Below are 57,671 nucleotides of genomic sequence, written 5' to 3' on the forward strand. Positions count from 1 at the left end.
TGTTCTGGGACGACATGGTCGCGGCGTAGCGCGCCGCGCCCGGAAAGCAGGCGGGGGGGGCGGGGGGCCGCGGCCCCGGGGCCGCCCCCGGGGCGGTTTCACCGGGTGCGCCCCGGGGGCCCGGGTCGGCCCCCCAGGGCTCGGTGGTCAGGTCTCCGCGCGGTCGCGGGCCGCCGGCCGGGGTCCGCGGGAGGCGAAGGTCAGGAGTCCTGCCACGACAGGGCGAGGGTGGTGTGGCGCTTGCGCAGAACCAGTACGCCGGGCGGAGGGGCGCCCCGGTAGGCGTCGATGTGGAGCCCTGTCGTCATGGGCCGGTCCGCCATGTCCCACGCCTGGATGTGGGCGACCATCTCACGCGCCAGCCGCACCCTGTCGGGCCCGTGACCGCGCGCGATCAGGGTTCCGTCCGGTGACGGCTCCAGCAGACAGAGATTGTCGCCCTCGACGATGCCGACGGCCATCCTGAACCCCGTCGTGTCGAGCGGGGGCGAGGCCAGCCACCCGGGCCGAGCCTCCGAGATCGTGCACCAGCGGGGCTCGTGCACCGCGAGCCACAGACTCAACCCGTCGAGGAGCTGGGGGAGGCTGACGCTGATCTCGGTGGACAGCTCGACCACCGGCCCGTCGAGCGCCCCCAGCACGTCACCGATCTCGCCCGCCTCGGGCAGTGAGATCATCAGGTCGGACTCCCGGTCCAATACCAGGGTCGTCTCGGGGCCCGCGAAGGGGCCGCGCATCCGCATGAACCCGCAGGGCAGCACCGAGCGGCTCGTCCAGCGTCCGTTGTCTCGTTCCATCGCCACCGAGCGTTGCACCCCGCGCAGGTCCAGCGGAACGACGAGGCGTCCGCCGGGCGCGAGCTGCTCCAGCCAGGCCGGGGCGAGGTCCCACACGCCCACGGTGGCGATCACCCGGTCGTAGGGCGCCCCCGGTGCGAACCCCTCGGATCCGTCGCCGCACACGAGTCTCACCTCGGGGTGTCCCGCGGCCGACAGGTGCTCCCCGGCGAGCGCCACCAGGTCGGGGTCGATGTCGACGCTCACCACCTCTCCCTCGGGCCCCACCAGGTGGGCGAGCAGGGCGGCGTTGTATCCCGTCCCGGTCCCGATCTCCAGCACCCGCTGTCCCGGCTCCACCCCGAGTTGGTCCAGCATCAGAGCCATGATCGCCGGCTGGGAGGAGGAGCTGATCGGAAGGCCGTCCGCGTCGCGCTTGGTCACGATCGCGTCGTCCTGGTAGACGGCCTGAGCGGGAAGCTCGGGCAGGAAAACGTGTCGTGGCACCGCCAGAAACGCGTCGGCCACGGCCTGGCTGATCCCGCGGGCACGTACTTGCGAGACCATTTCCTCCCGTAACGCGTGCCACCCAGTCATCGTTGACCTCCGTGCCGTATGCGTATGTGGCGGCCTGAGCCGTATGCCCCGTCAGGTGAAAAGCGTCCGTTTGTTAGATGTCGTATGAGAAAACGAAGCCTGAGGGCCGTGACGGTACCTCGCATAGGGGAGCCACGCAACGTCCACGCGGGCGGGAAATTCTGTTGCCCGACCGGCTGGGAATGTCGTGAAACGGCTTTAACATCTCAGCATGAACAGTGATTTCGACTTCCTGCACGGCACCTGGGACATAGACAACCGCAGGCTCCTCAAGCCGCTGAGCGGGGACGACGAGTGGGAGGAGTTCCCCAGCGTCGCCGTCTGCCACGGCTTTTTCGACGGCGCGGGCGTTTTCGACGAGATCACCTTCCCCACGAAGGGCTTCAAAGGGGCGTCGATACGAACCTTTGACGTCGAACGCGAACTTTGGGCGATTTACTGGGTCAACAGCGAGACCGGCGTCCTGCACAATCCCGTCTTCGGCCGGTTCACCGACGGGAAGGGCGTGTTCTCCGGCGACGAAACCTACGAGGGCACACCCGTCCGGATGCGATACACCTGGTCGGAGATCACGCCGACCTCGGCCCTGTGGGAGCAGGCGTTCTCCGCGGACGGAGAGAAGACCTGGGAGACCAACTGGACGATGAGGCACACCCGCCGCGCATGACACGGCACGGGTGAAGGGGTGGTGGAGGGCGGAATCGGCCGCCCTCCACCTGTGGCCCTGGAAACGTGGACCGCCGTCCGGCATTCGGGGGACGGAGCCGGACAGCCATGAATCTATGCGTCCACCAGCATGATGTATGCGTAGAAATGCACGCTTATTGCAGGCAGAACTCGTTGCCCTCCGGATCGGTCATGACGCTCCAGTATTCGCCGTTCTCCTCCGCCGTGCGGACCTCGACGGCGCCCAGAGCGACGAGCCGTCCCGCCTCCGTCTTCACACGCTCGCGGCGCTCCTCCAGCGACGTGCCGGGTGAGCCCCCCACGTTGACGTCCAGATGGACGCGGTTCTTGGCGGTCTTCCCCTCGGGCACGCGCTGGAAGTAGAAGCGAGGCCGTCCCTCGGCCGGGTCCACGATGGCCGACCAGTTGGAGCGCCGCTCCTCGGGGATGCCCTCGGCCTCCTCCCACGCCTCCCAGCTGCCGAACCCCTCGGGGGGCGGCTGAAGACGGTAACCGAGGGCCTCGGCCCAGAAGGCGGCGAGCGACGGCGGGTCGTTGGCGTCGAAAGTGATCTGGATCTCCATGGGGATCCCTATGCCCATTCGGCGAGAATCCTGGCCTCCTTCTCGGGATCGATGCCGTGGTTGCGGAACGAGCGCTCCGCGGGAGGGACGTCGCGGAGCCACGCCCAGGTGTCGCGGACGGTCTCGGCGACGGGGCGGCAGGTCAACCCGGCCGCGATGGCCTTCGCCGACGACGGCAGCCAGACCGCGGCGAAGTCGGCCCCGGCCGGCACCCAGACCGGGAACTCGCTCCACGGCGCCACCTCGCGGTCGAGCAGGAACCGGTCGTCGACCCAGACGAACTCGGCGTCCGAGCCGGTCGCCGCCCGGCACTCGGCCAGCCAGCCGCCGTAGGTGATGTTGCCCCGCACCCCGGAGGCGAGGAAGCGGTCGGCCTTGCCGGCCTCGGTGCGGTCGAGGACGAACGCGGCGAGGTCACGGACGTCGATGAGCTGCATCGCGCGGTCCGGGTCGCCGGGCGCGAGCACCCGCCCGCCCCGGGAGATCCGGTCCAGCCACCAGGGCAGGCGGCCCACGTCCTCGTACGGGCCGAGGATGAGACCCGGCTGGACGATGAGCGCCTCGCCCTCGAAACCCTCCTCCACCGCCCGCTCGCACCCCGCCTTGAGCGTGCCGTAGTCGCCGTCCTGCGGGCCGGCGTCCGGGGCGCACTCGTATCGGGGCGAGCTCTCGTCGCACTCCCGCACCGGGAAGTCGGCGATCGCCGAGATGCTGGAGATGTACGTGTAGACGCCCGCGTGGCCGTTGAGCCTGCGCACCGACTCACCGACCACCCTCGGGACCCTGCCCATGACGTCGACGACGGCGTCCCACTCCCGGTCCTCCACCAGGCGGTCCAGGTCTTCCGGCACCTCGCGGTCGCCCCTCACCGCCTCCACGCCCGGCAGGTCCACCCCGCTGCGCCCCCGGTTGAACGTCGTGACCTCGTGCCCGCGCCGCAGCGCCTCTTGAGTGATGGCCCGGCCGAGGAAGACCGAGCCACCGATGATCAGGATTCTCATGCGCCCCATCCTGGGCGCCCGGCAGGTGCGCGGCTACCGGCGTTCACCCCCGGCGCAAGCCGTCCGCTCAGAGCAGACGGCTCGCGATCGGGGGGTGCTCCAGCAGGTGCACCCGGGCGGTGCCGATGTCGAAGTACAGGCCGACCAGCTCCAGGTGCCCGGCGCGGAACAGCCGGTCCACCTGCGGGTAGGTCCGCAGGTTCTCCAACTGCTGGATCACGTTGACCCGGCAGAGACGGTCCAGCGGTCCGTCGTCCTCACCGGCGCTCTCACCCGCGATGAACCGCGCCAGCGTGTGGTTGCCGTGGCGCAGCCAGCGGCCGAGCGCGGGCAGATCCGCCGCCTTCTCGCCGCCGCTGAGCAGTGTGGCCATCGCCCCGCAGCCCGAGTGCCCGCAGACCGTGATGGTGCGGACGTTGAGCGCGTTCGTCGCGTACTCGATCGTCGCCGCCACCGAGTCGTCCGCCGGTACCGACCCCAGCCTAGGCACCAGGTTGCCGATGTTGCGGACGGTGAACAGGTCGCCGGGGCCGCTGGCGGTGATCAGGTTCGGCACGATGCGGGAGTCGGCGCAGGTGATGAAGAGATGCGAGGGCTCCTGCCCGCGGGCCATGTCGTGCAGAAGAGGGCGGACCAGCGGTGCCGTACGCCGGTGGAACTCCCGCGCCCCGGCGAGCAGATTGGGCACGGCGGGACTGCCGTCGCGGGGTGCGTGCCGGGCGGCGATCGGCGGCCTGCGGCCCGCCCTCTGCCCGTTGCGCCGGTGCGACCAGGGCAACCACCACCGGTCGGGGGCACGAGGCGGGGTCTTGGCCGGGAACACCCTGGCCCCGCTGGCCGCCATGGCGTACCACTCGTCATGGATCTCGTCGATCTCCACGGTCCCGCCGCCGCGCTCGTGCTCGTTCCGCCAGTTGTGGATGGACTCGAAGGCCGCGTTGTCCATGAAGTCGATGTTCAGATCGAGGTCGACCGCGGTCCCCGCGGGGATGGCACGCAACTCCGAGGTGAGCGTGGGCACCCCCAGGAAGGTGAGAGAACCGCCGATCACCACGTGCCAGCGGCCGTCCGGCTCGGCCGTCGCCCGCACGGTCACCCGGGTGAGGCGGCGCAACGCGAACAGCGCGGCGAGACCGAAACCGACCAGCACGCCCTCGGCGAGGCCGAGCAACACCACCCCGGCCATCGTGACGACGTACACCGGAACCTCGCTGTGGCCGCGCAGGTTGCGCAGATGCCCCATGTTGACCATCTGCACACCGATGAAGACCAGCAGCGCGGCCAGCGCCTCCTTCGGGATCAGTGCGATCATCCACCCCAGCCCGACCGCGAACAACAGGATCCAGATCCCGTGCATGATCGTGGACCAGCGGCTTCGGGCACCGGCATGGACGTTGGTGGTGCTGCGGACGATGCCCCCGGCCACGGGCAGCCCGCCCAGCGCGCCGGTCAGGATGTTGGCCACGCCCTGGCCGGTGAGCTCCCTGTCGAGGTCGGAGCGTCTGCCGTCGTGCAGCTTGTCGACCGCCACCGAGCAGAGCAGCGACTCCACCCCGGCCAGCAGCGCCACGAGCAGCACCGCCCCGATGATCCCGTGCCAGTCGCCCTTGGGCCAGACGGGTCCGGCCCAGGCGTCCAGGCCGGCCGACAGGTCGATCCTGGTGACCTCCCAGCCGAGCGCCCAGGCGGTCACCGAGGAGGCGAACAGGGCCGCCAGCGGCGCGGGGATGGTCCGCAACTGCTGCGGCAGGCGCGTCCAGGCGATCAGGACCGCGATGGTGAGCAGGCCGACGAAGACGGCGTGCGTGTGGTTGTGGATGATCTGCTGGGGCAGTTCGATCAGGTTCTCGATCGCGGAGCGCTGTGGGCTCCCGCCCAGCACCACGTGCAACTGGGCGAGGGCGATCACCACCCCCACCCCCGCCAGCATGCCGTGGACCACGGCGGGGGAGACCGCGAGCGCGGAACGGGCGACCCGGCAGAGACCCAGCAGTAGTTGCAGGACGCCCGCGAGTAAAGTGATCATGCAGGTGGCCCGCCAGCCGTACGTCACCACAAGATCGGCGACTACCAGGGAGAGCCCCGCCGCGGGTCCGCTCACCTGCACGACGGAGCCGCCCAGGAAACCCGCCACCACGCCGCCCACCACGCCGCCGACGAGGCCCGCCGCCAGTGGCGCCCCCGAGGCGACCGCGAGGCCCAGCGAGAGAGGCAGGGCCACCAGGAAGACCACCAGGGAGGCGGGCAGATCATGCCTCAGTACAGCGCCGAGGCCACTCTTCGTCAGAACACCGTCGCTCTTCGTGTCCGTCTCCATGGGGCAGACCTTACGGTGCTGCCCCTCGACACCTGGGCGTTTACCCGAGGCCTTTACGGAGGACGGAAAGAATCAGCGGTAATAGTCGGGGAAGTCGGGCTCCTGGACCCTGTGGTGGTTGCCGCGCGAGTTCGCCCGGCCTCGTGCGTCGGTGCCGGTGGCCCCCGAGGTCGCGGCCTCGGGGGCCGGTGCCGTGCCGTAGAGCTCGCCGTAGCTCGGCCAGCTCGTCGCGTCGCTCCCGTTGGGGGTGCCGGGCTCGGGCCACGCGGCCGGGCTGGCCGGGGTGGCGGGCCGGGGCTCGTAGCCGTATCCGCCCGCCCCGCCCCGCGCGTCGGCCGGACGCTCAGGGGTGGGGGAGAAGGTCTTGGAAGGACCGGTGGAGGTGGAGACCGCCGGGCTCGGGCCGGTGACCGCGTCGTCCTCGAAGGTGGCCCAGCCCGAGCTGACCTCGTACGAGCCCGCGGGCGGAGCGCCGTACACCGGTGTCTGGTACGAGGAGTAGGACGGGGCGGGGTCGTCGAGGATGTCGGCGGTGTTGGCCGCCGGCCAGCCCCCCGACGAGGGGTTGGTGGCCTGCGCCCACGCGTTGTCCGTCACGTTGTCGGCGGGCTTGGGCGGCTGCGGCGGGTTGCGGTAGGAGACGGCGAGCGGGTCGGTCGCGGCGGGGAAGCCGCCGCTGGTCGTGGGGCCCATCGGGGGCATCGGGGGAGGCGTCGGGACGCCGCCACCGGCTGGACGGCCACCGGCGGGACCGGGGCGGGCGCCGGAGGTGCCGTTCGCCGGGGAAGCCGGGGAACCGGCGCCGCCGGGCCGGGAGGCCGCGTTCGCCGTGGAACCCGCGCCACGGCGGGAGTAGGGGCCGCCGAGAGGGTCGTTCAGCGGGTCGGGCCGGGACGGGCCACCGGCCGGGGTGGACCGGGATGCGCCGCCGCCCGGGGTGGGCCGGGGCGAGCCGCCGCCCGGGGTGGACTGGGCCGTCGGCTGGGAGGCCGCCCTGCTGCCGCCGCGACGGGAACCGGACCGGGAGGAGCGGGACTCGCCGAAGGCGCCGGGGGTGGGGGCCGCGAAGGTCACGGTCTTCTGCTCGGCGAGCGAGGCGGCCGTCGGAGCCGGGTTCGGCTGGACCGGGGCGACCAGGTCGGAGAGACCGGAGGGCAGGGAGGAGGAGGCGATGGCCGGCTCGGGGGTGGGCCTGGCCGGTGCGGCCGGGGGCCGCTGCGGGGTGTTGCGGGACGGCTGGGGCCTGGTCGGCAGCGGAGCCTGCACGGTCACCGCGTCGGCATCGACCTTCTGGTCTTCCTGCTCGACGGGACGGCTCGCGCCCATCCGGGCCGCCAGGGATCCTCCGAAACCACCCTCGTCGGCCTGGAGCCGCGTCCAGTAGTCGTCGTCATAGTCGTCCACCTGGCCGAACTCGTTCATCCCTCGCTTGCCCCGAGAGCTCGGCGGCCGCGGCTGGCGCGGCGGCTTCGGCTCGTCGAACGGGGTCAGATCGGGGGTGAAGTGGTTCATCTTCGGTTCTCTGGTGGCGAAGTCGTCGCTGGACATGGTCTGGGTCAGCGCCTCCTTCTCCGCCATCTCCCGCAGACGCTCCGGGGGAAGGGCGCTCTCTCTGCGGTTCATCGACCGCATTCCCAGTGCCACGACGACGAGCACGAGGAGCACGACGGCGACCAGGCTTACTACGACCGCGATCATTGCACCACCCTCAAGGCCATGGCCTTACAGCGGCGCCGGTGAGGTCGCGCGGCCATCGACGCGACCTTCCCCCATGCATCACCTGCGCTTGGACATTGGATCTGATTGTGTCGGACCACTATGAGCGTTGTCACACCCTAAGTGAAGAATTGGTAACCATTACTACCTCCGGTGTTTGGCCGGTCACTCGATGTGCGCCGCGGTGAGCCGTCCCCAGGCGATCGTCTTGTCCGCGATGCTCTTCAAGGTCTCCTCGAGGAGGGCTCCCTTACGAAGCTCGACCTTGCTGGTGAGCGCGTAGACAGTGAAACGATAGTTCTCCTGGGCGTCGCACGGAGGGCTATAGCCCACCTTGCCGTTCGTCGTGCTCCCTTCGACGGCGCCCACCGGAACGCTACCCTCTGGTAACTCGTTGGTGCGCGGATCGATGTCGAAAACGACCCAGTTCACCTCGCCACCCGTCCGGGAGTTGCTGTCCACCACGATCGCGACGGACTTCGTGCCCTCCGGCACACGCGACCAGCGCAGTGGAGGGTTGCCGACCGAACCCTTGCACGAGTAGTCGGACGGCAGGGGGCCACCGTCTCTGACCTGAGGACTGGAGACGCTGATCGGCTCCAGTTGCAACCGTTCGGCGGAGGCCATGCCGCAGCCCGAGGACATGACGACGAGCGCCGTGGCCACCGCCACTCTCGGGGTGTGCCACGGGCGGCGCGTAGACGTTTTCGGCTGCCCCATGCCCGATGATGCTACGCGTGTCTGGAAGATGCGCAGACCGGATCGCGAGGTTCGGCGGCGGGAAAAAAGCCGGAAATCAGGGTAAATCGAGGGATGGAAGGGGTTGGAGTGACTTCCAAAACGAGTTTCATCGGACCGCTCGAGGGCCACGGCGACTCGTCGGTGTCCCACCGGTGGCCCACCGGCGCCTACCGGTGGCCCATCGCTGATCCGAGGTGAGCCCTGAGGGTCTCAGTCGCCGCCCAGCTCTCGGTAGGGCTTCCTGAGCAGGTCGACCAACGGGATGTGCCGCACCTTGACCGCGGGTGGTTCAAGGGCCCGCAGCAGCAGGTCGGCGGGGGCTCCGGTGCTGTCGGGCCGGGGACGCAGGCGGTGCAGGGAGACGGCGGGGGAGTAGAAGTCCCCGATCCGCTCCTCGAAGGTCCGCTCGCCGAACGGCCTGTCGCCGGATCCGGAGTCGTCCACGTCAGCTCACCGCCCCGGGACCGAGCAGGAACAACTCGCGCAGCTGGTCGGTGGACAGGTCGGTGATCCAGTCCTCGCCGGTGCCGACCACGCTCTGGGCGAGGGCCTTCTTGCGTTCGATCATCTCGTCGATCCGTTCTTCCAGGGTGCCGAGGCAGATGAACTTTCTGACCTGGACGTTTCTGGTCTGGCCGATCCGGAAGGCCCGGTCGGTGGCCTGGTCTTCGACGGCGGGGTTCCACCAGCGGTCGACGTGGACGACGTGGGTGGCGGCGGTGAGGTTCAGGCCGGTGCCGGCGGCCTTGAGCGAGAGCAGGAACAGCATCGGCTCGTCGTCGTTCTGGAAGCGCTCGACGAGCGCCTCGCGCCTGTTCTTGGGCAGTGCGCCGTGCAGCCACAGCACCGGCCGGTCCAGGTGGGCGGCGAGATAGGGCTGCAGCATGGCGCCGAACGCGGCGTACTGGGTGAAGACCAGGGCCTTGTCGCCCTCTTGGACGATCTCCTCGGCGAGCTCCTCCAGCCGGGCGAGCTTGCCCGACCGGCCCGCCAGCCGTGAGCCGTCCTTGAGCAGCTGGGCGGGATGGTTGCAGACCTGTTTGAGCTTCGTCATGGTCGCGAGCACGTTGCCCCGCCGCTCGATGCCCCTGGAGGCGTCGATCCTGTCCAGCATCTCGCCGGTCACCGCCCTGTACAGCTCGGCCTGCTCGGGGGTGAGCGTGCACCAGACCTTCATCTCCTGCTTGTCCGGCAGGTCGGAGATGATCGACCGGTCGGTCTTGAGACGCCGCAGCACGAACGGGCCCGTGGCCCGCTTCAGCGCCGCGGTGGCGTCGGGGTCACGCCGCGTCTCGATCGGCTCCTGGTAACGGGTCCTGAAGCGCCTGGCCGGGCCGAGCAGGCCCGGGTTGCAGAATTCCATGATCGACCAGAGCTCCGCCAGATGGTTCTCCACCGGCGTGCCGGTCAGCGCGAGCCGGGTGCGGGCCGGGATGGAACGCACCGCCCTGGACTGCCGCGCCGAGCTGTTCTTGATCGCCTGCGCCTCGTCGCAGACCACCCGCTCCCAGCCCAGGCCCGCGAGCGCCCCCAGGTCCCGCAGCGCGGTGCCGTACGTGGTGACGACCAGGTCGGCCTCCCGCACGGCGGCGGCGAGCTCCTCGTCGCGCCTGCGCGCGCCGCCGTGGTGGACGTGGACACGCAGCGAGGGGGCGAATCTGGACGCCTCCTTCTGCCAGTTGCCGAGCAGCGACATCGGGCAGATCAGCAGCGTCGGGGCGGGCGCACCGCTCTCGCGCTCGGAGAGCAGGAGCGAGAGGGTGGAGACGGTCTTGCCGAGCCCCATGTCGTCGGCGAGGATTCCCCCCAGGCCGAGCCCGGAGAGGAAGCTCAGCCAGGACAGGCCGCGCTCCTGGTAGGGGCGGAGAGACCCGCGCAGCGCCCGTGGCGTGGGCACCGGGGTGAGGCGGCGGTCGGCCTCGCCGGAGAGAAGATCGCCCAGAAGGCCGTCGGCGTCGACCGCGATCAGCGGCAGCCTCTCGTCGCCGCCCTCCACGACCTCGCGGATCACCTCGCCGACGGTCCTCTCGCCGCCGCCACGCTCCCCGATCACCTTCAGAGCCGCCTTGACCTGCTGGTCGTCCAGCTCCACCCAGCGGTCCTCGACCCGCACCAGGGGGATGCGGAGCCCGGCCAGCTCGGCCAGCTCCTCCGCGCCGATCGTATGGTCGCCGACGGCGACGTCCAGCCGGACGCTCACCCGCCCGCCGAGCCCGGCCCCCTCGCCCTCGCCGCCGGTGAGCGCGCGGGTGGTCAGCTTCAGGCCCAGCCCCTGGCGCCCGGCCCAGGAGGGCAGCCGTACGCCGTATCCCGCGGCCCTGAGCATGGGCGCGCCGTTGCGGAGGAACGAGAACGCCCACGCCGTCTCGACCGTGAGGGTGACCGGCTCGGGTGCGCGCAGCGCGATGTGGAGGTCGGGATGGAGACGCACGGCCCGGCCGAGATCGGCCCGGATCAGCTCCTCGGGCCGCTCGGGCAGCCACGGCGCCCGCTCGCCGGCGCGGATCCGCTCGACCGGCAGGTAGGCGTCCGGGTCGCCCGCCGGTGCGAGGCCGAACTCGACCCTCCAGGAGTCGCCGTCGCCGGCGGGCTCGATCAGCCGGAAACAGACCCTGACCGGCCCGCCCAGCTCGTGTGCCGCGTCGAACCAGCCGGTCAGGGCCTTGCCGAGCGCGGCCACCTCGTCCGGCCTCGCACCGGGGAGTGAGGCGTCCTCGGCGGTCAGCGCGTACAGCCAGCGATCGGCCAGGGCGGTCTTGGGGCCGGGACGGTTGCCGAGGATGAGCCGGCCGGGCAGCGACAGCCGCGCCGCGCCGTCGACCAGGGCGTCCAGTGCCTCGGCCAGCACCTCCCCCGGAGGTCTCTCGTGGGCCACGGCCCTGCACACCGGTGGCATCGCGCCGGCGAGGCCGGGCAGCGCGGCCAGGTCGGCGCCGGTCAGCACCGGGCGCCAGCGGGCCGCGTGGACGTCCCCCTCGAAGGCGAGCTGAGGCAGAATCCGGCCGCGCCTGACCAGGCCGCGAGCGTGCTCGGCGACCACGGCGAGGTAGCGCAGGGAGAGGGCGGGCTCCCACACGGGCTCCCACGTGGGGTCCTCCGCGCCGCGTCCGCTCCCGGAGACGAGATCGGAAGGGGTGGGGCCCGGATCCGGCAGCGAGCCGAGCAGACGGAGCGCGTCGGCCGGATGGAAGAGCAGGGCGGGCACCCGCCAGGCGGAGATCCTGGGTCTCCGCGCCCGGCTCGCGAGGCCGGACTCGGGAGAGGGCAGAGGACCCGAGGCCGAACCGGGAAGCAGGACGACGAGCTCCCCTTCGACGGCCGTGGTGTTGGTCAGGACCGTGACGGTCCCGGTGCCCGTGACGCCTGGGAGGTGTGCGGCGGCGGGGACGCCCGCGACGGCGGGGATGCCCGAGATGCCCGGGACGGCCCCCTGAGGCGCCGTCCCGCCCCCGCGGGCCCCGTCGGCACCTCGGGGAAGGGGGGCGTCCGAAACCTTGCTCAGAGTGGCATTTGGCGCCTCTCCGTAATGATCACCTGGAATTCCGCCGATTCCGCTCAGGGCCGCGGCCAGCGCGGCCGTGGACGCCGCGAAGGGATGCGGGCGAAGAGCGGCGCGGGAAACGGACGTCGAGGTCTGGGCGCTGTCCTCCGCCCAGACACCCACGAGCCCGTTCACCCACACGCCATGGACCACGAGCACCTGACCACACCCCTGGTTCTGCTGATTCCGGTTCGTCACCATGTGGCGGACGCGAACACCCCCGCGAGCCCGGCCTGCCGACAGATTAGACGTGGCTGCGGAACGCGCGGATCGCCAGAGGCGCGAAGACCAGGGCGAAACCCGCGGCCCAGAGCAGCGAGAAGAGGGTGGCCTGGCCGATGTCGCCGCCGATGAGAAGACCGCGGATGGCGTCCGCCAGGTGCGTGACGGGATTGATGTCCGACCAGGTCTTCAGCCAGGACGGGAAGGTGGCGGAGGGCACCAGCGCGCTGCTGGTGAAGGTGAGCGGCATCATCGTGGAGAAGGCGATCATCTGCACCTTCTCGGGACTGGAGGCCTTCAGGCCGATCAGCACCGACATCCAGGACATGGCCAGGGCGACCACGACCAGCAGGGCGAGGGCACCCAGCAGGCCGAAGACACTGGTGGTCACCCGGAAACCCAGCACCATGCCGAAACCGATCAGCAGGGCGAACGCCCACATCTGCTTGACGGTGTCGGCGATGATGCGCCCCGACAGCGGCGCGGTGCGGGCGATGGGCAGGCTGCGCAGCCGGTCGAAGACCCCCTTGGTGATGTCGGTGTTGAGGCCGATGGCGGTGGACAGGGTGTAGAACAGGGCGTTCTGCACGAGCAGGCCGGGCAGGGCGAACTGCAGGTAGTCGCCGGTGGACCCGGAGATGGCGCCGCCGAAGACGTAGGTGAACAGCAGCAGGAACATGATGGGCTGGATGCTCAGGTCCAGCAGCTCCCACGGGTTGTGCTTGATCTGGACCAGACTGCGCCAGGCGAGCGTCATGGTCTGCTGCAGCGTGGCCAGGGGCGTGACGCGCTTGGCGGCCACCTGCGGGATGGTCGTCGTCAGCGTGGTCATGCGAAGGCCTCTTCCTTGCGCGGGCTGTCCTCGCCGCCGGGGGCACCGTCCTCGTCCGGCAGGTGGCCGGTGAGGGACAGGAACACCTCGTCCAGGCTGGACTTGCGCAGCGCGAGCTCCGAGGCGGTGACGCCCCGGTCGTCGAGGAGGCGCACGATCGCGGGGACGACGGCGGGGTCGTGAACGGCGGCGGTGGCCTTGCCCCCGCCGAGGTCGGGCATCTCACCGAGCACGTCGGCCATGATCGTGCCGACGAGCTGGAGGTGCTCGGTGAGCATGGGGCGCACCTCCAGGACCTGGGCGCCGGTGGTCGCCTTGAGCTCGTCGGAGGTGCCGGAGGCGATGACCTTGCCGTGGTCGAAGACGACGATGTCGTCGGCGAGCTGGTCGGCCTCCTCCAAATACTGGGTGGTGAGCAACACGGTCACGCCGTCGGCCATCAGGCCGCGCACCACGTTCCACAGGTCGGTGCGGCTGCGCGGGTCGAGCCCGGTGGTGGGCTCGTCGAGGAAGAGCACCTGAGGACGGCCGACCAGGCTGGCGGCGAGGTCAAGGCGGCGGCGCATGCCGCCGGAGTAGGTCTTGGTGGCACGTCCTCCCGCGTCCGACAGGTCGAAACGCTTCAACAACTCGCCGGCGCGCGCCCGGGACTCGGCACGCGTCTGGCCCAGCAGGCGGCCGATCATCATCAGGTTCTCGACGCCGGTGAGCATCTCGTCGACGGCGGCGTACTGCCCCGTCAGGCCGATCAGCGAGCGCACCTGGTGGGCCTGGCGCGTCACGTCGTAGCCTCCGACGCTGGCGGTGCCCGCGTCGGGGCGCAGCAACGTCGCCAGGACGCGCACCGCGGTGGTCTTGCCGGCCCCGTTGGGGCCCAGCACGCCCAGCAGGCGCCCTTGCGGCACGACGAGATCCACCCCGTCGAGCGCGCGGGTCTTCCCGTAATGCTTCACCAGGCCCTCGGCCTGGATCGCGTAGGTCATCGTTCACGCCTTTCCGTAGTCACGGGTCTCCAGCATGCCCTGCGCCACCGACACTTCTTCGACCTCCGGCCGGGGCGAAGGGGGTGAATCGCCCCGCCTTCTGCACGGTGTCCGCGGGAGCCCCCTTCCGTGACACGACCGGAACGCCCCTCGGGACAGGAGCGTTTAGGCTGACAGCGTGAGCGACCGAGTCGATGAGCACAGCGCGGCCCTCGGGGGAAGCGAGAGGGCCGAGGCGGGCGATCCGCCGGGTGGGCGCCGCATGGGTGTTCCCCTGCGCGCCCCCGCCAACCCGGTCTCCCGCAAGGCCATCGTTCTGTGGCTGCTGGACGGGCTGTTCTGGTCCGTGCTTCTGGTCGTGGGCTCCTTCACCCTGGCCGGGTGGATCGCCGACGACCGGTGGCCCTGGCTACCCGGCTGGGTGCTCGAGAACATCGGGTGGCTGCCGTGGCTGATGGTGTTGCTGCTGATCCCCGGCACGCTCGTCGAGCCGTTCTGGCGGTACGCCGTGCACCGCTGGGAGCTCAGCGGGGACGTCGTCTACGCCCGTTCCGGGTGGCTCAGCAGGGAGTGGGTGTTCGTCCCCGTCAGCAGGATCCAGACGGTCGACAAGGCACAGGGCTGGTTCGAGCGCATGCTGGGGCTGGCCACGGTCGAGATCCGCACCGCCTCGCACGCGGGCTCGTCCACGATCAAGGGTCTTGAGTACGGGGTCGCCGCCGAGCTGGCCGAGGGCCTCGCCCGGCGCGCCGAGGAGCTCAGGGACGACGCGACGTGACCGGCTCCTTCCCCGATTCCCCCGATCGTCCACCGGCAGGGCGTACGCCCGGCGAGCGCCCACCGGCCGGATCCGGTCCGCGGACCGGGCCGGACGGTCCAGAGGCGGGCGCGTGGGTCGCGCCCGAAGGAGGCGGGCCGGACGCGCCGCATTCGCCGCCCGTCCGAACCGGTGCGGGACCGGAGCATCCACATGTGCCCGACGGTGACATGGGCGGTGGCGTGGAGGGTGGCGCGGCAGGCGTCCCACCTGGCCGAGACGGTGCCGGGCCACCCGGCCCACACCTCCAGGGTGGCGCCGGGCCCGGTGGCCCGCACGGCCGGGCCGGCGGCGGCCCGGGTTTCCCGCGTGGGCCGGGCGGTGACATGGCCGGACCGGGAGCAGGACCGGGAGTCCCGCCGACGGAGAGACCTCTGAGGCTCAGCCCGAAGGTCCTGCTGACCGATCCGATCCGGATGCTGCCCTCGCTGCTCCTGCCGCTCGCCGGTCTGCTGTTCCTCGGCGGCTTCTCCCCGGGATCCTTCGGGTGGGCCGGGACGGCGGTCGTCGGCTCCGTCGTGTTCGCGGCCGCGCGCTGGCTCACCTTCACCTACCAGATCGTCGGTGACCGGCTGGAGCTCACCCGGTCACTGATCAGCAGGTCGGTGCGGACGATCCCCCTGGAGCGGATCCGTGGCGTCGACGTCAGCGCCCCGCCGCTGCACCGTCTGCTCGGCATCGCCGTTCTCAGGATCGACACCGGCGCGAGCGGCGACGAGAAGCAGGAGGGCGAACTCGACGGGGTCACCGTCGAGGAGGGGGAGCGGCTCAAGGCCGTGCTGCTCTGGCACGCCCGTGCCCGGACGGCGAGACGCGTCCAGGCGCGTGGAGCGGCGCCGGCGGCCGGTGCCGGCTCCGATGAGCTCGCGGCAGGTGCGACCGATCCATCCGGTGTGTCCGCCGGGGTGCGGGAGGAGCCGGCCGGATCCTCCACCCGCCACGAGGTGGGCGACACGACCCCCGAGCGGGTGTTCTTCGTGATGCCGAGGAAGTGGCTCGTGTACGGCCCTCTCTCCGGCGCCTACCTGCTCACCCCCTTCGCGCTGGTGGCCGGTGCCGTGGGCGCGGCGTTCCAGTGGGGCAGCGAGCTCAGAGTCGACAGACGGGTCGTACTGGACTTCGGGGAGTGGCTCTGGGGGCATCCGCTCCTGCTCGTCGCGGCCCTGATCCTGCTGTTCCTGGCGATGCCGGTGATCGCCGCGATCATGTACGCGGTGTTCAACTGGAACTTCACCCTCCGCGCCGCCGAGGGATACCTGATCGCCGGTCGCGGCCTGGTCACGCACAGGAACGTCTCTCTGGAGCGGCGCAGGGTGCGGGGGTTCGAGTTCGTCGAGGGGCCTGCCGAGCGCTGGGCGGGGCTGGGCCGCGCGTGGGCGATCGTGACCGGTCTCGGCGACTCGGAGACCAGGGGCCAGCTGATGCCCGTCGCCCCGAGGGACACCGTGCTCAAGGTGGTGGGCGAGGCGATCGGCCCGATCGCCTCGGGGCTGCGGCCACACCCGCCGGCGGCGCGCAGGCGCAGGCTGTTCAGGGCGATCTTCCCGTGGCTGGTGATCGCCGCGTGTGCGGTGACGGCCGCCTGGACGTGGTCCGGGTTCTGGTGGGCGCTCGCGGTGCCGGCCCTGCTTCTCGCGCTGCTGGGCGTCCCGCTCGGTCTCGATCGCTACCGCTCCCTCGGGCACACGTACGACGGGAGCCGTCTGTCGGTCCGGTCGGGGTCGCTGCGGCGTTCCCAGGCGGTGGTGGAGCAGCGGGCCGTGGTCGGCTGGACCCTGAGGCAGACCTGGTTCCAGCGTCGCGCCGGTCTGCTGACCGTGATCGCGGGCGTGGGGGCGGGCACCGGGGGCTACCCGGCCGTCGACGTCGGCGAGGCGGAGGGACCGGCCTTCGCCGCCGAGGTCACCCCCGCCTGGCTCGCCCCGTTCCTCGTCCCGCACGCGCCCGCGACTCCGGGGACCTCCGGCAGTCCGGGGCCCTCCCCGTCCGGCGGGCGGCTCTCGCCCTGAGGAGGTCTTTCCGAGGCCTTCTCGTTCTTGCGGCAGGCCGGGGTCTCGCGGCGCCGAAACCCGGAAGGCCCGCCTCTCGGGGACCTCTCACCCCCTCGTGTCCACGATCGTCGCCGAGGTCGTGGGGGCGGCCGCACGCATCCGGCGTCCCGGGTCGTCGCCGAGGTGGACGGCCCCTCGGGTCCAGGGGCTGAGACGACGAGGCGGGGGTGACCGGGAACCCCGGTCACCCCCGCCTCGGTGCGGTGCGGTTCAGTCCTGGCGGCGGGCGCCGAACATGATCTCGTCCCAGGTGGGCACGGACGCGCGCCGCCCCCTGGACTTCTTGGCGGGCCGGGCCGGAGCCGGTGCGGGCTTCGGCGGCTCCGCGGGCTTCGGCGGCTCTGCGGGCTTCGGCGGCTCTGCGGGCTTCTCCGCGGCGGGCTTGTCGGCCTTGGTCTCCTGCATCGCCCCCGTGTCCCCCTGTGTCTCCTGCTTGCCAGGCGCGGTCTTGGCCCGCTTGTCCACGCTGACGCGCGCCGCGGGTACGGCTATCGAACCCTCCTGGGCCGTTCCGGTCTCGGGAACGGGTTCGGAGGCGGGGGTCTCCTTCTCCGCTTCAGAGGGGACCTGCTCGGTGGCATTGCCGGTCGCGGGGGAACGCTGGTCGGCGGGGTCGGACAGGGCGGCGGCCGGAGCGGTCACGGCCGGTTCCGGCGCGGCGGAGGGCGAGGGGTTCGCGCTCTCGGTGCTCTTGGGGGCCTCCGGAGCCTTCGCGACCTCCTCGGGCTCTTCGGCCTTCGTGGCCTCCGGAGCCTTCGCCGCCTCGGGAGGCGGCGTGACCTGCGACTCCTTCGTCGTCTCGGGAGCACGCTCGGTCTCGGCGGCCCTCATCGCGGCGGGCTCGGCCGTACCGTCCTGCCCCGGGATCGCCTCCTCGGGCCCCTGGGGAAGGAGGTCTCCCCGCGCGGCGGCGGATCCGCGTGCGGCGGTCGCCTGCTCCGGCGTGGTCGCCGTGGACGGCTCGGACGCCGTCACGGAGGGCTGCGAGGTGACGGCGGGTGCCGAGGGCTCCGGCTCCGGAGCGGACAGCGGCTCGTACGAAGCCGGCGCGACCGGCTCGTACGGAGCCGGGTACGCGGCGGGAGGTTCGGGCAGCACGGGCTCGGGAGGCTTGACCCGCGTGACGGGACCGGAGTCCTGGGCCGCGGGCTCCGGCGCCCTTTCCTGCTGGTATCCGGCGGGGTCGGGGGCGCGTAGCGGCGGCACCGTCACCCTTGGAGCCTCGTATCCGGCGGGGAGCGGGGGCATGGGCGGCTGCTGGTAGGCGGCAGGGGACGCCGGAGACGCAGAGGGCAGGGCAGGGGCCGCGGGTGAGGGGGATGCCTGAGGCGCCTGAGGTGTCGGGGACGCCGGGGACGCCGAAGACGCCGAGGACGCCGGGGACGCCGAGGACACTGCGGGGTCGGCCTGCGCGTAGGCGGGCCGGGGCTGGGCCGGGGTCTCGTGCCGCAGAACCGAGGGGAAGGCCACCGGAGGCTGGTTCAGCGGCTCCGGCGCCAGCGACGGCACCGGAGCGAGCTTGGCCACGCGCGGGACGAACGGTGTGACCGTGGTGTCCTCGAACGGCTCGACGTCCTCGCCGCTGGACAGCCGCAGCGCCTCGTCGTCGTGGGGCGTTATGTGACGCCGGCGCGGGTCGAAGAGCCACTCGGCGTTGCGCGTGTGACCGTTCCACACGAATCCGAGCTTGATGCGCCACATGTTGTCGTCCCGCTTGGCCGAATCCCACTCGATCTCGTCGGCGGGAACGCCTCGGCGGGTCAGCCGCTCGGCGACCAGGTCGCCGAGGGTGGGACCTGGAGCGGAGTCGCCCGGCAGGCGTACGGCGCAGCGCTGCGCCTGCTGTGCCATGTACTCACGTTCCTGGAGCACGGGGCCCTCGAACCACCGCACGCGCTCGACCGGGATGCCCGCCGTGTTGGCGATCTCCTCCGCGGTCTCGCCGGCACGGATCCGGGCCTGGATCTCCTTGGGGCGCAACGGACTCTCCACTTCGATCTCGTACTGGCCGAGACGGGAGAAGTTGCCGCGGACGGCAGCACGGAGCCGGTCGTCGACGGGCAGCGTGAACCGGGTACCCCGGCCGGCTGTCGCCAGCACGAGATAGGTCCCGTCCTCACTCACCGCGACGAGTCGGAGCTCCTGCATGCGAGTCCCTTCGTCGTCGTGCTCAATCTTCCCCCGGACCCTTGAGTCTCTCGCGTGTGCCGGTTGCCTGCCAGCACCGTACCCGGCATGTCCGAACATCGCCTTCCTGGATGGGGCTCGCAGCGATGTGACGCCGGTCACATTTGCTCCATTCATCTATTACAGGGCACCGGTCTGGAGCAGCGACTTCCGGGTCCTCAGGGGATTCTCACGGATAACTCCGGGAACCGCTGCGGACTTCCACCAAGAACCGGGAGATGGCGGTGAGGCCGGTCCGCCGGTTCGGGGGGGATATGCCGCGATCGCGGTGTTGTGCGGGAGCCGGTCGTCGCGCTCCGTGACGACGGGACGCGGCGGCGGCTGACATGGACGGCGGGAGAAGGTCATCTCCGGCGGACTCCCTCGGGGTCGAGCGGCGCGGGCGTCTGCGAATCTGCCCCTCGTACGCCTCGGGGGAACGACGGGACACGCGGACGCGTCACTCTTCGAGCGAGCCTTTGCGACATCCTTTACCGAAAGCCGGAGAGAAGCGGCCGATTGGGGGGAACGGTGCCCGGCCGACGGCCGTACGGTCACCAGAGGTCCGGGGAAGGTCACCCCAGCACGGTGTCGAGATGGTCGTTGGAAAAGACGCGCCCCGGGTCGAGGGCGTCGCGTACCGCGAGGAAGTCACCGAATCGGGGATAGACCCCGGCCAGGTAGGGCGCGTCCCGGGTGTGCAGCTTGCCCCAGTGCGGGCGGCCGCCGAGCCCGATCATGATCTCCTCGACGCCCTCGAAGTAGGCGGGGTTCGGCGTCGGCCGGTAGACGTGGCAGGCGATATAGGCCGAGTCCCTGCCGTAGGCGGTGGACAGCCAGGCGTCCGAGGCCGGGGTGACCCGCACCTCGACGGGAAAGCTGATCTTCCAGTCTCGCCGTTCCAGCAGGTCGCGAACCTCGTGGAGGGCCTGGCCGAGGTGCTCGCGCGCGACGGCGTACTCCATCTCCAGAAAGCGCACCTCCCGCACGCTCGTGAAGATCTTGTGTGAGGCGTCGACGCAGGAAGAGGCCGAGAGCGTCGCGGCCGAGAGCACGTTGAGCCGGGGGATGGCGCGCGGGTAGCGTCCGCCGACGCCGCACACCGCGCCGAACAGGGTGTTCTCCATGAGGTGGTTGTCGAGCCAGTACTTCAGCGCGCTCGGCGGCCTGGCCGGTCCGGGGCTGCGGTTGTTGCGCTTGGTCAGGCAGGTGTCGGTGTGCGGCAGCCAGAAGAAGTCGAGATGCTCGTTGCCGGTGACGAGCGTGTCCAGGGAGTCGAGGATCGAGGTCAGCGCCATCGGCTCCCGCACGCTGCGCAGCAGGAAGGCCGGCTCGACCCGGAAGGTCACCGCGGTCACCACGCCGAGCGCGCCCAGGCCCACCCTGGCGGCGTCGAACAGGTCCCGCTCGGCCACCCCCCGGATCTTCCCCTCGCCGTCGCCGCGAACCGTGACGATCTCGCCGTCGGCGAGCACCATCTCCAGCGCCAGCACCTGGTCGGCGAGCCCGCCGACGTCCCTGCCGGTGCCGTGGGTGCCGGTCTGGATCGCCCCGGCCACGGTCTGCGCGTCGATGTCGCCCATGTTGGCCAGGGCGAGCCCCATCCGGTGCAACTCCCGGTTGAGTGCGCCGATCGTCGTCCCGGCCTCGGCCGTCACCCAGTCGTCCCCGGTCTCGCGGATCCCGGTCAGCGCGCCGGGCCGCAGCAGGAGGCCGTCGGTGAGCGCCACCGCGGTGAACGAGTGGCCGCTGCCGGTCATGCGCACCCGGCGGCCCGCCGCGGCCGCCTCCCGCACGGCCCGCGAGACCTCCTCGGCGGAGGAGGGCACCCGGACCTCCGCGGGGGTGGCGGCCTGGTTGCGGGCCCAGTTGCGGAAGGTCTCGCCCATGTTCACTCCTGCCCGGCGGGCGGTATCCCGCCTGCCGGGGGCGTCGACGCCCCGTTCGCGGGGGAGTCCCGCCCACGCTCAGGCGGGCCGCCGGTTCGTGTTCGCGTGCTTCTCCGGCGAATATGAACGATACTCACGATTGCTGTTGTGCGACAGGGGTTCGCAGCCAGGCGGAGCCGCCGACGCCGACCGCGACGGCGAGCAGGGCGCAGGCGAAGGAGAACCCGTAGGCGTTGGAGGCTCCGAACGTGTCGGTGAGCCTGCCCCCCGCCCAGGCGCCGATCGCCACGCCGAACCCGACCGACGTCGAGATCCACGCCATGCCCTCGGTGAGCAGGGCGGCCGGGACCAGCTGCTCGGTCAGGCTGTAGCCGGTGATGACGGTCGGGGAGATGGCCAGCCCGGCCAAAAACAGCGCGCCCGCCATGACCCTGATGTCGCCGATGAGCATGACCGGGGTGATACCGGCCGCGAACGCCGCGAGCGAGCGGACGAACCTGCTGCTCAGCGGGATGCTCCACTGTCGCGCGCCGTACCAGAGGCCGGAGACGAGGCTCCCGCCGGCGAACGAGGCGAGCAGCAGTCCGGCCGCGGCCCGGGAACCCCGCTCCTCGGCGAACGCGACCGTGATCAGGTCGACCGAGCCGAACACCGCACCCATCGCCAGGAAGGCGCACGACATCAGGGCCACGCCGGGAATGGTGATCGGGGTGCCGGAGCGCGCCTCCCTGCGGCGGACGGGCGGCTCCGTGCCGCGCTGCAGGGCGAAGGCGATGGTGCCCACGACCGTGCAGGTCAGAGCCACGACCAGGCCCGCGTACGGGTTGATCATGGTGGCCAGGGCGGTGACCAGCGCCGGGCCCGCGACGAAGATGATCTCGTCGGCGACCGACTCGAAGGAGAACGCCGTGTGCAGCCTCCCCGACCCGGCCAGCAGGTGCGACCAGCGGGCGCGCACGAGCGAGCCGAGTGACAGCGCGGTCGCGCCGACCATGACGCCGGTGGCGAAGAGCGTCCAGAGGGGAGCACCGTACTCGGCGCAGAGCATCATCGCGGTCAGCGTGGCGCCGTGCGCGAGCGTGAACGGGATGACTATCCTGGCCTGGCCGAACCTGTCCACCAGGCGTCCCGACAGCGGGGCCGCGACGGCGAAGGAGACGCTGACGGTGGCCGCGACCGCGCCCGCCGTCGCGTAGGAGCCGGTGAGTTCTTTGATGAGCAGCACGATGCCGATGCCGAGCATCGACATGGGCATCCGCCCGAAGAACCCGGCGACGACGAACCCCTTGGCGCCGGGCATGCTGAACAACCCTCTGTACGGCCCGACCACCGATAATCCCCTTGCTGATCTTCACGCGTGGAACATGCCGACGATTTCGCACGGAACCGCCGGTCGGCAAGTGATTTTTTCCGTCAACGGCTCACGGAGCGGTCCGTTGGAGCTAACGTGAGCGCGGTGTCACGTCTTCCCGGGTTGCGGCTGTTTGTCCCAGTAGTGGTCGCGATCACCGCCCTCCTCGCCCTCGGCGGCGTCGCCCTCGCGATGATCAACGCCGGTCGCCCCGCCACTCCCGCCACCTCCGCGGGAGGCGCCGTGGTGGAGTCCCGCGTTCGCGACCTGGCGGCGATCGCGCCGGTGGCGAGCCCTCCCGCGGCCCCGGTGAGCCCGGCGGACCCCGCCCCGACGGCCCAGGTGGTCCCGGCGGAACCCGACCCGACGACCCCGGCCGTTCCCGTGGGGGACGACCAGGCCCCGCGCGACCCCGTCTCCCAGGGGACGGGAGGCGGACAGGGCTCCGCCCCCGAGCCGGGCGCGACGGGCGCCTCCGATCTCCCCCTCACCCCGCCCCGGCTGCTGGTCATCTCCCCCTCGACGCTGACCGAGCAGACCAAGGAGGACATCTCCCGGCTCAAGCACGTCCAGAAGATCGACTCCTTCGACGGCGGGGCGGTCAAGGTGTCCGGGGTCGGGCTCAACCTCATCGCCGTCGACCCCGCCCGCTTCCGTACCTGGGCACCCAGAAACATCGCCGACCAGCAGAGGATCTGGGACGCCCTCGCCAAGGGGGAGCTCGTCGCCGACAACTCGGCGGCGCGCCGCCTCGGCCTGGTCCTCGGCTCGGAGTACCAGGTGGACGGCGGTCCCCGGCTGCGGGCCGCGGCCTCCGCCTCGTTCGGCCTGCCCGGCGTGGACGGCATCGTCGGGGAGGAGACCGGCCGCAGGCTGGGGCTGCTGCCCGGCGTGGCGCTGCTCGTGCACGGCCCCGAGAAGGCCTCCACCGTCCTCAGGACACGGGTGGGCAGGCTGCTGAGCCCGGGTTCCCAGGTGGTCGCCGTCGGCGGTGCCAGGAAGAGCGCCCGCGAGCCCGCCGCGAAGGCCGCCGACGCCAAGACGGCGGGAACCGGCAAGGTGCGGCAGGTCACGGTCGGCAGGCCGGGTAGCTATCTGGAGCTCTACCGCAAGGCGGCCGAGGTCTGCCCGGGGCTCTCCTGGACGGTCCTGGCCGCGATCGGCCAGGTGGAGAGCTCACACGGGCGAAACAACGGCCCCTCCTCCGCGGGCGCGCTGGGACCGATGCAGTTCATGCCCGCCACCTGGAAGGCCTACGGCGTGGACGGAGACGGCGACGGCGTCGCCGACATCTGGAACCCGTACGACGCGGTCCCCGGCGCGGCCAACTACCTGTGCGCCAACGGGGCGGGCAAGGGCGGCAAGAAGCTGGAGAAGGCCATCTGGTTCTACAACCACTCCTGGTCGTACGTCGCCAAGGTCATGGGCATCTCCCGCGGCTACGCCGCCGCCTACCCCTGAGGCCCCGGCGAGGCACCCGGGACCGGCCGCGGCCCCGGGGACGTCCACGCCCGTGATCACCGGCCGTCCCGTGGACGCCCGCACCGGTGATCTTCGGGGTTTGGCGGCCGTTCCGTGATCGGCCCGCGCCCTCGTGGCTACCCGCGGCGGCGTGGCGGGGCCGGGCAGCAGGTGGCCGCGCACGCCACGGGCTCCGGCTCGGCGAGCAGCTCTCCGACCATCGAGACGAAGCGCGGGTGGGTCCCGGCCGTGGTGGCCCTGACCAGCGGCAGGCCGATCTTCTTCGCGGTCTCGGCGGCCTCCACGTCGAGGTCGTAGACGACCTCCATGTGGTCGGAGACGAAGCCGATCGGCACCAGCACGACCGCGGGGGCGTCGACCGCGAGCAGATGGTCGCAGACGTCGGGTTCCAGCCACGGGATGTGCGGGGCGCCGCTCCGGCTCTGCCAGACCAGGTCCCACTGCCTGCCGCCGCCCACCTCGGCGGTGACCAGCTCCGCGGCCCGGCGCAGCTGCGCCTCGTACGCGCCGCCGCCGGGACCGGCCGTCGCGGCCATCGAGGTCGGGATGCTGTGGGCGGTGAAGACCAGCCGCGCGCGATCCCTGAGCTCGGCGGGCAGCCGGTCCAGGGCCTCACGGGTGTGGTCGGCCATCGCCGCGACGAACCCGGGATGGTCGAAGTAGTGCCGGAGTTTGACGACCTCCGGGGCACCCTCGACCGCGGCCCTGGCGAGCGCGATGTCGTCGATGTACTGACGGCAGGCCGAGTACGAGCTGTAGGCGGCGGTGACGAAGGCCGCGGCCCTGCGCACCCCGTCCGAGGCCATCTGGCGAAGCGTGTCCTCCAGGTAGGGATGCCAGTTGCGGTTGCCCCAGTAGACCGGGAGGTCGATCGTCGGCTCCACGGCCGCGATCAGGTCACGGCACTGCCGGTTGATCGGGCTGGCGCCGCCGAAGCGCTGGTAGTGCGCCTCGACCTCCAGCAGCCGCTCGCGCGGGATCCCCCGGCCCCTGACCACGTTCTCCAGGAACGGCATGACGTCATCTGGTTTCTCCGGCCCCCCGAACGAGACGACGAGAAGCGCGTCGTAATTCCCCATGGCATTTATCAAACCGCATGCCGGGGTGTCCTCTTGCATGGTCACCTTGAGGACTTCGTTATCAACAAGGTTTGTGGATGCGTGTTCGGAGGCGTGTTCGGAGACGATCCCCGAGGTAAGTTCGAAACCGTGACCCCATTTAACGACATCCGCGATTATGTCGGCGTGCCGCGGGTGACATCCCTGCGGCTATCCCCCGATGGAGCGCGCCTGGTCAGCGTGGTGCAGGCGCTTAATCCCGACGGAAGATCCTACGGAACCTCCCTGTGGGAGATTCCTCTCGACGGCCGCCGACCGTACCGGCTGACCAGATCCGTCAAGGGCGAGACCGGGGCCGAGTTCACGCCGGAGGGCGACCTGCTCTTCGCCTCGCGCCGTCCCGACCCGACCGTGAAGGAGGCGGACGAGGAGGTTCCCGCCCTCTGGCTGCTGCCCGCGACGGGAGGAGAGTCCCGCCAGATCGCCTCCAGGCCAGGAGGCGTCGCCGGGTTCGCGATCGGCGGTGGGACCGTGGTCTTCTGCTCCGACGTGCTCCCCGGTGACGAGGCGGGCGAGGCCGAGCGGCGCAAGACACGTAAGGACGCGGGAATCAGCGCGATCCTGCACGAGAGCTACCCGGTGCGCTACTGGGATCACGACCTCGGCCCCGGAGAGCCTCGGCTGTTCGCCGGCACCCTGGGCGACGGCGAGCGGCTGACCGAGGTGAGGGACCTCACCCCGCAGCCGGGCAAGGCACTGTCGAGCCACAGCGCCTGCGACGTGGCGCCGGACGGCTCCACGGTCGTGACGACCTGGGGCGTGTCCATGCCGCAGGGCGAGCTCCGCTTCGAACTGGTCGCCATCGACACCGTCGACGGCGGCGCCCGGCGGGTCCTGGCCGCCGCCGACGACCACGACTTCGACGGGCCGGTGAGGATCTCTCCGGACGGGCGTCTGGTCGCGTGCGTACGGAACAACCACGCCGACACCGAGCGGATCCCCGAGAGCACCCTGTGGATCGTCGACCTGGCCACCGGGGAGGGCCACCCTGCGGGCGGCGGGCTCTGGCCGTCCGACATGGTCTGGGCGCCCGACTCCCGCTCGCTGTTCGTGGTCGCCGACGACCACGGCCGCCGTCCGATCTTCCGCGTCCCGGCCGACGGGAGCGCGCCGGAGCGGCTCACCCTCGACAACGCCGCCTACAGCTCGCTCAACGTCGCGCCCGACGGCGCCGTCTACGCGCTGCGCGGGGCCGTGGACGCGCCCGCGGCCCCGGTCAGGGTGGCGCGGGACGGGACCGTGGAGAAGCTGACCTCTCCCGTCCCCGACCTGGAGCTGCCGGGCACGCTCACCGAGGTCACCGCGACCGCCGACGACGGCGCGGAGATCAGGGCCTGGCTGGTGGTGCCCGAGGAGGCCTCCGCGAAGAACCCCGCACCGCTCCTGCTGTGGATCCACGGCGGCCCGCTGGGCAGCTGGAACGACTGGTCCTGGCGCTGGAACCCGTGGATCATGGCCCAGCACGGGTACGCCGTGCTGCTGCCCGATCCGTGCCTGTCCACCGGCTACGGGCCGGACATGATCCGGCGCGGCTGGGCCGACTGGGGGCCGCGCACCCACGCCGACCTGATGGCGATCACCGACGCCGCCCTGGAACTCCCCGAGCTCGATCCCACCAGGACCGCGGCGATGGGCGGCTCGTTCGGCGGCTACATGGCCAACTGGGTCGCCGGGCACACCGGCAGGTTCGGGGCGATCGTCACCCACGCCTCGCTGTGGAACCTCGACCAGTTCGCGGGGACCACCGACGCGTCCATGTACTGGCAGCGGGAGTTCGGCTCCCCGGGCACCGGCCTGTACGCGAAGCTCTCCCCGCACCGGTCACTGGAGAACATCTCCACCCCGATGCTGGTCATCCACGGCGACAAGGACTACCGGGTCCCCATCGGGGAGGCGCTGCGCCTGTGGTGGGACCTGCAGCGCTCGGAGGTGGAGTCGAAGTTCCTGTACTTCCCCGACGAGAACCACTGGGTGCTCAAACCGGGCAATGCGGTCGTCTGGTATGAAACGGTTCTGGCCTTTCTCGACCAGCATGTCCTCGGGCGCGAGTGGAAGCGCCCGGAGTCGCTGTCGTGAGCCCGTCGTGAACACGGCACGGTGGGCGGTGCCGTCCACCGTGCCGAGAACGACGAGGATGGACCCGTACTTCGGCGGGGTGGGCGAGGACTGCCGTACGTCCGGCCGGGCATGTGGGAGGGCGGGTCCCGTCAAGGAGGACCCGCCCGAATGAGCGAGGAGTGGTGAGGGGATCGTGGACAGCGCCGTGACCTTCGGGCGGCTGACGGAGGAGATCGCCAGAGAGGCCGGTGAGATGCTGCTGGCCAAGCGACCGGCCCGGCCCGAGGTGCTGGTCACCAAGTCCAGCCCCACCGACGTGGTGACCGCCCTCGACCGGGCCTCGGAGGAGCTCATCCGCGACAGGATCAAGGCCGTCAGGCCCGACGACGCGATCCTCGGCGAGGAGGGCGGCGCGACCGGCGAGGGCAGGATCCGCTGGATCGTCGACCCGATCGACGGGACGGTCAACTTCCTGTACGGGGTGCCCGAGTGGGCGGTCAGCATCGCGGTCGAGGCGGACGGCGAGGTGATCGCGGGAGCGGTGAACGTCGTGCCCCGCGGCGAGGTGTTCACCGCCGTCAAGGGCGGGGGAGCCTGGCTGGCCGGAGAGCGGCTGAGCTGCAACACCGGGGTGCCGCTCGATCGGGCGCTGATCGCCACCGGGTTCGGCTACGAGAGCGGGCGGCGCGAGGTGCAGGCCGAGGTGCTCCGCCACGTGCTGCCGCGCGTGCGCGACATCCGCAGGGGCGGCTCGGCGGCCTCCGACCTGTGTTCGGTGGCGGCGGGGCGGGTGGACGGCTACTACGAGCGCGGTCCTCAGTACTGGGACTACGGGGCCGGCGGCCTCATCGCCGCGGAGGCCGGGGCGAGGGTCGGCGGGCTTGAGGGCAGGCCGGCCAATCCCGGTCTCCTGCTGTGCGCGGCCCCCGGCCTGTTCGAGGAGCTGCACGACCTGCTGCTCCCGCTCGACCCGGAACGCGACGCCTGACCTTCACGAGGGCCGGTCCCCTCGGATGAGGTGGACCGGGTGAGGACGTGAAAGAGCCCCCCGGCGGTCGGCCGGAGGGCTCCTTCCCATCAGCGCTGGACGGGGACGCCGTTATCTGTGGCCAGACGGCGGAGATCCTCGATCTCGGCGGTGAAGGTGTCGGCGAGGTAGTCGTCGCCGGAGGACCTGGCCTCCTGCAAGTTCTTGTATGCCTGGTCGAGGCGGTGTTCGATTGTGGCGGTGAACTCGCCCATCTTCACCTTCTTTCTCACGGGCTCATGGGGAACGGAGGATACCGTTATGGAGACTGGAACCGGCTGTACCCAGGGTGAACCAGGCGCTAAACCTGCGTGTTTCCGACATCACATGGAGTGCCCCCTCCTGTGAAGGGCTTACCGTGTGCTTACGGGTGGTGAGGGGAGAATGGGGAGGCCGTCCCAGCGGCTGCTCTGGGAATGTGACGGGAGGTGCCATAGGCCATGCGAGTGCTTGTGGTCGAGGATGAGCGGGTGCTCGCCGACGCGATCGCGACCGGGCTCCGGCGCGAGGCGATGGCCGTGGACGTGGCCTACGACGGTGCGGGGGCGCTGGAGCGGACGGGTTACATCGACTACGACGTGATCGTCCTGGACAGGGATCTGCCCAAGGTCCACGGCGACGAGGTCTGCCGTCGCCTGGTGGCCTCGCGCACCGCCTCCAGGATCCTCATGCTGACCGCCTCCGGCGACGTCGACGACAAGGTGGAGGGGCTGGGGCTGGGGGCCGACGACTATCTGGCCAAGCCCTTCGTGTTCGTCGAGCTGGTGGCGCGGGTGCGGGCGCTCGGCCGTCGTTCCGCCCCGGCGCTGCCGCCGGTGCTCGAGCGCTCCGGGGTGCGTCTGGATCCGGGTAAGCGGCTGGTGACCAGGGACGGCGCGGAGGTCGCGCTCACCAAGAAGGAGTTCGCGGTCCTGGAGGAGCTGATGCGCGCCGAGGGCGCGGTCGTCAGCCAGGAGGACCTGCTGGACAAGGCGTGGGACGAGAACATCGACCCGTTCACCAACGTCGTGCGCGTCACCATGATGACGCTGAGGAAGAAACTGGGCGAGCCCCAGGTGATCGAGACGGTGCCAGGGGTCGGGTACAAGCTGTGAACGCTCCGGCAGGTGGGGGAGAGGAACGCCCGACGTTCGTCCCGGTGGGAGAGAACCGCGACACGGTGCCGACCCATCCGATGATCAGTCCTCACTCCGAGCGGGGCGCCTGGAAGAACGAGCGGCTGGAGTCCGGGCCCGCCGGAGAGCGGAGGCAGGACGAGCAGCCCCCGCCGCCGACCGGCCCGCCGGCCTGGGACGGGCCGCCCCCGGCGGGCGCCGCCCCGATGGAGAGGACCCCGCTGGAGCGGCTGAGGTCGATCATCGACCGGATCAGCATCCGGTGGCGGCTCACCATCACCTACGCCGTGCTGTTCTTCACGGCCGGCGCCCTGCTGCTGGCCGTGATCTACCTCCTGGTGGGCTGGGCGCTCTACGGGGCGTGGCCGCCCTTCCCGTCCGACCTGGACGGGCTTGTGGGGCCGCAGTTGGCGACAGAGATCAAGCGGCAGTGGTACTGGCAGCAGCACGTCGCGATCACCGGGGCGCAGCGGGAGCTGCTGGCCCGCTCGCTGCTCGCCCTGCTGGGGGTCGGCATCCTCGCCGTCATCATCGGCTACATCGTCGCCGACCGGGCGCTCAAGCCCATCCAGCAGATGACCGCCACGGCACGCAAGCTGTCGGGCTCCACGCTCGCCCACGAGCGGATCGACCTCAAGGGTCCCGACGACGAGCTGAAGGAGCTGGCCGACACCTTCGACGCGATGCTCACCAGGCTGAATGTGGCCTTCGACACACAACGAAGATTCGTGGCCAACGCCTCGCACGAGCTGCGCACCCCCCTGACGATCAACCGGACGGTCCTGGAGATCGCTCTGGGCGATCCGGAGGCCTCGGGTGACCTGAAGGCGCTGGGCCGCACGCTCCTGGAGGTGAACGCCCGCAACGAGCGCCTGATCGAGGGCCTGCTGCTGCTCGCCCGCAGCGAGCGCGAGCTGAGCGTGCGCAAGCCGGTGGACATGAAGGACGTGGCCGAGACCGTCGTCGACCAGCTCGCCGCGCGGGCCGACAAGGCCGGGGTCACGGTGATCCCCGACCTTCGGGGCGCCGAGACCGTCGGGGATCCGGTGCTGCTCGAGCGGTGCGTGGCCAACCTGGTGGAGAACGCGATAAAGCACAATCTCCCTGATTCCGGACGCCTGTGGGTGAGGACGGGAATGGTGGAGGGGGCGTTGGTTGTTCAGGTGGCCAACACGGGGTCGCATGTGCCCGCGTACGAGGTGAACAGCCTTTTCGAGCCGTTCAGGCGGCTCAATGCCGACCGGGTCGACTCCGACAAGGGGGCGGGTCTGGGGCTCTCCATCGTGCGCGCGGTCGTGCGCGCCCACGGGGGCAACGTGACCGCCGTACCCAGGGACGGAGGGGGTCTCGTGGTCACCGTGCGACTTCAGCCACGTTGATCCGGCGGGGGGCGTCTCGTTCACGCCGCACATGTGGTTGGATGTGCCGTCGAACACGGTGGTGCATGCCGCCGATGCTGTGGTTTACGCCATATTTGGCTAACCGTGGCCATTGGCAGTACGTCCCTCACGTGTAGGGAGGTTCAGTGACCATTCCGGCGGGGTACCGAAGCAGGAATCTCTCTGGCGGATCGGGCACAAGTCGTGCCTCCCAAGCGTTACACACGCGCGAGTCAGCGCAGACAGATAGATGAGGGGGATGGATCAGACCGATGGCTACCGATTACGACAGCCCACGCAAGACCGACGACGACCTCAGTGAGGACAGTCTTCAGGAACTGCAGGCCCGCCGTACCGACAAGTCCTCGGGCAGTATCGACATCGACGAGACCGATCTCGCCGAGTCGCTCGAACTGCCGGGCGCGGACCTGTCGAACGAGGAACTCTCGCTCCGGGTGATTCCTCGTCAGGCCGACGAGTTCACCTGCGCGCGCTGCTTCCTGGTGCACCACCGCAGTCAACTCGCCGTTGAGAAGAACGGCCAGCAGATATGCCGGGAATGCGCGGCTTGAGATGATTCCGATGGCCTGTCCGAGGTGTGCTCTTCCAAGTACGGGTAGGGCCCCAGGACAGCCTTGAGGAGGTTCCGAGACATGACGTCAGAGAACAGGCAGAGCGGTGCCGCGCCGGACGACTCCACGGCCGAGGAGTCGGACGGCGCGCCTGATCACAAAGCGGCCCCCCGCGACGAGGCCGGGCGGGAGGCGACCCCGGAAGGCGGTCCCGATCGCAGGACGACCCCGGAAAGCCGCCCCGATCACGGAGCGGCCGCGGCCGACGGCCCCGGCCGATCCGACCAAGAGGTGGCCGAGCTCGTCGGCAGGCTCGCCGAGCCGGGCGACATGGACGCGGCCGAGCGGCGAAAGTTGCTCGGCCGCCTCACGAGATCACTGGCGCGAGGGGCGAAGAGGGCCAAGGCGTCGGGAGAGAACCGGGGTCGCTGGCTGACCGACGTGTTCATGGCCGTGGCGCCCCGCATCCCCATCCGCGACCTGCAGACCCTTTCCGAGCATCACCGCGGCCTCACCTCCGAGGCGCTCGCCGACGACCTGGTACGCACCGCGACCAAGGGAACCATGACGGTCGGGGCGATCGGCGGGGCCGTCGCCGCCGCCGAGTTCGCAGCTCCCCCTCTCCTGCTCTCCGCCCCCGCCCAGCTCGTCGCCGAGACCCTTGTCGTGGCCGCGATCGAGGTCAAGCTCATCGCCGAACTCCACGAGGTGTACGGGATCCAGGTGCCGGGCACCGGCTCCCAGCGCGCCATGGCCTTCGCGATGGCCTGGTCCAAGCAGCGCGGCGTCGACCCCATGGCACCGGGGACGATGACCGTCGCCCTGGGCACCGCGGCCAAGACGGCCCTGCGCAACAGGCTGATGCGCACCCTCGGACGCCACCTCACCACCTTCGGCCCGTTCCTCACGGGCGCCGTGGCCGGAGGATTCCTCAACCGCGCCGCCACGAAGAAGCTCGGCGAGGTCGTACGGGCCGATCTGAGGGTTCACCGAGCCCTTCCACCAGGTAAGCCATAGAAACCTCGCAAACGGGTAGTTAGTTCGGTAAGCCCCCGACTACCTGGAGGAATTTGTGCTGGGCCGCAGCGCATTCGTGATCGTCGCCAACCGCCTGCCCGTCGACCGCGTCGGGGAGGACATGTGGAGGCGTAGCCCCGGCGGCCTCGTCACCGCGATCGCCCCCGTCCTGCAGCGCAGGGAGGGGGCCTGGGTCGGCTGGCACGGCGCTCCCGACGAGACCCTCGAACCCTTCGAGCACGACGGGATGCAGCTCGTCCCCGTCCCGCTGTCCAGGTCCGAGGTCGAGCTCTACTACGAGGGCTTCTCCAACGCCACCCTCTGGCCGCTCTACCACGACGTGGTCGCCACGCCCGTCTACTCCCGGGTCACCTGGGACGCCTACCGCACCGTCAACGAGCGCTTCGCCGAGGCCGCCGCGCAGGAGGCCGCGGAGAACGCCGTCGTGTGGATCCAGGACTACCAGCTCCAGCTGGTCCCGGCCATGCTGCGCAAGCTCCGCCCGGACCTGCGCATCGGCTTCTTCCTGCACATCCCCTTCCCGCCGGTCGAGCTGTTCTCCCAGATGCCGTGGCGGCGCGAGATCGTCGAAGGGCTGCTCGGCGCGGACATGGTGGGGTTCCAGCGCCCCGGCGGCGCGTCCAACTTCATCCGGCTCTGCCGCCGCCTGCTCGGCCTCCAGCACCACAAGCACGAGATCTACGTGGGGGACCGGGTGGTGCGCGCCGGGGCGTTCCCCATCTCCGTCGACTTCGGCGAGCTCGACTCCCTGGTCAGGGAGCCGCACATCATCTCCAGGGCGCGGGAGATCCGCGCGGAGCTGGGTGACCCAGAGTGCCTGCTGCTCGGCGTCGACAGGCTCGACTACACCAAGGGCATCGGCCAGCGCCTGAAGGCGTTCGGCGAGCTGCTCTCCGAGGGGGCGATCAAGCCGGGTGAGGCGGCGTTCGTACAGATCGCCACGCCGAGCAGGGAACGGGTCGAGGAGTACGTGCGGCTGCGCGACTCGATCGAACTCCAGGTCGGCCGGATCAACGGTGAGCAGGGAGAACTCGGCCAGCAACCCGTGCAGTACATGCACCAGTCGTACGGCAGGGACGAGCTCGCCGCGCTCTATCTCGCGGCGGACGTGATGATGGTGACGCCGCTGCGCGACGGGATGAACCTGGTCGCCAAGGAGTACATCGCCTGCCGCAACGACCTGCGCGGCGCGCTGGTGCTCAGCGAGTTCGCCGGGGCGGCCGACGAGCTGCGCCAGGCGTTCATGGTCAACCCCTACGACATCGACGGTCTCAAGCGGACGATGCTGACCGCGATGCGGGCCACCCCGCACGATCTGTCGCGCAGGATGCGGTCGCTGCGCCGCAGGGTGGCCACCTACGACGTGGACCGCTGGGCCAAGGAGTTTCTCACCTCACTGGAGTCATCCGGCTCCCAGGACTCACCGGAACCTTCCGAAGTCCCGGAGTCCTCCTGACGGCGACCTCGCCGCCCTCGGGCAGGGCGAGCGGCGCGGCGGGTCCTTGACGGCGGCCGGGGACGACGGGTCCTGAAACACCGGGGCAACGCCGGTGACCCCGGCCGGGGTCACCGGCGGGGCACGGTCTCGCCGTCAGGTGGTGACGTCCTTGGCCGCGTCCTTCATGGCCTTCCAGGCGTTGTAGCGCTTCTTGGCGGTGCGGGCGACCACGATCTGCGTCACCTGCATGCCGACCCCCATCACCACGGCGTAGCCGATCGCCTCGCCGAGGCTGATCTCCAGGGACTCGTTGTCGACGGGAGGCTTCTTACCGGTGGTCTTCTCCCAGGCGAACCCGATGACCTTCTTCGCCCCCCACGCGGTGGCGAGGCCCAGGAGGCCGCCGATCGCCCTCCACGCCATGTCCTGCTTCTCGTTCTTGTCGGCCATAGGGTCCTCCCGTTTCGTGGCTCGCCCCAAGAACACTAGTCTCCCCGAGCGTCGTATCGCGTGAAGCCATACCATAGGGAGGCATGACACATCAGCGTCCGCGCCCTGCGACCATGCCCGAGAAACCGACTCTCGACGGCCTGGAAGTCGTATGGTCGGGCCGTTGGGAGACCGGGGGGACCTACCGTTTCGACAGGTCGCGCACGCGCGAGGAGATCTACTCGATCGACACCCCGCCGCCGACCGTCTCCGGTTCCCTCCACGTCGGCCACGTCTTCTCCTACACCCACACCGACACCGTCGCCCGCTTCCAGCGCATGCGCGGGCGCGAGGTCTTCTACCCCATGGGCTGGGACGACAACGGCCTGCCCACCGAGCGCCGGGTGCAGAACCACTTCGGCGTGCGCTGCGACCCCTCCATCGCCTACGACCCCTCGTTCGAGCCCCCGGCCAGACCTGATCCCAAACGGCAGATCCCGATCTCCCGCGGAAACTTCATCGAGCTGTGCGAGCGGCTCACCGTCGAGGACGAGAAGGTCTTCGAGGAGCTCTGGCGCCGCCTGGGCCTCTCGGTGGACTGGTCGCTGACGTACGCCACCATCGGCGAGGCCGCGCGGGCCGCCTCCCAGCGCGCCTTCCTGCGCAACCTCGCCAGGGGGGAGGCGTACGTGGCGCAGGCGCCCACGCTGTGGGACGTCACCTTCCGCACCGCCGTCGCCCAGGCCGAGCTGGAGGACCGGGAGTGGCCCGGTGCCTTCCACCGGCTGGGCTTCGGCCTGTCGGAGGAGCAGCGGGCCAGGGGGTTCGGCGATCGGGTCTGGATCGAGACGACCCGCCCCGAGCTGCTTCCCGCGTGCGTCGCGCTCGTCGCCCACCCGGACGACGAGCGTTACCGGCCCCTGTTCGGCACCACGGTCAGGACACCGCTGTTCGGCGTCGAGGTGCCGGTGCTCGCCCACCACCTGGCCGAGCCGGACAAGGGTTCGGGCATCGCGATGATCTGCACCTTCGGCGACGTGACCGACGTCGTCTGGTGGCGCGAGCTCGACCTGCCCACCCGCGCCGTCATCGGCTGGGACGGCAGGCTGCTGCCGGACGCGCCCGAGGGCGTGCCGGAGGAGCCGTACGCGGAGCTGGCGGGCAGGACCGTGCACGGCGCCCGTGAGCGGATCGTGGAGCTGCTGCGCGCCTCGGGTGACATGGAGGGCGAGCCGCGGCCCACCAGGCGCGCGGTGAAGTTCTACGAGAAGGGCGACCGGCCGCTGGAGATCGTCACCACCCGCCAGTGGTACATCCGCAACGGAGGGCGCGACCTCGCCCTGCGCGACGCGCTCCTGGCGCGCGGCGCGGAGCTCTCCTGGCACCCGCCGCACATGCGGGTCCGCTACGACAGCTGGGTGCAGGGCCTGGCGGGCGACTGGCTGATCTCCCGGCAGAGGTTCTTCGGCGTGCCCATCCCGGTCTGGTACCCGCTGGACGACGAGGGCGAGCCCGACCGCTCCGCGCCGATCATGCCGCCGGAGTCCGCGCTGCCGATCGACCCGTCCAGCGACGTTCCGCCCGGCTACACCGAGGACCAGCGCGGCAAGGCAAGTGGTTTCATCGGAGACCAGGACGTGATGGACACCTGGGCCACCTCCTCGCTGACGCCGCAGATCGCCGGGGGCTGGGAGCGCGACCAGGACCTGTTCGAGCGGGTCTTCCCGATGAACCTGCGCCCGCAGGCCCACGAGATCATCCGGACCTGGCTGTTCTCCACCGTGGTCCGCGCGCACCTGGAGCAGGGCACCCTGCCCTGGAGCGATGTCGCGATCTCCGGGTGGATCCTCGATCCCGACCGCAAGAAGATGTCCAAGTCCCGGGGCAACGTGGTCACCCCGCTGGGCCTGCTGGAGCAGTACGGCTCCGACGCGGTCCGCTACTGGGCGGCGAACGGCCGCCCCGGCACCGACACGGCGTTCGACACCGGTCAGATCAAGGTCGGCCGCCGCCTGGCCATCAAGATCCTGAACGCCTCCAGGTTCGTCCTCGGCCTGGGCGAGGAGGGCGGGGAGGTCACCGAGCCGATCGACCTGTCGATGCTGGCCCGGCTGTCGGAGGTGGTCCACGAGGCCACCGAGGCGTTCGAGGGCTACGACTACACCCGCGCGCTGGAGCGGACCGAGCGGTTCTTCTGGGAGTTCTGCGACGACTACCTGGAGCTGGTCAAGGCGAGGGCCTACGACGACGCGAACACCGGGACCGGAGGCGAAGGAAACGCCGGGAACGCCGGGAACGCCGGAAACACAGCGGCGCGTTCGGCGCACGCAGCGCTGCGCGAGGCGCTCGACGTCATGCTCCGGTTGTTCGCCCCCTTCCTGCCCTTCGTCACCGAGGAGGTCTGGTCCTGGTGGCGTGAGGGTTCGGTGCACCGGGCCGCCTGGCCCGAGGCGGGTGAGCGAGGAGGCGACCCCGAGTTGCTGCCCGTGGTGGCCGCGGTCCTCGGCCGGGTCCGCAAGGCCAAGTCCGACGCGCGCCTCTCCATGCGCGCGGAGGTCTCCCGGCTGACCGTCACCGGTGCGCGGGCCGCCCTCGTGCGCCAGGCGCAGGACGACCTGTGCGGCGCGGGCGTCATCGACGAGTTCGTGCTCCACGAGGGCGAGGGGGATCTGCTCGTGGAGGTCGCTCTCACCTGACAGTGGGCCCGAGGTGCGGAGGTACGCCTCCCGGTGAGGTCCGGCTCCTCGCCCGGCCGGGGGTCCCGGGCGGGATCCGCGCTCCGGGCGCGCACGCGAATCTGTCCTTCCCGTCGGGGCGTCCTGCCGTACGGTCGAGGCAGGACAGGTGAGAGGAGGACAGGCATGCCGCCAGGATGTGGCAACTGCAGCTGCTACCTCGAAGACAGGGTGATCTCGCGCCCGCCGGATGAGCGCTGACCCCTGCCGGTGAGCGCTCATCCGGTGAGTGGTGACCGGGGGGCGTCGGCTCGGGATCGGTGGGCATCGGCCCGTGACCAGGGGCGTCGGCTCCCGGTCGCGGGCGGAGGCCGATCCCGCCGGGGTGTGTCACCGACCAGGCAAGGCGGGTGCCCACCCCGGCGGGATGGGCACCCGCACGCCCGCCGGGTCGGCGCGGGACGGGCGCCGGCACTCGGCGCACGGACGAACCATCGCGTTTCGTGTTCCTGCGATAACCCCCGCGCATTCATCCTCCCGGCGTGACAGTCTTGAACATGTGATTTCCGACCGGGAACGCCTCACCAACCTGGTGCCTCGTACGCTGCTGCGCATCGCGATGTGGAGCCTCTGCCTGATCATCATCGGCTGGGCGGTCCTCTACTTCGCGCAGTTCATCGCGACGCTGCGCATCGTGGCGCTGCCGGTGGCCGTCGCGCTCCTGCTGACCGCGCTGCTGTTCCCGCTCACCCGGAGGTTCGGCGCGATGGGCATGCGGCCCATCTACGCCACCTGGCTCACGATGATCATCGCGCTCGCCGTGCTCGGCGGCACCGGATGGATCATCGGGGTGCGTGCCAACGACGAGTTCCCCGGTCTTCTCGACCAGTTGCGCGTGACGGTCAAGAGCGTCGAGAACTGGCTCTACACCGGCCCCCTGCACCTGCAGCCGACCCAGATCTCCAGCTGGGTCGACGAGATCGGGCGGCAGATCACCACCCAGCGCAACCAGATCACCCAGACGGTCCTCACCGGCGCCACGGTGGCACTGGAGGTGCTCGCCTCCATCGTGCTGCTGCTGTTCGTGACGTTCTTCCTGCTCAAGGACGGCGACCAGATCTGGTCGTGGTTCCTGAAGGGCTTCGGTGACGTCGCGCCCCGTGTCGACAGGGCCGGCCGGGCCGCCTGGGTGACGCTCTCGCACTACGTGCAGGGTACGGTCGCGGTGGCCGCCGTGCACGGTGTGGTCATGGGCATCGTGCTCGCGGGGATGGGCGTGCCGCTCTGGGCGCCGCTCGCGGTGCTGATCTTCCTGGCCAGCTTCATCCCCATCGTCGGAATCTTCTTCGCCGGTGCGGTGGCCACCCTGGTCACCCTCGGTGCCAAGGGCCCGATCTACGCTCTGATCTTCCTCGGCATCCTGGTCGTGGAGCAGCAGCTGGAGAACCACGTGCTCCAGCCGCTGATCGTCGGCAGGGTGCTGCACTTCCACCCGCTGGCGATCATTCTGGTGCTCGCGGTGGGCGGCATCCTGGCGGGCATCGCCGGGGCCGCCGTGGCGGTGCCGGTGGCCGCGGTGATCTACCGCGCGCTGCCGGAGCTCCTCGGGGGTGGTTCCCGGCCCGCCCTGCCACCTGCCCCGCCACACCCCGATCCCGGGGAACCTCACGGTCCCGGCGGTCCCGAGGGCTCCGGTGGTCCCGAGGGCCCCGGCGGTCCCGAGGGTCCCGGTGGTCCCGGGGGGCCGAGCAGCGGTTCCGGCGGGCCGGGGGCCGGTGCGGAGGGAAAGCCGGCGAATGAGGAATCACCGCAGCCCAGGCGGTAACGTTCTGCCCCGTGACCCGTTCCGCCCTGACCACCCCTCCGCCGGACGCGACCCGCCCGGCGCCGCACCCCGGCGCCCCCGCTCCCGGCACCCCGCTCGGTCCCCACTACAGCCGCTGCTTCGGCTGCGGTGCCGACCACCCGAACGGCCTGCGCCTGACCGCTCTCACCCCAGACGGGATCACGGTGGTCGCCGAGTTCACCGTGGAGGAGACCCACCAGGGCGCGCCGGGCCTGGCGCACGGCGGTGTGCTCGCCGCGGCGATGGACGAGGTCATCGGTATGTCCGTGTGGCTCTTCCAGCGCCCCTACGTCACCGCCCGGCTGGAGACCGACTATCTCGCGCCGGTTCCGGTGGGCACCGCCCTGCATTTGCGCGCCTGGTGCAACGGCATGTCCGGCAGGAAGGCGTACCTTGAGGCTGAGGGCCGGATCGGTTCCCCGGACGGTCCGGTCGCCGTGCGGGCCGCGGCCCTCTTCGTCGAGGTGGGCATGGAGCATTTCGCCAAGCACGGTGACATTCAGAAGATCGCCGACGAGCACCACGAGTACGAGGTGAACCCGTGACCCACACCGTCGAGGTGTTGATCCACCGGCTCGATCCCGACCTGCCGCCGCCTTCGTACGCCCATCCGGGCGACGCGGGCGCCGACCTGCACGCCGCAGAGGACGTCGAGCTCCTCCCCGGAGAGCGAGCCGTGGTCGGCACCGGGCTGGCGATCGCCCTGCCAGACGGGTACGCCGCGTTCGTCCACCCGCGTTCGGGCCTGGCCTCCAGGTATGGGGTGACGCTCGTCAACGCGCCCGGCACCGTCGACGCGGGATACCGGGGGGAGATCAAGGTGACACTGATCAACACCGACACCAAGAGCGTCGTACGGCTGCGCAGGGGAGACCGGGTCGCGCAGCTGGTGATCCAGAAGGTGGAGAAGGCGGCGTTCCACGAGGTGGACCGGCTGCCGGGTTCGGTGCGAGGCGCCGGCGGGTTCGGGTCCACCGGCCACTGACAGGAAGTGATCCCGGCGAGGTGGACGGAACGGCCGGCGATCCGAGGGCGGGGCATCCTCCCGGCCCCGGAGAGCGACCGCCGCCGTGCCCGGCGGGTGACGAGTGAATCTTCAAGGAGCGTGAGAGAAGTGTTCGGACGCAGCCGTCGTGAGAAGTCCCCGGCCGCCAAGGCCGCGGTGGAAGAGGTCGAGCGGGTACCGTCGCGGGAGTCGGGGCCGTGGGACGCGGACGAGCCCCACCCCGAGCGCGAACGGGTCGACCTCGGAGGCATGCGCCTGCCGGTGGACGCCGGTTTCGAGGTGCAGCTCAACCTGGCCGGCGACCAGATCGTCGGTGCCGTGGTGCTGTTCGAGGGGAGTGCCCTGCAGGTGCACGCCTTCGCGGCGCCCAAGCGCAGCGGGATCTGGGACGAGGTCAGGGCCGAGCTGGCCGAGGGGGTCAAGGGTGCGGGAGGCACCGCCGAGGAGCGGGAGGGGCCGTTCGGTGTCGAGTTGGCCGCGAGGATCCCCGCGGAGGGCGGCGAGCAGCCGGTCCGCTACATCGGGGTGGACGGGCCGCGCTGGTTCCTGCGCGCGGTGATCAGCGGTAAGGCCGCCGACGACGCCGGGGCCGCCGAGACGCTGGAGGGTGTCGTCAGGGACATGGTCGTGGTACGCGGCGACGAGCCCATGGCTCCCAAGGAGGCGATCGAGCTCCGGCTGCCGCCCGAGGCCAAGCAGGCCGCGGAGCAGCAGGCCGCCGGGGGAGAGGTGCCCGATCTCAAGCCGTTCGAGCGGGGGCCGGAGATCGCCGAGATTCGCTGACGGGCCGGATCGCGTACGCTGGTTCGACTCGGGTGTGAAGGAGAGGTCCGTGGGTTCTCAGGAGCCGCACAAACAGGGCGGTCTGCGGGGATTCTTCCGTCGGTTGACCGCCGGTCAGGACGAACTGGAGGCCGACGAGCTCCAGCAGGACCTCGATCGTCACGGTGCCACGCCCATCGTCTCCTGCGGTATGCGCCGTCGCTCCTGCGTCACCGGCACCCTGCGGACGGTGACGCTGCGTCCTCGCGGAGGCGCTCCGGCACTGGAGGCCGAGCTTTACGATGGTTCCGATGTGATTGACCTGATATGGCTGGGCCGCAGGAAGATCGCCGGTATCGAGCCAGGGCGCCTGGTGCTGGCGGAAGGGCTCGTCAGCGTGCAGGATGGCCGCAAAGTCATGTTCAATCCGAGATACGAGCTGCGCCCAGCGGGCGGTGCGTGAGTGATTGACGATCCCAAGACGGTGAGCGAGAAGATGACCACCACCGGTGAGACCGCCGCGCACGACACGGTCGAGGCCGCGATCCGCAGCCAGCTTGCCAAGGCCTTCGGCGGAGTGCGAGGCGTGATCGAGGCCGCCGTGCCCACCATCGCCTTCACCGTCATGTGGATCACCACCTCGGAGCTGAGGCCGTCACTGACCGTGAGCATCTCGGCCGCGGTGCTGCTGCTCGTGGTGCGGCTGGTGCAACGCTCGACGCCGCAGTTCGTGATCAACAGCTTGATCGGCATCGGCATCGGCGCCTTCTTCGCCTCCCGTACCGGCCAGGCGGAGGACGTCTTCCTGCCGGGCATCCTCTACAACGCCGGATACTCCGTGGTCATGCTGCTGTCGATCATCACCCGGTGGCCGGTCGTGGGCTTTCTCATCGGATCCGTCACCGGCGACCCGACCGCGTGGCGCGCGGATCCGGCCGTGGTGAAGTTGTGCATCAGGCTCACCTGGCTGCTGATGATCCCATGCGTGATCCGGGTGGCGGTGCAGCTCCCCGTCTATCTGATCGGCAGGGACGACGCGGTCGCCCAGCTGGGCATCCTCAAGATCGCGATGGGCTGGCCGCTCCAGGTCGCGGCGCTCGCGGCCATGGTGTGGCTCCTCGCCCGCGGCAGGACCCCGGTGCGGCCCGCGGCCTCCTGACCGCCACGCCGGCCTTCGCCTTCGCCTTCGCGAAGAGCTTCTCGGTCCGCCGGGCGGCGACCCGTCCGGTCCCCAGGAGGTCACACACGGCTTCCCGGCGCCGATCCCCCGGCACGCGGTGCGGGAGGACCGGCTCGCCCGGTGCGCGGGAGCGCGGGTTCAGCGGGGCGTGCGGTGCGGGGACAGGAGCTCGGCCAGCTCCTCCTCGACCTCCTGGCTGGCCACGAACATCAGCTCGTCGCCGGCCTCCAGCGGGTCGTCGGCGGTGGGCACCAGCACCCGGCCCTCGCGCAGGATCGCGACCAGGGCGGTGTCGTTGGGCCACGGAACCGAGCCGGCGCGCTGGCCGACGACCGGCGCGTCCTCGGGCAGGGTGAGCTCGACCAGGTTGGCCTGGCCCTGGCGGAAGGTCATCAGCCGCACCAGGTCGCCGACGCTCACCGCCTCCTCGACCAGCGCGCTCAGCAGGCGCGGGGTCGAGACGGCCACGTCGACGCCCCACGACTCGTTGAACAGCCACTCGTTCTTGGGGTGGTTGATCCTGGCGACCACGCGAGGCACGCCGTACTCGGTCTTGGCGAGCAGGGACACCACCAGGTTGACCTTGTCGTCACCGCTGGCGGCGATGACCACGTGGCAGTCGGCGAGGCCCGCCTCGTCCAGCGAGGAGATCTCGCAGGCGTCGGCGAGCAGCCACTCCGCCCGCGGCACGGTATCGATCTTGATGGCCTTGGGGTCGATGTCGACGAGCAGGACCTCGTGGCCGTTCTCCAGGAGCTCGGCGGCGATCGACCGGCCGACCGCCCCCGCGCCGGCGATGGTGACGCGCATCAGTGCTCCTTCTCCGGCGCTCCGGACAACACCTTGTTGATGCGGTCCATGTCGGCCTCGACCGCCATGACGTGCAGTATGTCGCCCTCCTGCACCACCGAGTCGTTCCTGGGCAGCAGGGTGTCGCCGATCCGGTTGACGAACGCCAGGCGGGTGCCCGCCGCCGCCTCCAGCTCCCTCGTCAGGGTGCCGATCCAGCCGGGGTGGTAGGCCACCTCCGCCAGTACCACGCGCCCGCTGGGGTCGCGCCAGAGCGGCTCGGCGCCCTCGGGCAGGACGCGGCGCAGGATCTGGTCGGCGGTCCAGCGGACCGTGGCCACGGTGGGGATGCCCAGCCGCTGGTAGACCTCGGCGCGCCGGGAGTCGTAGATCCTGGCCACGACGTTGTCCACGCCGAACGTCTCGCGGGCGACCCTGGCGGAGATGATGTTGGAGTTGTCTCCGCTGCTCACCGCCACGTAGGCTGCCGCGGCCTCGATGCCCGCCTCCTCCAGGACGTCCCTGTCGAAGCCGACCCCGGTCACCCGGCGACCCCTGAACCCCGCCCGCAGGCGGCGGAACGCCTGCGGGTCATGGTCGATGATCGCGACCGAGTGGCCGCTGTCCTCAAGAATGTGCGCCAGGGTCGAACCGACCCGCCCACACCCCATGATCACGATATGCATGCTCCCCCGCCGGTCGCTGTGAGGCGGATCTTGTTCCCGATGTATTCAGCCAGTATGGACCGCCCCGGGAGTGCCGCGTGAGTGGGGCCGAGTAATAACGGCTAGCATCTGCAGACGTGTCGAAGGTGACGGACCTTGTCAAACGCCTTTTCATCGGGCGGGCGCTGCGCAGCACGCAGCTACACGAGCAACTGCTCCCCAAGCGCATCGCGCTACCCGTTTTCGCGAGTGACGCCCTCTCCTCCGTCGCGTACGCCCCGCAGGAGATCCTGGTCATCCTCTCCCTCGCGGGACTCTCCTTCTACCACTTCAGCCCCTGGGTGGCCGTCGCCGTCGTCGTGGTGATGCTCACCGTCGTGGCGTCGTACCGGCAGAACGTGCACGCCTACCCCAGCGGGGGTGGCGACTACGAGGTCGCCACCGTCAACCTCGGCCCGAACGCCGGTCTCACCGTCGCCAGCGCCCTGATGGTCGACTACGTGCTCACCGTCGCGGTCTCGGTCGCCAACGGCGTCGACTACGTGGGCGCCACCATCCCGTACGTCGCCGAGCACAAGACGCTGGTCGCGATCGTCATCGTCGTGCTGCTGACCGTGGTCAACCTGCGCGGTATCCGCGAGTCGGGCGCGGCCTTCGCGATCCCCACCTACACCTTCATGTTCGCGGTCCTCGGCCTGATCGCGTGGGGCGGATTCCGGGTGCTGATCCTCGGTGACGAGCTGCACGCGCCCACCTCCGGGTACGAGATCATCGCCGAGCAGACGAACCTCACCTCCTTCGCGGCGGCCTTCCTGATCCTGCGCGCGTTCTCCTCCGGCTGTGCCGCCCTCACCGGCGTCGAGGCGATCAGTAACGGCGTGCCCGCCTTCCGCAAGCCCAAGAGCAGGAACGCCGCGAACACCCTGCTGATGATGGGCCTGATCTCGGTGACGATGTTCGTCGGCATCATCACCCTCGCGCTCGCCTCGGGCGTCAAGGTCGCCGACCCCGCCGTCGCCTACCGCGACATCCTCATCGACGGCAGGCCCGCCGGGCCCGACTACTACCAGCAGCCGATCATCGCCCAGGTGGCGGACGCGGTCTTCGGGAACGGCTCACTCCCCTTCTTCTTCATCGCCGCCGTCACCGCGCTGATCCTGTTCCTCGCCGCCAACACCGCCTTCAACGGTTTTCCGGTGCTCGGCTCGATCCTGGCCCAGGACCGCTACCTGCCCCGCCAGCTGCACACCAGGGGCGACCGGCTCGCCTTCTCCAACGGCATCGTGATCCTCGCCGCCGGGGCCTGCCTGCTGCTGTGGGGCTTCGACGCCGACGTCAGCCGCCTGCTCAACCTCTACATCGTGGGCGTCTTCGTGTCGTTCACGCTGAGCCAGATCGGCATGGTCAGGCACTGGAGCAGGCATCTGAGAACCGAGACCGACCCCAGGGTCCGCCACCAGATGCACCGCTCGCGGACGATCAACTTCTTCGGCGGCGTGATGACCGGCCTGGTGCTGGTGGTGGTGCTGGTCACCAAGTTCACCCACGGGGCCTGGATCGTCTGCGTGGCCATGCCGGTGCTCTTCCTGATGATGAAGGGCATCCACCGCCACTACGAGAACGTGGCGGCCGAACTCGCCGTCGCCGAGGACTCCCAGGTGGACGAGACGATGCTGCCCGCGCGCAACCACGTCATCGTCCTGGTCTCCAAGATCCACAAGCCGACCCTGCGTGCTCTCGCCTACGCCCGCGCCACCCGTCCCTCCACCCTGGAGGCGATCACCGTGGGCGTGGAGGGACCGGAGGCCAGGGCGCTGCAGGAGGAGTGGGAGCGGCGCGGCATCCCGGTGCCGCTGAAGATGCTCGACTCGCCCTACCGCGAGATCACCAGGCCGATCCTGGAGTACGTCAAGTCGCTGCGCCGCCGTTCCCCCCGGGACGTGGTGAGCGTCTACATTCCCGAATACGTCGTCGGCCACTGGTGGGAGCACCTCCTGCACAACCAGAGCGCGCTGCGCCTGAAGGGCCGCCTGCTGTTCCAGCCAGGCGTGATGGTGATCAGCGTGCCCTGGCAGCTGCACTCCTCCGACCGGCTCAAGGGCCGCCCCGAGCCCCTCGCGCCGGGCGCCGTACGCCGTCCACCCCAGGAGGCGGCGCGAGACGAGGACGTCAAGGCATAACCTTTCGTAGGTGCTCCTGACGCGAGGAGGCTCGACCGACGACGATTTACTCTTGGGGGCGACGGCCATGGCGATCGAACTGACGGTGGGACCGGTTGCGCACGGTGGCTGGTGCGTCGCCCGCCATGACGGACGGGTCGTCTTCGTGCGGCACGCGCTGCCCGGCGAGCGCGTCGTCGCCGAGATCACCGAGGAGACCTCCCGGTTCCTGCGGGCCGACGCGGTCGAGATCCTGGAGCCCTCCACCGACCGGGTGACCCCGCCGTGCCCGTTCGCGGGCCCCGGCCGCTGTGGCGGCTGCGACTGGCAGCACGCCTCCCTCGACGCCCAGCGCCGGCTGAAGGCCGATGTGGTGGCCGAGCAGCTCAAGCGGCTGGCCTCGATCGACTGGAAGGGCATCGTCGAGGAGGTCCCCGGAGCCCCCGACGGGCTCGGCTGGCGCACCCGCGTCCAGTTCGCCGTCGAGCGGGACGGGAGCCTGGGCCTGCGCCGCCACCGCTCCCACGACATCGAGCCGGTGGACGCCTGCCTGATCGCCCACCCCGAGGTGGAGAACGTCGGCGCCGAGGTGATGAACTGGCGCAACGCCTCATCGGTGGAGGTCATCGCCTCCAGCGCCGGTGACCAGGCGGTCGTGGTCGCCCCCAAGCCCAGGCGCACGGTGGCGATCCCCGACCTCGACACGAGCGTGGCCGTCTTCGTCGACGAGGGCAAGGGCCGCAGCCGCGTCGTCCACGGCCGCAACCATCTCGTCGAGCGGGTCGCCGGCCGAGACTTCCAGGTCACCGGCAGCGGTTTCTGGCAGGTGCACCCCGGTGCCGCGGCCACCCTCCTCGACGCCGTCATGGAGTTCGCCGCCCCGCGCCCCGGCGAGTGGGCCCTCGACCTCTACTGCGGCGTCGGCCTGTTCGCCGCGGGGCTGGCCGAGGCGGTCGGTCCCGAGGGAGCCGTGTTCGGCGTCGAGTCCGAGTCCGTGGCGGTCCGCGACGCGGAACGAAACCTCCGCGACCTGCCCCAGGCCCGTTTCGCCAGGGGACGCGTGGAGAACGCCCTCGACCGCTTCGGCATCGAGCGCGCGGACCTGGTCGTCGTCGACCCGCCCAGGGCGGGCCTGGGCCGCGACGTCGTCGAGAACGTGACCACCCTCCAGGCGACCCGGATCGTGTACGTCTCCTGCGACCCGGCCACCCTCGCCCGCGACCTGGCCTGGTTCGCCGAACGAGGCTACCGCCTCGCCGACCTGCGGGCCTTCGACGCCTTCCCGATGACGCATCACGTGGAGTGTGTGGCGCTGCTGGTCAGCGAGTCGATCTAGGCTCTGCCCCGCGGCGATGCGCCAGGCCATACCGCCGGCGGTCGCAGGGCTTCGCCGGAACGGTCTCCGGCGAAGCCCGTGATGGGAGTTTCGGTTCCGCTCTGATCGATCAGGGCGTCTCAGATCATCAGCATCGGTTGGCCACGCAGAGCGGCAGGCCCCCCGGCGGCGGCGGTTGGGGGTCGTTCGGCATGGGGCTGGTCATGCCGGTCATGCCGGCGCCGTTGTTGAACCAGGCCTTCACTCCGCCCCGGCTGTCGTGGACGAGGTAGTCGGCCCGGCGATCACCGTTGATCTCGGCCAGGCCGATGTTCGCGCGGGCCACGCCGACGCCGGAGGCGACCTCGCCGGCCGACAGCCAGGCCGACCCGGATCCGCCCCGGTTGTTGATCCACGCGCGGATCTGGCCGTGGTCGCCGAGGACCAGGTAGTCGTCACGGCGGTCGCCGTTGACGTCGGCGAAGGTCACCGTGGGACCGGTCGCGCCGACGCCGGAGGCGGCCTCGCCCTGACTGACCCAGGAGACGGCATCGCGGGTGCCGGTGTTGCGCCAGAGCCGGACCCTGCCCTGGTCGTCGACCACGAGGTAGTCGTCTCGGTTGTCGCCGTCGATGTCGGCGAACCTGATCTGGTCGCGGGGGGCCGAGCCCGAGGCGAGCCGGCCCTTGCTCGTCCAGGCGACGGCATCACCGGTGCCGCTGTTGAACCAGGCATCGACCTGGCCCTGGTCGCCGACCACGAGGTAGTCGTCGCGGTTGTCGCCGTTCAGGTCGGCGAAGCGGATGTGGTCGCGCGGACCCGATCCGGATGCGACCACGCCGCGGAAGTTCCAGCCGACGCGATCGGCCTCCCGGACGTTCAGCCAGGCCTCCACCCTGCCGTTGTCCTTCACCAGAAGGTAGTCGTCGCGGCCGTCGCCGTTCAGGTCGGCGAACCTGACCTCCTGGCGGGGCGCGTCGGTGGAGGCGATCTGGCCCTGGTAGTCCCACGGGTCGGCACGGCCCCAGCGTTCGTTCAGCCAGGCCGCGACCTCGCCTGCGGCGTTGACGGTCAGGTAGTCGTCGCGGCCGTTCCCGTCGATGTCCGCAATGACCACATCGTCGCGGGAGGCGCCCACGCCACCGACGACGGCGCCCTGGTAGATCCACGGCCGGTTACCGCCGACGTTGTTCAGCCAGGCCTTGGTATAGCCCGTGTCGTCGAACACCAGGTAGTCATCGCGGCCGTCACCGTCGAAGTCGTGGAATCGTACCTGGTCACGGGTGGCGCCGACGCCCGAGGCGATCTCGCCCTGGTACGACCACGCCACGCCGCCGCCGGTGAACTGGTTCAGCCAGGCGCGCACCCGGCCCTGGTCGTCGACCACCAGGTAGTCATCGCGGCCGTCGACGTCGACGTCGGCGAACCGCACCTGGTCACGCGTCGCGCCGACATCCGTGGCGACCATGCCCTGAGCCACCCAGCTGACGGCGTTACCGGTGCCGGCGTTGCGCCACATCGAGACCTGGCCCCGGTCGCCGACCGAGAGGTAGTCGTCGCGGCCGTCGCCGTTCACGTCCGCGAATCGCACCTGCTGCCGGGGGGCCGCTCCGGTGGCGATCTCGCCGATGTAGTTCCAGCCGCCGCCCTGACCGGCGCGGTTGTTGAGCCAGGCCTTGACCTGGCCCTGCTCGCCGACCAGGAGGTAGTCGTCGCGGCCGTCGCCGTTCAGGTCGGCGAAGCGGACCTGCGCACGGCTCGCGTCGGGAACCGAGGCGATCTTGCCGACGTAGTTCCAGCCCGCGGGAGCGGGGCCCGTGGGGGGCGGTGGCGGCGGGTTGGCCGGTGCCGGGGTGCACGGCCGGTTGTCGCCGGGGAGCGCGGGCATGATCAGGCCCTCGTTCATCGCGGATTTGATCGCGTTGTGGTAGGCGTTGGCCATCTTGCGGTAGCCGTCGTTGTTGGGGTGCAGCGAGTCGGCCAGGTCGGCCGTGGTGACCCCGAGAGCGCCGTTGTTGACCAGACGGACGCGTTTGCCCTCGGCGCGGAGGAGGTTGACGATGTTCGGCAGCCTGGCGTTGTACCTCGCGATCAGCGTGTTGTCCCACTCGTCCTTCGCCGGTACGAGGCTGGAGACGAGGACCGTGGTGAGCGGCGCGATGTCCGTGATCCTGTCGACCATCCTGCTGAGGCGGATGTGGGCCGTTTCGGGCTCCTCGTCGTTCGCCAGGTCGTTGGTCCCGATGTGCAACACGACGACGTTGGGCCGGTAACGGGCGATCACGCACTCGGACGCGAGGCTGTCGAGCCGGCTGATCCGCCAGCTGGGATGGCCTTCGTGGTCGGTGTCGGGGATGTTGCCGTGCCCGGAGTCCACGGAGCCGACGAAGTCGATTGCGTTCGCGTCGTCCTGTAACAGGTCCCACAGGCGGCCTCGATAGCCGACGCCGCCAGGGGTCCCACCGACGCCGTGGGTGATGGAGTCGCCCAGCGGCATCACCCGCAGGAGCCCGGGGGCCGCGCCGCGCCGCGCGGCGGCGAGCTCGATCGCATCCATGTACCGGGGGACGTTGTGTTGAATGGTTCCGCCCACGTTTTCCATGGTCAGGCCGATATTGCCCGCCCACCACCAGGACTTTACCTTGCTGCCGGCATCCCGCACATTTCGCGCCATGTTCGAGAACCACTGCGCTCCGGAGGCGTTGAGGCCGGGCGCGAAGTAGCCCTCCCATACAGCCGCGGCCGCGCCCAGGACGAAAGAGTTGATGAGGAGGTTCCACCAGGCGTCCGGATCGGGGTTGTCCTCGAAGGCGATCGTGAGTGCCCCTCTGGCGAAAACCGAAAAGAACGTCGCTATCCCTGAGCATGCCGCGCTGGCGAGAGGCGCCAGCGGACCCGATTCGGGAAGGAAGAACAACGTGCAGGTAATGAGGATGGAGAAGTAGACCGCCACACCGGCGATGGCGATGCCGAGGGCCCCCCACGGGGACACCTCGCTGAGCGCGATGTCACTCTCCAGCGTGAACGCGAGTTTGGAACCCCTCACCGCGATGGTTCCGTCGAAGTCGACCCAGCCGTCCAGTGTCGTAACCGGCAAGGCCCCCCTGTTGTTCAGCCATTCCTCTTTGATGGCGTCGCTGAGCAGGCCGTCGCGGTCGTTTATTGTGTCGATCCACTCGTCGATCTCGGTACGCTCGGCCCCCTGGGGGAGGTCGAATTCCATCGACACCGTGGTCGCGGCCTTCGCGGTGGGCTGGAAGCCCACCTGGAGCAGCAGTGACAGGGTGACCAGCAGGGTCGTCAGGACCCTGCCTCTTCCTCTTGGTCGGGTGAACATCCTGCCGCGGGATGCGGGCACGGTCCCTCCACCTGTTCATCCGCCGGCGGCTCGCCGAGCGGGTGGGTCGATCAAAGATGCTTGCCGGGATACTGGGCGGTCAGGGCCCGCGCCCGGCGCAGGGCGTGTGAGGCTCCGCTTCCGGTCACGTTGGTCGCGGATGCGGGGCGAGGCGCATCGACGACCGCGGCCCCGCCGGCGGTGGACGGGCGGAGACGACCTCCTTCCGCAGCCTCTCCATTTCTCTTGAACCCACACACAACCGTGACAAAAATGCCATTTGATGTACGCCAGGTGAATAATTTATTTTTTAGGGGGCGACAAAGAGCGTCAATGGCTGTGATCTCGCGCCGGGTCGCTGTTCGATCACACTTTGTGATCATGTTTCCGGCGTGTTGAAAGAGTGTGGCCGGACCGTTTCGGTCGCCAGAAGAAATGAATACCGAGATGGCGTGGGAATTCATTTAACGCGGTGAACGAGCCGTGCGTCCTTTGGGTGTGGCGACCATTGAACCGACGTCCTGCCACGCAATCCGTTCTCATCGCATGCGGGACATCGGAGCCGGCCTTTCGGTGATTCGCCGGAGCCGTGCAGGTCGACCGGCCTTCGGTGCGGGCATTGTGTTCATGCGAGGGCGAACTGTTGGACGGAGAATCGGCCCAGGCGAACGAACGCGGCCGAGGCGGGGTTTCACCCTTCGGGTGAGCCGGGGCGACGTGAATTCGATGTGGTCCCGATGATCCACCACGCGGAGTGTGTGGCGCTGCTGGTCGGCGAGTCGATCCAGGCTCTGACCGGCGGCGGTCTCACAGGTGTTCCGACGCGCCCGCGTCGTGGACCAGCAGGGCGATCTGGACCCGGTTGTTGAGATCCAGCCGGGTCAGGATCCGCGACACGTGCGTCTTCACCGTCGGCAGCGCCAGATGCAGCTCCCGCGCGATCTCGGCGTTGGAGCGGCCGCGTCCGACCGCGAGGGCCACCTGTCGCTCCCGTTCGGCCAGCAGCGCCAGCCGGGCACGGGCGGCGGCGGCCCGGTCGCCCTGCCCCGAGCCGTCCGCCACCTGCTCGATGAGCCGGCGGGTGACGGCGGGGGAGAGCACCGGATCTCCGGCGGACACCGTCCGGATGGCCGTCACGATGTCCTGCGGTGGGGTGTCCTTGAGGAGGAACCCGGCCGCGCCGGCGCGCAGTGCCCGCAGCACGTGCGCGTCGGTGTGGAAGGTGGTCAGGACCAGCACCTCCGGGGCGCCGGGCCCGGCCCGGAGCCTCTCGGTGGCGGCCAGCCCGTCGACGCCCGGCATCCGGATGTCCATCAGCACCAGGTCGGGACCGTGCGCGGCGACCAGGGCGGGCACCTCGGACCCGTCGGCGGCCTCCGCGACGATCTCGATGTCCGGGGCGCCACCCAGCATCAGGCGCAGCCCGGCCCGTACGATCGCGTCGTCGTCGACGAGCAGGACGCGGATCACCTCATTCCCCCTTCCCGCTCGCGGAACTCCGGTACGCGGGGGACGCGACGCCCGTCGTGGACCAGGGCAGCCAGGCGTGGACCAGGAACCCGCCGTCGGTGGGGCCGGCCGTCAGCTCGCCGCCCGCCAGCCTGGCCCGTTCGGCGAGCCCGATCAACCCCTGCCCGCCCGCGCTCCCGTCTCCGTCCGTGCTCCCTCCCTCGCCTCCGCCACAGATCGAAGCCGGTCCCGGTGGCGGCGCGTTGCGGACCTCCACCGTGAGCCGGCCGTCAGGGGACCCGCTCACCGCCACCGCCACCGCCGCGCCGGGCGCGTGCTTGCGCGCGTTGGTCAGCGCCTCCTGCACGATCCGGTACGCCGTGCGCCCCACCGCGGGCGGCGGTATCCGCCCGTCCGGCGGCCCGGTCAGCTCGATCCGGCCGCCCGTCGCCCGTGCCTCCGCCACCAGCCGGGCCAGGTCCGCGAGTTCCGGCTGCGGTCGCTCGCCCTCGTCCGGCCCGGCCCGCAGTATCCCGATCACCTCGCGCAGGTCGCGCAGGGCGAGGTGGGCGCTCTCCCGGATCACCCCGGCGGCCCGCGCGATCTCCTCCCGGGGCGCGCCCGGGTTGAACTCCAGCGCTCCGGCGTGCACGCTCAGCAGTGACAGCCGATGGCCGAGCACGTCGTGCATCTCGCGGGCGATCTCCTCCCGCGTCTCCCGCCGTGCCCATTCGGCCCGCAACTCCGCGTCCGCCTCGGCCAGCTCCGCGCGCTCTCGCAGCGAGGCGATCAGCTGCTGCCGGGACCGCCGGAACAGTCCCCACCCGATCGCCCCGGCGATCAGCGCGAAGTACGTCAGCGCCGATCCCGTACGTTCCCCGGACAGCTCCGCCACCTGCCACAGGAAGACGGGCAACGGTGCGAAGGCCAGCGCCGCCACCCACGCGGTGACCCGCCACGGACGGGTCGCGGCCACCGTGAACACCGCCACCATCGCCGGACCGGTCAGGTAGTGCGCCCAGGTGCCCGCCACCAGCAGCACCACCGCGAGCGGTACCGGCCATCTCCGCCGCAACAGCGTCGCGGCGCCCCCCAGCCCGCCGACCACCTGGTCGACGTCCCGCCACACGGGGTCGAGGGTCTCGGGGACCGGTATGGACTGCGAGCTGACGGCGGCGAAACAGGCGGCGAAGAGGAACAGCGCCACGTCGGTGACCCGGTCGCGGCGGGTGCGGTGGATGCGGCGCATACTCCAGGAATTTACGCGGCCTCCGGCCCGTGTCCCGGCGCCCGTGCCGCGACCGGATACTTAAGTACGACCGCAGGGCCCGCCGACGGCCATCCTTGGTCACCGCCCGGCCATCCTCGGCCCGATCCCGAGCCGGGCACCGCGCGCCTACCGTCGGGGTCATGACCTCCACCACCCCGCCGAAGCCCCCTCTGGCGGCACTGTCCGGCCTGATCTGCTTCGTCCTCGTCGTCGGCGGCGCGAGCGGCCTTCTGCACGAGTGGTTCGGCTGGATTCATCTCATGGGATTCGTTCGGTTCCTCGCCCCCGGCGGTTACGAGATCTACAGCTACGTCATCATGATCGTCCTCGGCCTCGCGGTGGGCGCGGCCGGTGACGCGGTCACCCGGCGAGGCCGCGGATGACCGCGCGAAGCGGGGAAACGACGGCCCCCGGCCCTCCGAGGCGGCTCGTCGCGCCCTCGGCGGGTGGGGTTTCCTGCCGGCCCGAAAATCCGGGTGGCTCAGAGGTCGCGCGAACCCCGGGGTAGAGCACCGCTCGAGAAACGGTCTAACCTAGGACGACGAGGGGAGTACTTCCCAAGAGCCGACCCGGTCAATACGGACGTTTCATAACGGCCCCGGGCGGCCGCCTGCGAAAACAGGCGAAGGAGACCTCGAACAGCCGAGCGCGCGTTCGAGGAGGGTCATGTCCGCTGAGACAGTCCTGTCGGTAGCCAGTCTTGAAACCATCGGTTCGCCGCAACTGTGGGCGATCACCGTAGCCGCCCTGATATTGCTGCTGGCCGTGGACTTCATGATCACCCGGCGCCCGCACGAGGTGCGGATGCGCGAGGCGGTGGGCTGGTCGGTCTTCTACCTGGTGCTGCCTCTGATCTTCGGCTTCTACGTGTGGGGGGCCTTCGGGTCCGGGGTGGCGGTGGAGTTCTTCACCGGATACGTGGTGGAGAAGTCGCTGTCGGTGGACAACCTGTTCGTGTTCATGCTGCTGCTGTCGGCCTTCGCGGTCCCGCCCGCGCTGGCCCAGCGGGTCCTGCTGTACGGCATCGTCGGGGCGCTGGTGCTGCGCGCGATCTTCATCGCGCTGGGGGCGGCCGTCCTGCAGAGCGGCACGTGGGCGTTCCTGCTCTTCGGCGGGATCCTGCTCTTCACCGCATGGAAGATCTTCAAGGACGCGCTGAGCGGGGAGGAGCACAAGGTCGACGTCTCCTCCATGCGCTCGGTGCGGCTGCTGCGGCGCTTCATGCCGGTCACCAACGACTACCACGGCTCCCACCTGGTTGTTCGCCAGGACGGCCGCCGGGCCCTGACTCCGCTGGCGTTGGCCATCGTGGCCGTCTTCGCCACCGACATCGTCTTCGCCGTCGACTCGGTGCCCGCCGTGTACGGCGTGACCGAGGACCCGTTCATCGTCTTCGCCACGAACGCCTTCGCCCTGATGGGCCTGCGGGCGCTCTACTTCGTGCTCCAGGGCGTCCTGGCGAAGCTGCGGCACCTGAACCACGGGCTCAGCATCATCCTGGCCTTCATCGGGATCAAGCTCGTCCTGCACTGGGCGCACGGTGTCTGGTCGTGGGTCCCGGAGATTCCCACCCCGCTCTCGCTGGGGGTCATCATCGGGGTCCTGGCCATCGTCACGATCACGAGCATGTACGCCAACCGCCGCGACCCGAAGCCCGTCCCCTCACCTGCCGAACGAGAACCCCAGCCGGGACCGAAACCCTAGGCGTACCGCCCGGTCCGTCTCCACGACGGCCACGCTCGAACCTCGGTTCGAGCGTGGCCGTCGCGGGTTTTTCGGGGACGGCGACCGTGTCTTCCCGTCCGCTCCGTTCTCTTGATTCACAGTTTGCGCCTCCTTGCCTGGTGGTCGCCGCTTCCTCGCGCGACACGCGTTTAGCGTGATCGTCAGGGATGGAGGACGGTGAACATGCGGCGCGACTGGTCCGTGCGGGCCCGGATGACGGTGCTGGCCGCTGTCCTGATGGCACTGATGTGCGCGACCTTCTGCGCGTTGATCCTGGTGGGCGCCCACCAGGACGCGACGGAGGACCGTGCCGACCGAATCCTTCGGGTGAAGCTGCGCGTGCTTCCTCTCCTCCTGAGCGACCGGCTGCCCCCGGTGCTCCCCGACCTGGGCATCGTGGCCCTCCAGGTGGTGGGCCCGACCGGCCGGGTCGTGGCGGCGAACTCCCGGATGACCGGCAAGCCGCGGATGGCCTCCTTCGTCCCCCCGGAGGAGTTCTCGCCGAAGGGCGGGGTCGTCTGCGGCACGCCGAACCCCGACGCGTGCGTGATCGTCGTGGGCCTGCGGGTCCACGCGCACGGAGGCCACTGGATCATCTACGGCGCCGAGCCCGTCGTCCCGCCGTACGTTCACCATTTCCTGCTCGCCGCGCTGCTGGGCGGATCCGCGCTGCTGGTCGGAGTCACGGCGGTCGGCACCTACCGCACGGTCGGCAAGACCCTCGCCCCCATCGAGGCGATGCGCACCGAGCTGGCCGAGATCACCTCGACCGACCTGGGCCGCCGAGTGCCGGTGCCCGAGCACCACGACGAGATCCGGCAGCTGGCCGAGATCGTGAACCAGACCCTGGATCGGCTGGAGGCGGCGCTTCAGCGGGAACGGCGTTTCGCCTACGACGCCTCCCACGATCTGCGCAGTCCCATCACCGCGATGCGCGCCCAGGTGGAGGAGGCGCTGCTGCATCAGGAGGAGGCCGACTGGCCCGCCACGGCGGACGCCCTCCTGGACAGCCTCCACCGGCTGCAGGCGATCGTCACCAACCTGCTCGAACTCGCCCGGGTCGACGCCGGCGGCGTCGACTTGGGGGAACGGGTGGACCTGAGTGAACTGGCCGATTTCGAACTCGCTCGCCGTGTCCGCCGGGCGAGGGTCGTGACCGACCCCCAACCGGACGTGGTGGTCACCGCGGACCGGCTCCAGCTCGCCCGGCTGATCGCCAACCTTCTGGACAACGCGGAGCGGCACGCCACCTCCACGGTCACGGTCTCGGTCCGCCGGGAGGGGGACGACGCCGTGCTGGAGGTCGGCGACGACGGGCCCGGGATCTCTCCCGACCAGCGGGAGTACGTGTTCCAGCGCTTCGCGCGGCTGGAGGCCGCCCGCAGCAAGGACCAGGGGGGCACCGGACTCGGCCTCGCGATCGCCAGAGGGATCGCCGAGCGCCACGGCGGGACGCTGACCATCGAGGACTCCGAACGCGGCGCGCGCTTCGTGGCCAGGATCCCCATCCGCGACCCCGAGGAGAGCGGGTAGCGGTCCCGGGGCACCGGTGATCCTTCGCCGCGCTCCGGGCAACGGCCCTTCGACGGTGTCACTCCGTTGGCCCGTGGGAGGACGGGTGTGGAGTCGCGAGCATCCCGCCAGGTGTGAGCAGGTGTGAGCAGGTGTGAGCGGTGCCGGTCGGCCGGTCATCGAAGGGATCTTCGGTGCCGCGCCCTCTCCGCGTACGGGAGACGCACGAGCATGCCCGCGATCATGCCCGCCGGCACCCCGGCGAGCACGCCGGAACCCATCCCCACGAGCACGCCGACGGCCACCCCCGTGACCAGCCGTGCGATCACGCCCGCGGCCAGGCAGAGGACCGGGTGCACGGCACGGGGGGTGGCCGCGGACGGAGACGCGGACGGAGACACGGTCGCGTGGGTGGGCGTGTCCACGACTACGCCTCGTCCGCCGGGCCGAGGCGCTCCTCCAGTCGTTCGAGCCTGAGCAGGACGGGGCGCAGCTCCTCGCGTACGGCCGCCGACAGGGCGCTCGCCGCGTCGGCGGGCAGGACCGGGGGAGTGACCGGGGGAGCGGTGGTGGCCCGGGTCTGTGCTCTCAGGTGGACGTATCCGGCGAGTGCGGCCGAGACCGCGTGGCGGGTCAGCCGGTGCTCGGCGCCCAGTTCCCGCAGGATGCGCCCGGCCGCACCGTCCGGTTCCGCGACCAGCCCGAGGAGCAGGTGCTCGCAGCCGACGTAGTTGTGGCCGAGCGAGGTGGCCTCGGTGACGGTCATCTCCAGGGCCGCCGCCGCGGGCCCGCCGAAGGTGAGGGTCTCGGAGGAGCCGGAGGAGGTGGTCTCGGCGACAGGGACCGGGGCGTCGCGGCCGAGCCGGTCCAGGCGCCGCCGCACCTCCTCGGGGTCGATCTCCAGGGCACCGAGAACCTGGAGCGCTAGATTGCCTCCTTCGGCGAGCATGCCGCCCAGCAGGTGCTCGGTGCCGACCTCCGTCGCGCCCAGTGCCCTCGCCTGCTCCACCGAGAGCTTCACCACCTCCCGGGCCCGCGGGGTGAAGTGGGTGAGGCGCGCCGTCAGGTCGTCGAGGCCGGAGGCGCCGAGCGCCGTCTCGCGGATGGCGGTCACCCGCCGTACCGCCTGTTCCAGAGCCCGCTGGCAGACGGCGGAGACCGGCACCCCCGCCTTCTTCACCGCCTCGGCCAGCTCGTCCGGCAGGTAGACATTGATCTTCGGCATCAGGTCGCCCCTTTGGGGTTAGAGAAGGGTTATAACCCATTCATAACCCCAAAGGAGGTGCCTGTCTAGCGCGTCGCGCCGATGAGGAACCTGGCGATGCCGGGGGAGAGGGCCGCGCCCCTGGCGGAGAGCCACGCCAGATGGTTGCGGCTGCTGAAGGCGGCGAGCCTGCGGGCCTCCAGCCGGGTGAGGTCGCCGGACCTGGCGAGCACGGGCGTGAGGGCGATCCGACGCCAGGCGGTGCTCTCGCCCAGGGAACGGGCTATCTGCGGATGCGCGGCACGGACGGCCGAGGCGATCGGGCGCAGGCGGCTCTCGGTGACCGGGGCGGTGCCGAGGGGTGCCAGGAGGTTGACGGCGGCGATCTCGGCGCCCGCCGACCGGGTGGCCCGGAGCATCTCCTGGTCGCCCGGGGACAGGCCCGCTCTCGTGATCGGGAGGGTGAAGCTCACGGTGAGGGAACGGCCCTCGCGGGCGGCCTCGCGCTGCAGGGCCGCGATCGCCCTGGCCCGCCGCAGCACGACGGCGTCATCCCCGGGGGCGGAGACCTCGAAGTCGATGTAGGCGGCACCGAAGACGCCGATCGCCCGGCGGTAGGCGGCGGTGAGCCTGGCCGGATCGGAGCAGGCCGCGGCGAGCTCGCGCCCCTCGGGGCCGCCGAAGGCGATGCCCGCGTTCCCGCCCGCGGCGCGCAGCGGGGCGAGCCGATCGGCGAGCGGGCCGCCGGCCCGCGCCCCGAGCCCTCCCCACCTGGGCACGCAGCCTTTCTGTCCGGCGGTGAGGTGGCCCAGCGTGAACCAGCGCACGTGGCCCCTCCGCACCTCCCTCGACAGGTTGAAACGCGGCCCGC

At 70.7% G+C, this 57,671-nt stretch carries 47 protein-coding genes (1 of these 47 running past the window's edge); 23 read left to right on the plus strand and 24 right to left on the minus strand.

Translation table 11 applies throughout. The annotated features are described in order from the left end of the window. Positions 1-200: 200 nt before the first annotated feature. Complete coding sequence (fxlM, locus tag ABT352_RS21345; RefSeq protein ID WP_350946622.1) at positions 201-1,373, minus strand: methyltransferase, FxLD system; 1,173 nt, start codon at positions 1,371-1,373, stop codon at positions 201-203. A gap of 211 nt (positions 1,374-1,584) precedes the next feature. Between fxlM and ABT352_RS21350 the strand changes: the two genes are divergently transcribed. Then, positions 1,585-2,040, plus strand: a complete 456-nt coding sequence (locus tag ABT352_RS21350) for a hypothetical protein (RefSeq protein ID WP_350946623.1) — start codon at positions 1,585-1,587, stop codon at positions 2,038-2,040. A 154-nt stretch (positions 2,041-2,194) separates the two neighbouring features. On the opposite strand, the gene ABT352_RS21355 is transcribed toward ABT352_RS21350, so the two are convergent. The 9 genes from ABT352_RS21355 to ABT352_RS21395 all read right to left on the minus strand — a co-directional run bounded on the left by ABT352_RS21355 (position 2,195) and on the right by ABT352_RS21395 (position 13,976). Then, positions 2,195-2,641, minus strand: coding sequence for a VOC family protein (locus ABT352_RS21355; RefSeq protein WP_350946624.1), 447 nt, complete (start codon positions 2,639-2,641; stop codon positions 2,195-2,197). Further along, entirely contained in the window at positions 2,632-3,624 is a 993-nt protein-coding gene (locus ABT352_RS21360) for an NAD-dependent epimerase/dehydratase family protein (protein ID WP_350946625.1), read from the minus strand. The genes ABT352_RS21355 and ABT352_RS21360 overlap by 10 nt, the downstream gene beginning before the upstream one ends. Positions 3,625-3,691: 67 nt before the next feature. Next, positions 3,692-5,941, minus strand: coding sequence for a SulP family inorganic anion transporter (locus ABT352_RS21365; RefSeq protein ID WP_350946626.1), 2,250 nt, complete (start codon positions 5,939-5,941; stop codon positions 3,692-3,694). Positions 5,942-6,013: 72 nt separating this feature from the next. Further along, a complete protein-coding gene (locus ABT352_RS21370) occupies positions 6,014-7,639 on the minus strand; it encodes a hypothetical protein (RefSeq protein WP_350946627.1) in 1,626 nt (541 codons plus the stop codon). Positions 7,640-7,822: 183 nt separating this feature from the next. Next, positions 7,823-8,377, minus strand: a complete 555-nt coding sequence (locus ABT352_RS21375) for a YbhB/YbcL family Raf kinase inhibitor-like protein (protein WP_350946628.1) — start codon at positions 8,375-8,377, stop codon at positions 7,823-7,825. A 231-nt stretch (positions 8,378-8,608) separates the two neighbouring features. After that, positions 8,609-8,842 carry a hypothetical protein gene (locus ABT352_RS21380; RefSeq protein WP_350946629.1) on the minus strand — a complete coding sequence of 78 codons (234 nt, stop codon included), beginning with the start codon at positions 8,840-8,842 and terminating at the stop codon, positions 8,609-8,611. A 1-nt stretch (position 8,843) separates the two neighbouring features. Then, entirely contained in the window at positions 8,844-12,098 is a 3,255-nt protein-coding gene (locus tag ABT352_RS21385) for a DEAD/DEAH box helicase (protein WP_350946630.1), read from the minus strand. An 85-nt stretch (positions 12,099-12,183) separates the two neighbouring features. Continuing rightward, positions 12,184-12,993: an ABC transporter permease gene (locus ABT352_RS21390; RefSeq protein WP_350946631.1), complete on the minus strand. Its 810-nt coding sequence runs from the start codon at positions 12,991-12,993 to the stop codon at positions 12,184-12,186. Continuing rightward, positions 12,990-13,976 (minus strand): ATP-binding cassette domain-containing protein, encoded by a 987-nt coding sequence (locus ABT352_RS21395; RefSeq protein WP_350946632.1) that lies wholly within the window; start codon positions 13,974-13,976, stop codon positions 12,990-12,992. The genes ABT352_RS21390 and ABT352_RS21395 overlap by 4 nt, the downstream gene beginning before the upstream one ends. Before the next feature lie 178 nt (positions 13,977-14,154). Between ABT352_RS21395 and ABT352_RS21400 the strand changes: the two genes are divergently transcribed. Both ABT352_RS21400 and ABT352_RS21405 read left to right on the plus strand, forming a co-directional pair. Next, positions 14,155-14,754, plus strand: coding sequence for a PH domain-containing protein (locus tag ABT352_RS21400; protein ID WP_350946633.1), 600 nt, complete (start codon positions 14,155-14,157; stop codon positions 14,752-14,754). A gap of 365 nt (positions 14,755-15,119) precedes the next feature. After that, positions 15,120-16,802: a PH domain-containing protein gene (locus ABT352_RS21405; RefSeq protein WP_350946634.1), complete on the plus strand. Its 1,683-nt coding sequence runs from the start codon at positions 15,120-15,122 to the stop codon at positions 16,800-16,802. 252 nt (positions 16,803-17,054) lie between these two features. Here the strand turns inward: ABT352_RS21405 and sepH are convergent, their stop codons facing one another. The 3 genes from sepH to ABT352_RS21420 form a co-directional block, all read right to left on the minus strand. Next, positions 17,055-18,992: a septation protein SepH gene (gene sepH, locus ABT352_RS21410; protein ID WP_350946635.1), complete on the minus strand. Its 1,938-nt coding sequence runs from the start codon at positions 18,990-18,992 to the stop codon at positions 17,055-17,057. 593 nt (positions 18,993-19,585) lie between these two features. Continuing rightward, complete coding sequence (locus tag ABT352_RS21415) at positions 19,586-20,899, minus strand: D-arabinono-1,4-lactone oxidase (RefSeq protein ID WP_350946636.1); 1,314 nt, start codon at positions 20,897-20,899, stop codon at positions 19,586-19,588. A 133-nt stretch (positions 20,900-21,032) separates the two neighbouring features. Continuing rightward, entirely contained in the window at positions 21,033-22,229 is a 1,197-nt protein-coding gene (locus tag ABT352_RS21420) for an MFS transporter (protein ID WP_350946637.1), read from the minus strand. 126 nt (positions 22,230-22,355) lie between these two features. Here ABT352_RS21420 and ABT352_RS21425 point away from each other — a divergent pair, with 126 nt between their 5' ends. Next, the gene (locus tag ABT352_RS21425; protein WP_350946638.1) at positions 22,356-23,711 is read left to right on the plus strand and encodes a lytic transglycosylase domain-containing protein; all 1,356 of its coding nucleotides are present in this window, start codon (positions 22,356-22,358) and stop codon (positions 23,709-23,711) included. Positions 23,712-23,848: 137 nt separating this feature from the next. On the opposite strand, the gene ABT352_RS21430 is transcribed toward ABT352_RS21425, so the two are convergent. After that, entirely contained in the window at positions 23,849-24,811 is a 963-nt protein-coding gene (locus ABT352_RS21430; protein ID WP_350946639.1) for a ferrochelatase, read from the minus strand. Positions 24,812-24,940: 129 nt separating this feature from the next. Between ABT352_RS21430 and ABT352_RS21435 the strand changes: the two genes are divergently transcribed. Further along, the gene (locus ABT352_RS21435; RefSeq protein ID WP_350946640.1) at positions 24,941-26,926 is read left to right on the plus strand and encodes a S9 family peptidase; all 1,986 of its coding nucleotides are present in this window, start codon (positions 24,941-24,943) and stop codon (positions 26,924-26,926) included. A 175-nt stretch (positions 26,927-27,101) separates the two neighbouring features. Further along, positions 27,102-27,896, plus strand: a complete 795-nt coding sequence (locus tag ABT352_RS21440) for an inositol monophosphatase family protein (protein WP_350946641.1) — start codon at positions 27,102-27,104, stop codon at positions 27,894-27,896. An 89-nt stretch (positions 27,897-27,985) separates the two neighbouring features. Here the strand turns inward: ABT352_RS21440 and ABT352_RS21445 are convergent, their stop codons facing one another. Then, positions 27,986-28,168 (minus strand): hypothetical protein, encoded by a 183-nt coding sequence (locus tag ABT352_RS21445; protein ID WP_350946858.1) that lies wholly within the window; start codon positions 28,166-28,168, stop codon positions 27,986-27,988. Between the two features lie 207 nt (positions 28,169-28,375). On the opposite strand from ABT352_RS21445, the gene ABT352_RS21450 reads away from it, so the two are divergent. The 5 genes from ABT352_RS21450 to ABT352_RS21470 all read left to right on the plus strand — a co-directional run bounded on the left by ABT352_RS21450 (position 28,376) and on the right by ABT352_RS21470 (position 33,495). Further along, entirely contained in the window at positions 28,376-29,029 is a 654-nt protein-coding gene (locus ABT352_RS21450) for a response regulator transcription factor (protein WP_350946642.1), read from the plus strand. Next, positions 29,026-30,429: a sensor histidine kinase gene (locus tag ABT352_RS21455; protein ID WP_350946643.1), complete on the plus strand. Its 1,404-nt coding sequence runs from the start codon at positions 29,026-29,028 to the stop codon at positions 30,427-30,429. The genes ABT352_RS21450 and ABT352_RS21455 overlap by 4 nt, the downstream gene beginning before the upstream one ends. 272 nt (positions 30,430-30,701) lie before the next feature. Then, positions 30,702-31,001: a DUF4193 domain-containing protein gene (locus ABT352_RS21460; protein WP_030914836.1), complete on the plus strand. Its 300-nt coding sequence runs from the start codon at positions 30,702-30,704 to the stop codon at positions 30,999-31,001. 81 nt (positions 31,002-31,082) lie between these two features. After that, positions 31,083-32,018 carry a hypothetical protein gene (locus ABT352_RS21465; RefSeq protein ID WP_350946644.1) on the plus strand — a complete coding sequence of 312 codons (936 nt, stop codon included), beginning with the start codon at positions 31,083-31,085 and terminating at the stop codon, positions 32,016-32,018. 55 nt (positions 32,019-32,073) lie between these two features. After that, on the plus strand, positions 32,074-33,495 hold the full coding sequence (locus ABT352_RS21470; RefSeq protein ID WP_350946645.1) for an alpha,alpha-trehalose-phosphate synthase (UDP-forming): 1,422 nt from the start codon (positions 32,074-32,076) through the stop codon (positions 33,493-33,495). A gap of 135 nt (positions 33,496-33,630) precedes the next feature. Here the strand turns inward: ABT352_RS21470 and ABT352_RS21475 are convergent, their stop codons facing one another. Then, a complete protein-coding gene (locus tag ABT352_RS21475) occupies positions 33,631-33,927 on the minus strand; it encodes a DUF4235 domain-containing protein (RefSeq protein ID WP_350946646.1) in 297 nt (98 codons plus the stop codon). Between the two features lie 83 nt (positions 33,928-34,010). Here ABT352_RS21475 and valS point away from each other — a divergent pair, with 83 nt between their 5' ends. The 7 genes from valS (at position 34,011) to ABT352_RS21510 (ending at position 41,354) form a co-directional block, all read left to right on the plus strand. Then, positions 34,011-36,602, plus strand: coding sequence for a valine--tRNA ligase (gene valS / locus ABT352_RS21480; RefSeq protein ID WP_350946647.1), 2,592 nt, complete (start codon positions 34,011-34,013; stop codon positions 36,600-36,602). 538 nt (positions 36,603-37,140) lie between these two features. Further along, complete coding sequence (locus tag ABT352_RS21485) at positions 37,141-38,406, plus strand: AI-2E family transporter (RefSeq protein WP_350946648.1); 1,266 nt, start codon at positions 37,141-37,143, stop codon at positions 38,404-38,406. Between the two features lie 11 nt (positions 38,407-38,417). After that, positions 38,418-38,972, plus strand: a complete 555-nt coding sequence (locus tag ABT352_RS21490) for a PaaI family thioesterase (RefSeq protein ID WP_350946649.1) — start codon at positions 38,418-38,420, stop codon at positions 38,970-38,972. Continuing rightward, positions 38,969-39,412, plus strand: coding sequence for a dUTP diphosphatase (gene dut, locus ABT352_RS21495; RefSeq protein ID WP_350946650.1), 444 nt, complete (start codon positions 38,969-38,971; stop codon positions 39,410-39,412). Before ABT352_RS21490 ends, dut begins: the two co-directional genes overlap by 4 nt. A gap of 129 nt (positions 39,413-39,541) precedes the next feature. Then, positions 39,542-40,216, plus strand: coding sequence for a DUF3710 domain-containing protein (locus ABT352_RS21500; protein WP_350946651.1), 675 nt, complete (start codon positions 39,542-39,544; stop codon positions 40,214-40,216). A gap of 49 nt (positions 40,217-40,265) precedes the next feature. Then, on the plus strand, positions 40,266-40,658 hold the full coding sequence (locus ABT352_RS21505; protein WP_350946652.1) for an OB-fold nucleic acid binding domain-containing protein: 393 nt from the start codon (positions 40,266-40,268) through the stop codon (positions 40,656-40,658). 33 nt (positions 40,659-40,691) lie between these two features. After that, positions 40,692-41,354: a DUF3159 domain-containing protein gene (locus ABT352_RS21510; protein WP_350946850.1), complete on the plus strand. Its 663-nt coding sequence runs from the start codon at positions 40,692-40,694 to the stop codon at positions 41,352-41,354. A 159-nt stretch (positions 41,355-41,513) separates the two neighbouring features. Here the strand turns inward: ABT352_RS21510 and ABT352_RS21515 are convergent, their stop codons facing one another. Next, a complete protein-coding gene (locus ABT352_RS21515; RefSeq protein ID WP_350946653.1) occupies positions 41,514-42,185 on the minus strand; it encodes a potassium channel family protein in 672 nt (223 codons plus the stop codon). Next, a complete protein-coding gene (locus ABT352_RS21520; RefSeq protein WP_350946654.1) occupies positions 42,185-42,850 on the minus strand; it encodes a potassium channel family protein in 666 nt (221 codons plus the stop codon). Before ABT352_RS21520 ends, ABT352_RS21515 begins: the two co-directional genes overlap by 1 nt. Positions 42,851-42,966: 116 nt before the next feature. On the opposite strand from ABT352_RS21520, the gene ABT352_RS21525 reads away from it, so the two are divergent. Both ABT352_RS21525 and ABT352_RS21530 read left to right on the plus strand, forming a co-directional pair. Then, positions 42,967-45,009 carry an APC family permease gene (locus ABT352_RS21525; protein WP_350946655.1) on the plus strand — a complete coding sequence of 681 codons (2,043 nt, stop codon included), beginning with the start codon at positions 42,967-42,969 and terminating at the stop codon, positions 45,007-45,009. Between the two features lie 67 nt (positions 45,010-45,076). Continuing rightward, a complete protein-coding gene (locus ABT352_RS21530; protein WP_350946656.1) occupies positions 45,077-46,324 on the plus strand; it encodes a class I SAM-dependent RNA methyltransferase in 1,248 nt (415 codons plus the stop codon). Positions 46,325-46,451: 127 nt separating this feature from the next. Here the strand turns inward: ABT352_RS21530 and ABT352_RS21535 are convergent, their stop codons facing one another. From ABT352_RS21535 to ABT352_RS21545, 3 genes are all read right to left on the minus strand, one after another. Beyond that, a complete protein-coding gene (locus ABT352_RS21535) occupies positions 46,452-49,661 on the minus strand; it encodes an FG-GAP-like repeat-containing protein (RefSeq protein ID WP_350946657.1) in 3,210 nt (1,069 codons plus the stop codon). A gap of 786 nt (positions 49,662-50,447) precedes the next feature. Beyond that, positions 50,448-51,110: a response regulator transcription factor gene (locus tag ABT352_RS21540; protein ID WP_350946658.1), complete on the minus strand. Its 663-nt coding sequence runs from the start codon at positions 51,108-51,110 to the stop codon at positions 50,448-50,450. 1 nt (position 51,111) lies between these two features. Continuing rightward, positions 51,112-52,338 carry a sensor histidine kinase gene (locus ABT352_RS21545; protein WP_350946659.1) on the minus strand — a complete coding sequence of 409 codons (1,227 nt, stop codon included), beginning with the start codon at positions 52,336-52,338 and terminating at the stop codon, positions 51,112-51,114. Positions 52,339-52,499: 161 nt separating this feature from the next. Here ABT352_RS21545 and ABT352_RS21550 point away from each other — a divergent pair, with 161 nt between their 5' ends. The 3 genes from ABT352_RS21550 to ABT352_RS21560 all read left to right on the plus strand — a co-directional run bounded on the left by ABT352_RS21550 (position 52,500) and on the right by ABT352_RS21560 (position 55,617). Continuing rightward, on the plus strand, positions 52,500-52,742 hold the full coding sequence (locus tag ABT352_RS21550) for a hypothetical protein (protein WP_350946660.1): 243 nt from the start codon (positions 52,500-52,502) through the stop codon (positions 52,740-52,742). A gap of 283 nt (positions 52,743-53,025) precedes the next feature. Continuing rightward, positions 53,026-54,063 carry a TerC family protein gene (locus tag ABT352_RS21555; RefSeq protein WP_350946661.1) on the plus strand — a complete coding sequence of 346 codons (1,038 nt, stop codon included), beginning with the start codon at positions 53,026-53,028 and terminating at the stop codon, positions 54,061-54,063. Positions 54,064-54,267: 204 nt separating this feature from the next. Beyond that, positions 54,268-55,617 carry a sensor histidine kinase gene (locus tag ABT352_RS21560; RefSeq protein WP_350946851.1) on the plus strand — a complete coding sequence of 450 codons (1,350 nt, stop codon included), beginning with the start codon at positions 54,268-54,270 and terminating at the stop codon, positions 55,615-55,617. A gap of 155 nt (positions 55,618-55,772) precedes the next feature. On the opposite strand, the gene ABT352_RS21565 is transcribed toward ABT352_RS21560, so the two are convergent. The 3 genes from ABT352_RS21565 to ABT352_RS21575 form a co-directional block, all read right to left on the minus strand. Then, positions 55,773-56,021: a hypothetical protein gene (locus ABT352_RS21565; protein WP_350946662.1), complete on the minus strand. Its 249-nt coding sequence runs from the start codon at positions 56,019-56,021 to the stop codon at positions 55,773-55,775. A gap of 2 nt (positions 56,022-56,023) precedes the next feature. Further along, positions 56,024-56,821 carry a Clp protease N-terminal domain-containing protein gene (locus tag ABT352_RS21570; protein ID WP_350946663.1) on the minus strand — a complete coding sequence of 266 codons (798 nt, stop codon included), beginning with the start codon at positions 56,819-56,821 and terminating at the stop codon, positions 56,024-56,026. A 65-nt stretch (positions 56,822-56,886) separates the two neighbouring features. Further along, a protein-coding gene (locus ABT352_RS21575; RefSeq protein ID WP_350946664.1) for a glycoside hydrolase family 18 protein crosses the window boundary here: on the minus strand, positions 56,887-57,671 show its 3' portion. Its footprint extends 277 nt past the window's final position; only the last 785 of its 1,062 coding nucleotides appear in the window; the start codon falls outside the window, past its right edge — the gene reads right to left on this strand; its stop codon occupies positions 56,887-56,889.

It is taken from the genome of Streptosporangium sp. NPDC000563 (assembly GCF_040299985.1).
In the GTDB taxonomy this organism is placed as follows: domain Bacteria; phylum Actinomycetota; class Actinomycetes; order Streptosporangiales; family Streptosporangiaceae; genus Streptosporangium.

What these genes read in the sequence shown, in the direction of transcription:
- fxlM (WP_350946622.1), bottom strand. Translation starts at nt 1,373, where the DNA reads ATGACTGGGTGGCACGCGTTACGGGAGGAAATGGTCTCGCAAGTACGT.
- ABT352_RS21350 (WP_350946623.1), top strand. Translation starts at nt 1,585, where the DNA reads ATGAACAGTGATTTCGACTTCCTGCACGGCACCTGGGACATAGACAAC.
- ABT352_RS21355 (WP_350946624.1), bottom strand. Translation starts at nt 2,641, where the DNA reads ATGGGCATAGGGATCCCCATGGAGATCCAGATCACTTTCGACGCCAAC.
- ABT352_RS21360 (WP_350946625.1), bottom strand. Translation starts at nt 3,624, where the DNA reads ATGAGAATCCTGATCATCGGTGGCTCGGTCTTCCTCGGCCGGGCCATC.
- ABT352_RS21365 (WP_350946626.1), bottom strand. Translation starts at nt 5,941, where the DNA reads ATGGAGACGGACACGAAGAGCGACGGTGTTCTGACGAAGAGTGGCCTC.
- ABT352_RS21370 (WP_350946627.1), bottom strand. Translation starts at nt 7,639, where the DNA reads ATGATCGCGGTCGTAGTAAGCCTGGTCGCCGTCGTGCTCCTCGTGCTC.
- ABT352_RS21375 (WP_350946628.1), bottom strand. Translation starts at nt 8,377, where the DNA reads ATGGGGCAGCCGAAAACGTCTACGCGCCGCCCGTGGCACACCCCGAGA.
- ABT352_RS21390 (WP_350946631.1), bottom strand. Translation starts at nt 12,993, where the DNA reads ATGACCACGCTGACGACGACCATCCCGCAGGTGGCCGCCAAGCGCGTC.
- ABT352_RS21395 (WP_350946632.1), bottom strand. Translation starts at nt 13,976, where the DNA reads ATGACCTACGCGATCCAGGCCGAGGGCCTGGTGAAGCATTACGGGAAG.
- ABT352_RS21405 (WP_350946634.1), top strand. Translation starts at nt 15,120, where the DNA reads ATGGCCGGACCGGGAGCAGGACCGGGAGTCCCGCCGACGGAGAGACCT.
- sepH (WP_350946635.1), bottom strand. Translation starts at nt 18,992, where the DNA reads ATGCAGGAGCTCCGACTCGTCGCGGTGAGTGAGGACGGGACCTATCTC.
- ABT352_RS21415 (WP_350946636.1), bottom strand. Translation starts at nt 20,899, where the DNA reads ATGGGCGAGACCTTCCGCAACTGGGCCCGCAACCAGGCCGCCACCCCC.
- ABT352_RS21430 (WP_350946639.1), bottom strand. Translation starts at nt 24,811, where the DNA reads ATGGGGAATTACGACGCGCTTCTCGTCGTCTCGTTCGGGGGGCCGGAG.
- ABT352_RS21450 (WP_350946642.1), top strand. Translation starts at nt 28,376, where the DNA reads ATGCGAGTGCTTGTGGTCGAGGATGAGCGGGTGCTCGCCGACGCGATC.
- ABT352_RS21460 (WP_030914836.1), top strand. Translation starts at nt 30,702, where the DNA reads ATGGCTACCGATTACGACAGCCCACGCAAGACCGACGACGACCTCAGT.
- ABT352_RS21465 (WP_350946644.1), top strand. Translation starts at nt 31,083, where the DNA reads ATGACGTCAGAGAACAGGCAGAGCGGTGCCGCGCCGGACGACTCCACG.
- ABT352_RS21475 (WP_350946646.1), bottom strand. Translation starts at nt 33,927, where the DNA reads ATGGCCGACAAGAACGAGAAGCAGGACATGGCGTGGAGGGCGATCGGC.
- valS (WP_350946647.1), top strand. Translation starts at nt 34,011, where the DNA reads ATGACACATCAGCGTCCGCGCCCTGCGACCATGCCCGAGAAACCGACT.
- ABT352_RS21510 (WP_350946850.1), top strand. Translation starts at nt 40,692, where the DNA reads ATGACCACCACCGGTGAGACCGCCGCGCACGACACGGTCGAGGCCGCG.
- ABT352_RS21515 (WP_350946653.1), bottom strand. Translation starts at nt 42,185, where the DNA reads ATGCGCGTCACCATCGCCGGCGCGGGGGCGGTCGGCCGGTCGATCGCC.
- ABT352_RS21520 (WP_350946654.1), bottom strand. Translation starts at nt 42,850, where the DNA reads ATGCATATCGTGATCATGGGGTGTGGGCGGGTCGGTTCGACCCTGGCG.
- ABT352_RS21530 (WP_350946656.1), top strand. Translation starts at nt 45,077, where the DNA reads ATGGCGATCGAACTGACGGTGGGACCGGTTGCGCACGGTGGCTGGTGC.
- ABT352_RS21545 (WP_350946659.1), bottom strand. Translation starts at nt 52,338, where the DNA reads ATGCGCCGCATCCACCGCACCCGCCGCGACCGGGTCACCGACGTGGCG.
- ABT352_RS21550 (WP_350946660.1), top strand. Translation starts at nt 52,500, where the DNA reads ATGACCTCCACCACCCCGCCGAAGCCCCCTCTGGCGGCACTGTCCGGC.
- ABT352_RS21555 (WP_350946661.1), top strand. Translation starts at nt 53,026, where the DNA reads ATGTCCGCTGAGACAGTCCTGTCGGTAGCCAGTCTTGAAACCATCGGT.
- ABT352_RS21560 (WP_350946851.1), top strand. Translation starts at nt 54,268, where the DNA reads ATGCGGCGCGACTGGTCCGTGCGGGCCCGGATGACGGTGCTGGCCGCT.
- ABT352_RS21570 (WP_350946663.1), bottom strand. Translation starts at nt 56,821, where the DNA reads ATGCCGAAGATCAATGTCTACCTGCCGGACGAGCTGGCCGAGGCGGTG.